Annotated in this window: 33 protein-coding genes (1 of these 33 only partly in view); 15 read left to right on the plus strand and 18 right to left on the minus strand. The window is 70.8% G+C overall.

The window, feature by feature from the left end; all coding sequences use genetic code 11:
• Together AB0J36_RS19410 and AB0J36_RS19415 are read right to left on the minus strand one after the other, a co-directional pair.
• Nucleotides 1-568 carry the 5' portion of an NAD(P)H-binding protein gene (locus AB0J36_RS19410; protein ID WP_363660943.1) on the minus strand. The gene continues 236 nt to the left of window position 1, outside the view, so 568 of the gene's 804 nt are visible here — the first part of the coding sequence; the start codon lies at nt 566-568; its stop codon lies off the left edge, out of view.
• Between the two features lie 89 nt (nt 569-657).
• Nucleotides 658-840 carry a hypothetical protein gene (locus AB0J36_RS19415; RefSeq protein WP_357123425.1) on the minus strand — a complete coding sequence of 61 codons (183 nt, stop codon included), beginning with the start codon at nt 838-840 and terminating at the stop codon, nt 658-660.
• Here AB0J36_RS19415 and AB0J36_RS19420 point away from each other — a divergent pair.
• Entirely contained in the window at nt 781-1,077 is a 297-nt protein-coding gene (locus tag AB0J36_RS19420; RefSeq protein ID WP_363660960.1) for a helix-turn-helix domain-containing protein, read from the plus strand. The genes AB0J36_RS19415 and AB0J36_RS19420 overlap by 60 nt on opposite strands.
• Before the next feature lie 88 nt (nt 1,078-1,165).
• Here the strand turns inward: AB0J36_RS19420 and AB0J36_RS19425 are convergent, their stop codons facing one another.
• Nucleotides 1,166-1,528, minus strand: coding sequence for a helix-turn-helix domain-containing protein (locus AB0J36_RS19425; RefSeq protein ID WP_355052955.1), 363 nt, complete (start codon nt 1,526-1,528; stop codon nt 1,166-1,168).
• Nucleotides 1,529-1,636: 108 nt separating this feature from the next.
• Between AB0J36_RS19425 and AB0J36_RS19430 the strand changes: the two genes are divergently transcribed.
• Nucleotides 1,637-2,476 (plus strand): NAD(P)H-binding protein, encoded by an 840-nt coding sequence (locus tag AB0J36_RS19430; protein WP_363660944.1) that lies wholly within the window; start codon nt 1,637-1,639, stop codon nt 2,474-2,476.
• A 54-nt stretch (nt 2,477-2,530) separates the two neighbouring features.
• On the opposite strand, the gene AB0J36_RS19435 is transcribed toward AB0J36_RS19430, so the two are convergent.
• From AB0J36_RS19435 to AB0J36_RS19450, 4 genes are all read right to left on the minus strand, one after another.
• Complete coding sequence (locus tag AB0J36_RS19435) at nt 2,531-3,259, minus strand: anti-sigma factor (protein WP_363660945.1); 729 nt, start codon at nt 3,257-3,259, stop codon at nt 2,531-2,533.
• Complete coding sequence (locus tag AB0J36_RS19440; RefSeq protein WP_363660946.1) at nt 3,256-3,882, minus strand: sigma-70 family RNA polymerase sigma factor; 627 nt, start codon at nt 3,880-3,882, stop codon at nt 3,256-3,258. The genes AB0J36_RS19435 and AB0J36_RS19440 overlap by 4 nt, the downstream gene beginning before the upstream one ends.
• 76 nt (nt 3,883-3,958) lie before the next feature.
• Nucleotides 3,959-5,482, minus strand: a complete 1,524-nt coding sequence (locus tag AB0J36_RS19445; protein ID WP_363660947.1) for a molybdopterin-dependent oxidoreductase — start codon at nt 5,480-5,482, stop codon at nt 3,959-3,961.
• Nucleotides 5,483-5,541: 59 nt separating this feature from the next.
• Nucleotides 5,542-6,171, minus strand: a complete 630-nt coding sequence (locus AB0J36_RS19450) for a fasciclin domain-containing protein (RefSeq protein WP_357123286.1) — start codon at nt 6,169-6,171, stop codon at nt 5,542-5,544.
• A 260-nt stretch (nt 6,172-6,431) separates the two neighbouring features.
• Between AB0J36_RS19450 and AB0J36_RS19455 the strand changes: the two genes are divergently transcribed.
• From AB0J36_RS19455 to AB0J36_RS19465, 3 genes are all read left to right on the plus strand, one after another.
• Complete coding sequence (locus tag AB0J36_RS19455; RefSeq protein ID WP_357123283.1) at nt 6,432-6,653, plus strand: hypothetical protein; 222 nt, start codon at nt 6,432-6,434, stop codon at nt 6,651-6,653.
• Nucleotides 6,654-6,725: 72 nt separating this feature from the next.
• On the plus strand, nt 6,726-7,769 hold the full coding sequence (locus AB0J36_RS19460; protein ID WP_357123280.1) for a hypothetical protein: 1,044 nt from the start codon (nt 6,726-6,728) through the stop codon (nt 7,767-7,769).
• A 200-nt stretch (nt 7,770-7,969) separates the two neighbouring features.
• Complete coding sequence (locus AB0J36_RS19465) at nt 7,970-9,025, plus strand: FUSC family protein (protein ID WP_363660948.1); 1,056 nt, start codon at nt 7,970-7,972, stop codon at nt 9,023-9,025.
• 329 nt (nt 9,026-9,354) lie between these two features.
• Here AB0J36_RS19465 and AB0J36_RS19470 read toward each other — a convergent pair whose 3' ends face one another.
• Nucleotides 9,355-9,984 (minus strand): VOC family protein, encoded by a 630-nt coding sequence (locus AB0J36_RS19470; protein ID WP_357171429.1) that lies wholly within the window; start codon nt 9,982-9,984, stop codon nt 9,355-9,357.
• A gap of 174 nt (nt 9,985-10,158) precedes the next feature.
• Here AB0J36_RS19470 and AB0J36_RS19475 point away from each other — a divergent pair, with 174 nt between their 5' ends.
• Nucleotides 10,159-10,653, plus strand: a complete 495-nt coding sequence (locus AB0J36_RS19475; RefSeq protein ID WP_357123271.1) for an SMI1/KNR4 family protein — start codon at nt 10,159-10,161, stop codon at nt 10,651-10,653.
• 28 nt (nt 10,654-10,681) lie between these two features.
• Here the strand turns inward: AB0J36_RS19475 and AB0J36_RS19480 are convergent, their stop codons facing one another.
• Complete coding sequence (locus AB0J36_RS19480) at nt 10,682-11,707, minus strand: XRE family transcriptional regulator (protein ID WP_363660949.1); 1,026 nt, start codon at nt 11,705-11,707, stop codon at nt 10,682-10,684.
• A gap of 213 nt (nt 11,708-11,920) precedes the next feature.
• Here AB0J36_RS19480 and AB0J36_RS19485 point away from each other — a divergent pair, with 213 nt between their 5' ends.
• From AB0J36_RS19485 to AB0J36_RS19500, 4 genes are all read left to right on the plus strand, one after another.
• On the plus strand, nt 11,921-17,986 hold the full coding sequence (locus AB0J36_RS19485) for an RHS repeat-associated core domain-containing protein (protein WP_363660950.1): 6,066 nt from the start codon (nt 11,921-11,923) through the stop codon (nt 17,984-17,986).
• Between the two features lie 33 nt (nt 17,987-18,019).
• Entirely contained in the window at nt 18,020-23,905 is a 5,886-nt protein-coding gene (locus AB0J36_RS19490) for an RHS repeat-associated core domain-containing protein (protein ID WP_363660951.1), read from the plus strand.
• Nucleotides 23,906-23,950: 45 nt separating this feature from the next.
• A complete protein-coding gene (locus tag AB0J36_RS19495; protein ID WP_363660952.1) occupies nt 23,951-28,573 on the plus strand; it encodes a LamG domain-containing protein in 4,623 nt (1,540 codons plus the stop codon).
• A gap of 82 nt (nt 28,574-28,655) precedes the next feature.
• Complete coding sequence (locus tag AB0J36_RS19500; protein ID WP_357171419.1) at nt 28,656-29,939, plus strand: hypothetical protein; 1,284 nt, start codon at nt 28,656-28,658, stop codon at nt 29,937-29,939.
• A gap of 58 nt (nt 29,940-29,997) precedes the next feature.
• On the opposite strand, the gene AB0J36_RS19505 is transcribed toward AB0J36_RS19500, so the two are convergent.
• Nucleotides 29,998-30,468, minus strand: a complete 471-nt coding sequence (locus tag AB0J36_RS19505; RefSeq protein WP_357123250.1) for a GNAT family N-acetyltransferase — start codon at nt 30,466-30,468, stop codon at nt 29,998-30,000.
• A gap of 122 nt (nt 30,469-30,590) precedes the next feature.
• Between AB0J36_RS19505 and AB0J36_RS19510 the strand changes: the two genes are divergently transcribed.
• Together AB0J36_RS19510 and AB0J36_RS19515 are read left to right on the plus strand one after the other, a co-directional pair.
• Nucleotides 30,591-30,989, plus strand: coding sequence for a DUF2809 domain-containing protein (locus AB0J36_RS19510; RefSeq protein ID WP_357123246.1), 399 nt, complete (start codon nt 30,591-30,593; stop codon nt 30,987-30,989).
• A 52-nt stretch (nt 30,990-31,041) separates the two neighbouring features.
• The gene (locus tag AB0J36_RS19515) at nt 31,042-31,377 is read left to right on the plus strand and encodes a hypothetical protein (RefSeq protein ID WP_363660953.1); all 336 of its coding nucleotides are present in this window, start codon (nt 31,042-31,044) and stop codon (nt 31,375-31,377) included.
• Nucleotides 31,378-31,426: 49 nt separating this feature from the next.
• Here AB0J36_RS19515 and AB0J36_RS19520 read toward each other — a convergent pair whose 3' ends face one another.
• From AB0J36_RS19520 to AB0J36_RS19545, 6 genes are all read right to left on the minus strand, one after another.
• On the minus strand, nt 31,427-31,858 hold the full coding sequence (locus AB0J36_RS19520) for a DUF6196 family protein (protein WP_357394115.1): 432 nt from the start codon (nt 31,856-31,858) through the stop codon (nt 31,427-31,429).
• Nucleotides 31,859-31,928: 70 nt separating this feature from the next.
• On the minus strand, nt 31,929-32,396 hold the full coding sequence (locus tag AB0J36_RS19525) for a nuclear transport factor 2 family protein (RefSeq protein WP_363660954.1): 468 nt from the start codon (nt 32,394-32,396) through the stop codon (nt 31,929-31,931).
• Between the two features lie 95 nt (nt 32,397-32,491).
• Nucleotides 32,492-32,938 (minus strand): hypothetical protein, encoded by a 447-nt coding sequence (locus tag AB0J36_RS19530; protein ID WP_363660955.1) that lies wholly within the window; start codon nt 32,936-32,938, stop codon nt 32,492-32,494.
• A gap of 155 nt (nt 32,939-33,093) precedes the next feature.
• On the minus strand, nt 33,094-33,618 hold the full coding sequence (locus AB0J36_RS19535) for an SRPBCC family protein (RefSeq protein ID WP_357123230.1): 525 nt from the start codon (nt 33,616-33,618) through the stop codon (nt 33,094-33,096).
• A gap of 129 nt (nt 33,619-33,747) precedes the next feature.
• Complete coding sequence (locus AB0J36_RS19540) at nt 33,748-34,365, minus strand: response regulator transcription factor (RefSeq protein ID WP_357123227.1); 618 nt, start codon at nt 34,363-34,365, stop codon at nt 33,748-33,750.
• 8 nt (nt 34,366-34,373) lie between these two features.
• The gene (locus AB0J36_RS19545) at nt 34,374-35,573 is read right to left on the minus strand and encodes a histidine kinase (protein ID WP_363660956.1); all 1,200 of its coding nucleotides are present in this window, start codon (nt 35,571-35,573) and stop codon (nt 34,374-34,376) included.
• 92 nt (nt 35,574-35,665) lie between these two features.
• On the opposite strand from AB0J36_RS19545, the gene AB0J36_RS19550 reads away from it, so the two are divergent.
• Nucleotides 35,666-36,370 carry a DUF998 domain-containing protein gene (locus AB0J36_RS19550; RefSeq protein ID WP_357123221.1) on the plus strand — a complete coding sequence of 235 codons (705 nt, stop codon included), beginning with the start codon at nt 35,666-35,668 and terminating at the stop codon, nt 36,368-36,370.
• Between the two features lie 404 nt (nt 36,371-36,774).
• Here AB0J36_RS19550 and AB0J36_RS19555 read toward each other — a convergent pair whose 3' ends face one another.
• Nucleotides 36,775-37,383 (minus strand): hypothetical protein, encoded by a 609-nt coding sequence (locus AB0J36_RS19555; protein ID WP_363660957.1) that lies wholly within the window; start codon nt 37,381-37,383, stop codon nt 36,775-36,777.
• A gap of 105 nt (nt 37,384-37,488) precedes the next feature.
• Nucleotides 37,489-40,653: a BTAD domain-containing putative transcriptional regulator gene (locus AB0J36_RS19560; protein ID WP_357394106.1), complete on the minus strand. Its 3,165-nt coding sequence runs from the start codon at nt 40,651-40,653 to the stop codon at nt 37,489-37,491.
• A 356-nt stretch (nt 40,654-41,009) separates the two neighbouring features.
• On the opposite strand from AB0J36_RS19560, the gene AB0J36_RS19565 reads away from it, so the two are divergent.
• Nucleotides 41,010-42,572, plus strand: coding sequence for a VCBS repeat-containing protein (locus AB0J36_RS19565; protein WP_363660958.1), 1,563 nt, complete (start codon nt 41,010-41,012; stop codon nt 42,570-42,572).
• Between the two features lie 103 nt (nt 42,573-42,675).
• The coding region (locus tag AB0J36_RS19570; protein WP_363660959.1) for a GH25 family lysozyme at nt 42,676-43,826 on the plus strand (1,151 nt) is incomplete at its 3' end.

The following is a 43,826-nucleotide window of genomic DNA, read 5'->3' on the forward strand; positions in this document are numbered from 1 at the left end:
CGCCGGCGGTGATCGGGGTTCCGACCAGGTCGTACACCTTTCCGGCGTGGGCGCTGGGCTCGCTGGCGACGACGGCTGCGGCAGCGGCCAGGTCGGCCCGCGCCACCGCGGCGAGCGCGCCGGTCCCGAACGCCGACTCCAGGCCGTCGGGCGTCCACGTGAGCAGGGCGCCGAAGAGTTCGGCGTACAGCCCGTTCCGCAGGATCGTCCAGGCGAGCCCGCTGGTCGTGATCAGGTGCTCGGTAGCCCGGTGGGCCAGCGCGAACCCGAGATGGTCCCCGGCGCTGGTCAGGCTGGTGTACGTCACGTGCGCCACTCCGTCGCGCCGGGCGGCGTCGAGGAGGGCTCGGTGACGCGCGATGACTGTGTCGTCCTCGGCGTACCCGGCCGAGATCAGGACCAGGGTCGAAACCCCGGTGAGGTCGAGGGTCGCGGGATCGTCGAAGTCGAGGTGGCGCTGTGCGCCAGTGGGAGTGCGACTTGCCGCCAGGGCGGGTGTCCCTCGCTGGGCCAGCTCTGCGAGGGTGCGCGAGGCGAGCTGCCCGTTGGCGCCGGTAACCATGATCATTGCGGCTCGGTCTCCTGCCGTGGTTCTCTTCAGTAACTACCGGGCAGCCTGGACCCACGCCCGGCGGGCCACAAGGAGGCAGTCTCGTGTCACCAGCGCACACCGAGGTAACCGCGGAAGCCGCCGAGCTCGAACCGTGCGGACAGCCGGAACACCCGGACTGCGGCATCCGAGACGTTCTTGACCGGGTGGGCGACAAGTGGTCCGTACTCGTGATCGTCGAACTCGCCGCCGGGCCGCGACGCTTCCGCCAACTCCAGCGCGCCATCCATGGGATCTCCCAGCGCATGCTGACCCTCACGGTGCGCCGCCTGGAACGAGACGGCCTCGTCCTTCGGACCGTTTACCCGAGCGTGCCCGCCCAGGTCGACTACCGCCTCACCGAAACCGGCACCAGCCTCACCCATCTCGTCAAGGCCCTCGCCGACTGGTCGCTGGCACACCGCGACGTCATCGCCGAAGCCCGTCAGGCGTACGACAGCGACCACCCCGGCAACGAGATCCGGTGACCCGCAGCGCATCTTCGACAAGCTGACCGCGCCAGCTCGTCGGCCCGCCCATCACGGTGAGGTTCTGCTTCCGCGTTGTGGATGGTCCTCATCGCCCGGCGTCGTAGGCATCCCGCGCGCGTTCCACCTCTGGGAGGCTGGCGTCGGCCCACGTGGCCAGGTGGGCGAAGATCGGGCCGAGACTGGCGCCCAACTCGGTGATCTGGTACTCGACTCGCGGCGGCACCTCGGCGTGGTAGGTGCGCGTCACGAGTCCGTCGCGTTCGAGTTGGCGGAGCCGCTGCGTGAGCACTTTGGGCGTGATGCTCGTCAGTCGGCGCTCCAACTCCACGAAGCGCTGCCGACCGTATTCGTGCAAAGCCCACAGGATTGGCGTGGTCCACCGGCTGAACACGATGTCCACGACCGGCGCGACCGGACATGCCAACTCGGGATCCGTCGAGCGCTGCATGTGCCCTCCGTCACATATCCATTACTATCCTCTAGGTACCTACTATATCGGCGCTACTAGCGTTTCCGGCAACCGCGCGAACGACGCGGTCGAACTGGAGACACAGACATGTTTGTCGTGGTTGGAGCCACCGGAAACGTCGGCAGTACGCTCACGTCAATCCTCGCGGCCTCGGGCGGTGGGGTGACGGCGGTATCCCGGGGACGACGCCCGATCGCCCTGCCAGACGGGGTCCGTCACCATCACGCGGACCTGGAACGGCCGGAAAGTCTGAGCCCGGCGCTCGCCGGCGCCGACGCGCTGTACCTCCTCGTCGAGGGCGCCGGAGCCCATCTCGACATGCGCGAGATCCTGCGGGTCGCCGCGGCCGGTGGCGTGAAGCGCATCGTGCTGCAGTCCTCGCAGGCGGTCGTCACACGGCCCGACTCGCCGTCACACGCACCCCTGCACGCCATTGAGGACCTGATCGGCCGATCCGACCTCGGCTGGACGATACTGCGCCCTGGCGGCTTCGCCTCCAACGCATTCGCCTGGGCGGAACCGGTGCGGAGTACGCGGATGGTGGCCGCGCCGTTCGGCGACGTCGGTCTACCCTTGGTCGACCCGGCCGACATCGCCGAAGTGGCGGCCGCAGCCCTGCTCGACAGCTCGCACGTCGGCCGCACCTACGAACTGACCGGCCCGGCTCTGAGCACGCCTCGCGAACGGGTCGCCGACCTCGCCGCCGCGCTCGGCGAGCCGATCGGCTTCGTGGACCAGACGCCGAACGAAGCCCGTGAGCAGATGCTGCGCTTCATGCCGCCACCGGTGGTCGAGGGCACGCTGGCGATCCTCGGCACGCCCACCGAAGCCGAACAGCGGATCAGCCCGGACATCGCCGAGATCCTGGGCCGATCCCCACGCCCCTTCGCCGCCTGGGCGAAGCGCAACATCGACGCTTTCCGCTGACGCCTCGCGCCCGTGGCGGTACGGCGGAGCAGCGATCTCTCCTGGCGCCGGTGCTCAGCTCAGCGCGACCGTGCCCACGATTCGCGTGGGGGCGACGGAACCGCCCACCGGTTCGTTGGAGACGCCGAACGTTCCCGCCTCGGCAACCGGGCCGATGACCGTGGTCGACTCCCTGACTCCCTCTGCCAGCCGTCCCACCTTGCGGGGCTCGCTGCCACGGATGAGCCACAGCTCGTAGATCCGCCCGGGGCCGGGCTCGGGCAGGTCGCGCAGCAGCACCACCCCGCGGTCCCGGCTGCGGGAGACCACCACGGTCGCGGCGCCACCGGGCTGGAGAGACCGCTCGAACACCCGGGCGTCCGGGGCGTCCAGGACGGCGGCGATCTGCCGCGCCTGCTCGCTGCTGGCCCGCTCGTCGCTGACCCGATCGTTGGTCACGGCCCAGGTGGCCGCGCTCGCGCCGCCGGCCACGAGGACGGCCACCGCGGCGGCCATCGTAAGGCGTCGCCACCTGCCTGCCTGCCGTGTGGCGCTGTCCCCGGCGGCTGCGGAGCGCACCTGCGGGGTGCGCGCCGCCTGGACGAGGGTGCGCTCCCGCAACCCCTGGGGCAGGGCCTCGACGACGGTGTCGTCGGCGAGCCGGGCGACCGTCTCCCGTAGCTCGGTCACCTCCTGTCGGCACGACTCGCAGTCGGCCAGGTGCCGCTCGAACGCCGCCCTGTCGAGGTCGTCGACCGCGTTCAGGGCGTACGCGCCGGCGAGGGTGTGGATGTCGGCGCTCATGCCCGTCCCTCCATGTCGATGCCCAGGCAGTCACGCATCCGGATCAGTCCGTCGCGCATCCGCGTCTTCACCGTCGGCAGCGGTGTCTTCAGCTTTTCGGCGACCTCACGGTAGGTGTGGCCGCCGTAGTAGGCCAGGGTCACCGCCTCCCGCTGGACCGGTGTCAGCCGGCCCAGACAGCGACGGACCTGTTCGCGCTCCAACCGGGCGGTGACGTCCTCGACGACCTCGTCGTAGGGGACGTGCGTCTCGGTCGCGGCGACCCGCTGGGCGCGGTCGGTGTGGGCCTGCTCGGAGCGCACCCGGTCCACCGCCCGCCGGTGCGCCATCGTCAGGACCCAGGCGGAGGCCGAGCCACGACCGGCCTCGAATCGGCCGGCGGTGCGCCACACCTCGACCAGCACCTCCTGCGTCACCTCCTCCGCCTGCGCCGGGTCGCGCACGACGCGGCGGGCCAGCCCGAGGACGCGGCCGGCCATGGTGTCGTACAGCGCCGCGAACGCCGCCTCGTCACCGCGTGCCACCCGCGCCAGCAGCTCGTCGGGGCTCGGTGGCGTCGCGGTATCCGGCGGCACCGAACGTAACCGCCGCGCGTGTTCCGGGTCGCCGCTCATCCTCGGCATGTCCTCTCCTGTGCAGGCGGCCGTGCAGTCTGCCGCCGCGTACTCGTTCCTGGCCGGAATCACGGCAAGCACCAGGTCAGGTGATCGTGACGGTGGTGCTGTGCCAGCCGGTCGCGCCGTCGGGGAAGGGCGCAGCCCGTTGGTCGGTCTGGGTCGCACCTGTCGCATCGGTGGCCCGTACGCGCAGGGTGTGGCTGCCCGGGGTGGCGTCCCAGCGGTAGGTCCACTGCCGCCACAGGTCCGGCGATGGTCCATCGGCGAGGCGGGCCTGCCGCCACGGCCCGTCGTCGACCTGAATCTCGACGGCCACGATTCCACGCCGTTGCGCCCACGCGACACCGGCGATGATGACAGGCCCGGCGCGACGTTGCGCGAAAGGTCTCGGAGTGTCGATGCGCGATGCGGTCTTGACGGGCGCGTCGGCGGCCCACCCGCGCTGCGCCCAGTAGGGGTCGAACGCGTCGAAGGTGGTCACCTTCATCGAGGTGAGCCACTTGCAGGCCCCCACGTAGCCGTAGAGGCCGGGAACGAGCATGCGGACAGGGAAACCGTGTTCCAGGGGCAGGGGTTCACCGTTCATGGCCACGGCCAGGAGCGCGTCGCGCCCGTCGAGGATCGCCGCGAGCGGAGTGCCGATGGTCATGCCCTCCACCGAGCGGCTGACAAGCTGGTTCTGCCCGGCGTGGAGGCCCGCCTCGCGAAGCAGCGGTGCAAGGGGAACCCCCGTCCAGCGGGCGGTGCCGATGTAGGGACCGCCGACCTCGTTCGAGACACAGTTCAGGGTGATGTCACGCTCGACGAGGCCACGGGCGAGAAGATCCTCGAATTTCCAGGTACGAGGACGGTCGACTGCCCCGTCCAGGGTCAACCGCCAGGTCTTCACATCGACCTGCGGGACGGTGAGTGCCGTGTCGACACGGTAGAAGTCCCGGTTGCGGGTGAGGAACGCCGAAACCCCGTCGACACCGACGGAGACACCGCCGGGTAGCGGCGGTGCCGGTCGTACCGGCGGCGGAATGCGAACGGCGGCGCGGGAACGGGCGCCAACCGCACTGCCGCGACCGACGGCCTGGCCAACGGCGGCCGTGGCACCGGCGGTCAGCGCGGTCCCCGCTGTCGTGGCCAGGAACTGACGGCGGTTGAGCAGCCTCGGCCGGCTCGGCGCGATGGCCGTTACCGTTCGACCGGCGCGCGCCAACAGCAACATCGCGGCCGATCCGACGCCGACGCCCGTCAGGACCGGCAGGACGTCCAGGGGTGTCGCCCCCGGGCGGGACAGGACGGCCGCGACACCGACAGCGGCGAACACGGCGAGACCAGCCAGACCGTAGCGTCGTCGTCGAAGCGCCGCCGCGCCGAGCAGAACCGCGGCCAGGGCCAGCAGCGCGTAGACGCCGACGAGGAGCGCGATCTTGTCGTTCGCGCCGAAGGTGCGGATGGCGAACGCCTTGACGCCCTGCGGTGCCAGGTCGATGGCGACGCCGCCGACTGCCAGCACCGGATCGGCGGCCGGGGCAACCAGTGCCGCGAGGAGATGCGCCACGGCCAGGGTCACTCCGGCGGTCAGCAGGCCGACGACCGCGCCGCGGACGGCGGTCATGCGGAGGGTCGGCCCCGGCCGACGAGTCGCCGGCCGGGGCTCGATGTCGGTCGCCGCCATCAGCTCTTGGGCATCAGAACGGTGTCAACGATGTAGACGGTGGCGTTGGCCGTCGAGACGTTCCCGCAGACCACCATCGAGGTGCCGTTGACGGTAAACGACGAGCCGCTGCCGGTCACCTCGAGGTCGCCGCCCTGCAACGTCTTGTGGGTGCCCGCCAGGGTGTCCGGCGACAGCTGGGTCGTCACCACGTGGTAGGTCAGGATCTTCTTCAGCAGGGCGTCATCGGCCAAGACCTTGTCCAGGTCCGCCTTCGGGATCTTGGCGAACGCATCGTCGGTCGGCGCGAACACCGTGACGCCCTGCGCGCCGTTGAGCGAGTCCACCAGGTTGGCCTTCTTCACGGCCGTCACCAGCGTCGACAGCAGCGGGTTGCCGGACGCGGCCGTGGCCACCGGCACCTTCGCCATCGCCTCGAAACTACCGGGGTTGGACGCATCGGTCGGCACGGCAGCGCACCCCGAGCCGAACTGACCGGACATCATCGTCGAGGGCGAAGCCGATGCCATCGGCGCGCTGGCCGACATGCTCGGCGCGCCGCTGGCGCTGTCCCCGCTGTCGGTACCGCCGCAGGCGGACAGGGCCAGCACAGCGATCACGCCAATGGAGGCGAACAGGCGACGCTTCATACGAACTCCTCAAATGCTTGTACTTCACTGCTGTTGTCATGAGGCATTCGAGGCCGATCGCGAGACGGATGGGCGCAACAGGGAGCAAATTCGGAACGGCACCGGGAGCAGACCTGCGGGCTTGTGTCCAACCGGCCTCTGACCTGCACAATCCGAGCTGGCCTGGCCAGCCTCACGGCCAGGGCAGCATCTTGCGGAACTGCGCCGGAGCCGTCCCGCCCGAAAGCATGAGTGCCCAGGCACCGGGTGCCCGACCTGGCATGGGCAGCCAACAGCGCAACAAGCACGACAGCGGCGGCGAGTCGGCGCGGGGCCGCCGGCACCCGGGCAACGGCGCACGGGGCCGGCAGGGGGCGACGGTCGAGCACTCGCCTGATCAGCGGCACGAGCGCACCGCTACCGGATCAGCGGGCATCGAGCGCGACCATGGCCGGTCGAAGGCGGCCCACGAGGGCCGAGTCAACCGCCAGGGTACGGCCTGACCGGTCGGAGCCGAATCACCGCCGGAGAATCAGCTACTCCGACAGCCGGGGCGCCGTCGCAGACGCCGGCTGGTGCCAGCGATCCGGGGTATCAGGACCGGTACGCGGGTCATAAGATCCACCGATATGGCCCGCACCACGCCTCCGCGTCCGCTGGATATCACCGCGGTATTTCCCGAGCTACGGGAACATTCCACCACGGCCACCCGCCTGCATCCCCGACCCGGCGCTCCGACCGTCAGGGACAGCTCGGTCGGTGGACCGCTGCTGTGGCCGGCCCACGAGGTGTGGCCGGTCTGCGACGACGCCGGGGCGCACGAGCCGTGGAACCTTACGACCCCGGCTGCCCTGCGCCGCAGGCGGCAGATCCTCGCGACCGCAGAAGCCCGGGATCCGGTGCCGGGTGGGGACTTCTTGACCGTCAAGGAGCGGGCGGAACTCGACGCCGCCGACGCCCTGGAACTGGACGGCCTGATCGAGGATCCCATCCCGTTGGTCCCCGTCGCGCAGCTCTACCGACGAGACATCCCGGATTACGCCGGTCCGGACGACACCGACCTGCTCCAGGTGCTGTGGTGCCCCGTCGACCACTCGGACCGGCACTACAGCCCTCGCGTCTTCCTCCGCTGGCGAGACAGTTCCACCGTCGGCCCCCTGCTCGAAGCACCTCCCGAGCCGCCGGTGATCAGCGACATGTACCTGCCGATCCCGTGCGTGCTGCACCCCGAGCAGGTCCACGAGTACCAGTACGCCGATCTGCTCCCTGCTGACCTACGCGACCGGCTCGACGAGTGGGATGACGACGAGGACGAGAGCCGTCCCCGTTATCAGAGCGACCTGTCGCTGGCGCCGGGATGGAAGGTCGGCGGGTTCGCGAACTGGTCTCTGACCGATCCGTACCCGATGGACTGTGTCGCCTGCGGCACCGCGATGACCTTGATGTTCACCGTGGATTCGGGCGACTGGAACGGGATGCATTGCAGCTGGCGCCCGTCCGAGGACGACCCGACCGCGTCCCCCGACATCGTCGGCGTGCAGATCGGGCGCGGCTACTCGCTGTACACCTTCCGCTGCCCCGTGTCATTCGATCATCCTCCGCTCACCGCCATGCAGTGAAGCGGCCGCCCACGATGACCTGCCATCGGCCTCTCGTCCCGCGTGCCGCCCGCCACCCAACGATTGAGCAGCTCACAGGCGGGGTAGTCCCGGTCCTCGCGGAAGATCAATAGGCGGCCGGATCCGGTGCGCCGGCGAGAGGGGCAGCACCGGTGCGGACGTGGGGGCGCGACGCCGTAGCGCGGTTACGGGACGACGGGATGACGGTGGTCGAGCTGACCGCCGCCGCGGTGGTCGCCTGGATCGTGGCGGCGGTGGTGATCCGTCACCCGGACCCGTTCTATGCGCCGACCGCCGCGCTCGTCGTGCTCGGTGAGTCCCGCGGGCGACGGCTACGGCAGACCGTCGAAATGCTGCTCGCGGTGGCCGCCGCCGTGCTCGTCGCGGAGCTGCTCGTGTACGCGCTCGGCCCCGGTACCGGCACGGTCCTGCTGGTGCTGCTGCTGACCACCACGACGCTGGTGCTGATCGGAGCCCGCCGTGCCCTGGTCGTGCAGGCCACCGTGTCGGCCATGTACCTGGTCGTGGTCGCCGCGCCGCACGGCACGCTGATGCCGTTCCGCTTCGTCGACGCGCTCATCGGCGGCGCGGTCGCGTTGGCCGCCAGCCAGCTGATGGCCGCCCGCGACCCGTTGGCCCCGCTCGTGGCGCAGGCGCGGCGCAGCTACACCGACCTGGCCGACCTGCTCGACGAGGTGAACACCGCGCTGCGGGAGTGCGACGAGGATGCCGCGCGCGCCGCGCTGGACCAGGCTCGGCAGGTGGACGACTGCGTCGCCCAGCTACAGACCGCCGTGCTCGCCACCGGTGAGACGCTGCGGCTGGGACTGCGCCGCCGGCACCTGGGCAAGCTCGTCGACGTGGAGGCGACGCTGCGGCAGCTCGACTACGCCGCGCGCAACATCCGGGTGCTGGCGCGGGCCGGCGTGACCCTGACCCGCCGGCACACCGCCACACCGCCGGAGCTGGCCGCCGCGATCGGCGCGCTGACCGCCGCCGTACGGTCGGCCGGGGAGGCTCTGGCCAGCGACCTCAGCGGCGCCGACGCCGACCGGCACGCGCACCGGGCCGACGCGGCGGCCCTGGAAGCGGTCCGGATCGCCGCGGGCCTGCTGCGGTCCGATCCGCCGCTGCCCGTCACCATGATCGTCGGACAGATCCGGGCGACCGCCATCGACCTGCTGCGCGGCGTCGGCCACGACGACGTGGGGGTGCTGGACCGGGTGGACGAGGCGCTCGGTCTGAGCCGGGTGTGACGCCCGGTCAGTCGGGGCGAGAGGCAGTTCGTGCCCATCTCGCCCGTTGCGGGCTGGACCGCGCCGCCGCGCGCGGCCGGTGGCCGGTGGCCGGGCGTGACCCTCAGCCACCTGCGTGGAGGCGGATGCGGCGGTAAGCGGTATACCGCACAGTCATATTCATACCTCTGAGGAATACCGCTCAACAGCACCATCGCCACGGCGGGCAGCCAAAGCGAGGGAGCGCTCTTCGCCCAATTCCTTGCGCAGTTCGTTCACGAGCCCGCGTTCGGGTTCCCAAAAGATCAGCAGCTTCGGGCCCATCTGCGGGTCGCGCTCTGGCTGGCCCGCTACTCGCGTCCAACCCAGGTCGCGACGCATGCCTCATTACCCTCGGGGTCGGCCAGCACCCACCACTTCGGCGCGTGTGCGTCGGAGACGACGCGCCCGCCGGCGGCCAGGGCGGCGGCGACGCGGTCCTTCGCTTGATCGTGCGGGACGGCGATGTCGACATGCATCCGGTTGCGTTGCGGTCGCGCCGTCTCCATGGGTTGCAGCCCGAATCCGGGCCCCCGTCGCGCCGGATCGGCCAGGTAGTCGTCACCGATCTGCCGGTATCCCAGCAGCGCCTGCCAGAACGGCAGCACGTCCGACTTCACCAGGGCATCGAGGGTGATGTTGAGGAGCTGCACCGCCGTGGGATCGGCGGGGATGCCCAGCGCCCGCGCAGCGGCCGATATCCGTCGCGCCAATGAGATGTCACGCCGCGACAGCGACACGGTGACGCCCGCGTGGCGCAGATCCAGGTTGAGATGCTCCTGCTCGTCGCGGCCGGCGAGCCGGCCGATCTCGTCGACGAACGCGATCCCCGCCGACAGCGAGCCAGTCCGGAAGTAGGCCGAAACCAGGTGGTAGAGACAACGCCAGTCTTCTACACCGTCAGCCTCGTGGAAACGCCCAGCGGTGATCTGCACCGTCACGTTCGCGAACCTAACAGCAGGATGCTCACCTGAGCCAGCCGAGGAAGCGTCGGGGCAGCGCACCCGCCGGGTCCGCGCAGTCGCGGCAGGAGTGAATCCTCAACACGAACAGCGTTCAGACAATGGAGCCCCGGGGCGTTCCGGCAACCGACGTTCAGCGACTACCGTCAGCGCGTGCTCGATCCCACGATCATCTTCGACGCCTCCGATCCGCTGGAAAGTCCGCTCACCGACGAGGTTCTACGGCAGGTGGAGGCACAGCTCGGCCGCAAGCTACCCGCCGCGTACGTCGACCTGGCCCGGCGACACAACGGCGGATTGTTGGCTCGTGACGCCTACCCCTCGCCCAGCCGAACCTCCTGGTCGGCGAACTACGTCGCGGTGGACACCCTGGCGGCGATCGGCCGGACCGCGCCCTTCAGCCTGTGCGGCGAGCTCGGGAGCGCGTTCTGGATAGCCGAGTGGGGCTACCCCGACATTGGTATCTACATCGCCGACTGCCCCTCAGCGGGCCACGACATGATCGCCCTCGACTACCGGTCCACGGGCGAGCCGACAGTCGTGCACGTCGACCAGGAGTGGGATTACCAGATCACTGTCCTCGCCCCCGATTTCGAGACGTTCCTGGGCGGCCTCGTCGACGACACGGATTTCGATGAGGACGATTGATCGTCCGCTCGGCAACCACGGCAGTGATTCAGGACGATCGGCCTGCCTGTTTCGTCGCGACGAACAGAAATTCCTGGTCCAGGGCCCCGGTGCAGTTCGCCTGCATCGCCTCGGCGCCGGGGTTCACATCGGCCGGGCCCCCGAGTGCCCCGACGCAGAGACCACTGTGGATCGGGCGTAGCCGATAGCCGCCGGGCACCGGCACGTTTGTGGCCTCCAACAGGTACCGCTGGTGGGCGGCACCGGTGCAGTTGTCCGGCGCCAGCAACGCGCCGTCCCCCGTCAGCGCCTCGTCGACGGTCAGACAGCCCGCGCCCTCCTTCGGATGGTGCCATTCGATCTCGTAGACCCCGACACCGACCGCCTTGAGGAAGGTGTCCGGGGAGATCCGGTCGCACGCCCGTTGCACCGCCAGCGGCCGGTCGGTACGGCCGTTACGCTCCCGCCCCTCGCCCAGGCACAGGTCACGATCCCGCACGTGCGCGGGTTGGATCAGGTACCAGCCATCGGGCAGGGCGGCAGTCGCGGGCGTGGAAGCCCTGGAGGATTCCACGGCACGGCCACCCGAGCCGTTCGAGCCGTCTGAGCCGAGGGCGCCCTTCCAGGCCAACGCCGTGCCCGAGCCGATCACGGCGGCGAGGGCGGCGATCACCACGATTGCCCTCCTCGACCGTGGCGGCCGAGCAGCCGGCGCGGGCGGCGCGACCGGTTCCGCCGTGGCCACCTCGGCCTCCTCGACGGGATCCGGAGAACCGCTCGAGATCGGCCCGACGGCAAGCCGGTTACGGACCGCGACCCAGCGGGCCGCGGCGGCGTCGCCGAGTCCGCAGGCTCTCGCAAAGGACTGCACCACCTGTTGCCGGGGCAGGGTCGTACGGCTCAGAGCCGACGCGATCGTGCTCGACGGCAGGGCGTCCCCTGAGGCGTCGGCCTTGGCCGCGAGTTCCCGGTACGTGAGGCCGGACCATTCCCGCAGGGCCCGCAGCGCCGTCACGAACTCGGCCGGGTTCGTCGCCTCGTCGGGGTTCGGCGGCTGCGTTCCGGCTTCGGACATTCGACTCCCCCATGCGTCGATCGGACTCGATCGAGGTTAACGATCCTAGTCATCTGACGCTCGCCGTGCGGGCCCGTTCGGGACTGTCCCGAACGCGCCGGATCCGTTGCCCACGGCGACGTCCGACGCCCAGTGTCCTAGTCGGATGGCCGATCCGGCGCGTGCGGGGCAACCGGCTTGTTCGCAGTCACCACTTCACGCGGGGGGAACAGGATGCCCATACCAGGTACCCGTCGGATCGGCTGGATACGCGCCGGTCGTGGCTCGCTGGCCGGCGCTCTCGTCCTGGCGCTGGTCATCAGTTTGGCCGGGGCGGCGCCCGCACAGGCCGGGCCCGCCGCCGGCCGCCCCCGCTCCCCCGCTGCCAAGAACCCGGTCGCGCCGGTCAAGGGGACGTCGGCACCGGCCCGCCCGCGTGCTGTCGACCTGGAGGAGCAGGCCGCGCTGCGTAAGGCGGCCCGCGCTGAGTGGCCGTCCGCCGCCGCCGTGGACGTACCCGTCGCCGCCGCCGTCCGGCCGATGTCGAGCGAGCCGGAGATCTCCCTCGCCCGGGCCGGTGCGCTACCTCTGTGGGTCGGATCGCCCACCGGGGCCGGCACGGTGCGCGTCGAGCTTCTCGGCCAGGACGCCGTCCGAGCGGCCGGGTTGACCGGCCTGCTCATCCGACTCTCCCGCCGGGACGACACGGCCCGGACGCAGGTGAGCATCGACTACTCCGGCTTTCGTACCGCCTACGGCGGTGACTACGGCTCCCGGCTGCGGCTGGTCCGGATGCCCGAGTGCGCGGCCACCACGCCGGCCGCCCCCGGTTGCCGCACCGGCACGGCGGTTTCCAGTCGCAATCAGCCGGCCACCGGTCGGGTCGAGGCCCGGGTGCCCGACGGCTTGTACGCGCTCACCGCCGGGCCGTCCGGCGGCGCCGGCAGCTACCAGGCCACCTCGCTCTCACCGACAGCCACCTGGGAGGTCGGCCTCCAGTCCGGAGACTTCACCTGGTCGTACCCGATCGACACGCCGGAGGTCCCCGGCGTCGAGCCCGACCTAGCCTTGAACTACTCGTCCGGTTCTATCGACGGGCGGGTGGCCGCCAACAACAACCAGCCGTCCTGGGTGGGCGAGGGCTTCGAACTTCAGTCCGGCTTCATCGAGCGCTCCTACAAGCCCTGCTCGACCGAGCCCGCCTCGCCGGTGGGAGACCTCTGCTGGGGCAGTGACAACGCGATCGTGTCGCTGCCCGGCGCGGCCGGCGAGCTGGTCCTGGACGACACCAGCCGCACCTGGCGGATGGCCGACGACGACGGCTGGCGGGTGGAGCGGTTGACCGGCGCCGTCAACGGCGACGACGGCGACGACAGGACCGACAGCCGCGACGGCGACAAGGGCGAACACTGGCGACTCACCGCACCCGACGGCACCCAGTACTACTTCGGCCTCAACCGGCTACCGGGTTGGGCCGCCGGCCGGGCCGAGACGAACTCGACCTGGACGGTGCCGGTCTTCGGCAAGGAGCCCGGGGCCTGGTGCTACCGGGGCACCCCCGCTGACGCCTGGTGTCAGCAGGCGTACCGCTGGAACCTCGACTACGTCGTCGACCCGCACGGCGACGCCATGTCCTACTACTACCGCCCCGAGACCAACCACTACGGCCGCAACGCCACCGCCACCGCGCCGACCCCCTACGTCCGGGGCGGCCAGCTCGACCGCATCGAGTACGGCCAGCGCGCGGACACCCTGTTCACCGTGCCGGCCGCCGCCCGCGTGGTGTTCGCCCCGGCCGACCGTTGCATCCCGGGGAGCAGCTGCGTCACCTCCCAGCCGCAGAACTGGCCGGACACCCCACTCGACCAGGCCTGCACGTCGACCGGGACGTGCCAGGTCTTCGCCCCCACGTTCTGGTCCACCAAACGCCTCGACCGGGTCACCACGCAGGTGTACACCGCCGGCGCCTACCGCGACGTCAGCTCCTGGCAGCTCACCCAGTCGTACCCCCGGCCACAGGACCAGACCAGCCCGCCGCTGTGGCTGGACGCGATCCGGCAGTCCGGTCACGTCGGTGGCACCACCACGCTGCCGCCGGTCACCTTCGACGGGCAGACCTGGCCGAACCGGGTGGACACCGCTGACACCGTGCAGGCGCTGTACAAACGCCGGATCAGCGCCGTGCACACCGAGACAGGTGGCCAGATCTCGGTGGCGTACGCGCCGGTGCAGTGCCGGCCCGGGGGCCTGCCGGCCGAGGACGACAACAACCGGCGCTGTTTCCCGGTGTACTGGGGCATCGGGTCCGCCACCCGGCTGGAGTGGTTCCACAAGTATGCCGTCAGCCAGGTGACCGAGGAGGACCTGGTGGGTGGCAACCCGCCGGAGATCACCTCTTACGAGTACGACATCGGCGGGCACGCCTGGCACCACGACGACGCCGAACTGGTCCCGACCGGCCGCAAGACCTGGGGGCAGTGGCGCGGTTACCGCACCGTGCGGGTACGCACCGGGGCCACCGGTGGTCAACGTTCCCTGACCGAATACGTCTTCATGCGCGGCATGAACGGCGACGTCAACAAGTCCGGTCCGCCGGACCAGGGCGTCCAGGTGGACGGTGTGCCCGACGATCCGCAGTGGAGTGGCTTGAACCGGGTGGTCACCACGTACGACGGCGACGGTGGTCCCTGGTTGCAGCGCAGGGTCTCCGCGCTGACCGGCGTACGGGCCACGGCCACCCGGGAGCGTACGGGGATGCAACCGCTCACCGCGTACCTGGTGACCGGCACCACCGAGCGGATCCTCACCGCGCTCAGTGACGGCTCGACCCGTACCACCGAGACCAACTACGGCTACGACCCCGACTACGCCGGGATGACCCGGGTCGAGGACAAGGGCGACCTGGCCGATCCGGGCGACGACACCTGCACCCGTACCTGGTACACCCGCAACCTGAAGGCGTGGATCACCGACACGGTGTCCCGGACCGAGACGGTGGCCGTGGGCTGCTCCACCACCCCGGCGTACCCGGACGATCTCATCTCCGACGAACGCGGCTACTACGACGGCCAGTTGGGCTGGGGTGCGCCGCCGACCGCTGGCGACGAGACCCGCAGCGAGGAGGCCGGCTCCTGGTCCGGCGGCCCGGTCTACGTCACCGCCGGCTCGACCGAGGTCGACGGGCACGGCCGGCCCACCGCCGTGGTCGACGCGTTGGGCCGCCGCAGCAAGACCGCGTACACGCCGGCACTGGGCGGGCCGACCACCCAGGTCAGCACCACCAACGCCCTGGGCCACACCACCACGAGCACCCTGGACCCGCTGCTGGGTAGCCCGGTCAGCACCGTGGATGCCAACGGGCGACGGACCGACCTGACGTACGACGCCCTGGGCCGGTTGCGCCAGGTGTGGCTGCCCGGCCGGGCCAAGGACACCCAGAGCCCCAACAGTCGCTTCGAGTACGTCGTCCGCGCCGACGGGACCAGCGCCACCCGCGCCGAGACCCTGACCGGGGACGCCGGCGGCGGTTACCGATCCGCGTACACCCTCTACGACGGCTTCCTGCGTCCCCGGCAGACCCAGACGGCTTCCCCCGCCGGCGGCCGGATCATCACCGACACGTTCCACGACGGCCACGGCCGTGTCGACCGCACCTACGACGACTACTGGGAGGCCAGTCGCGACCCGGTCCCGGAACTGTTCCGGCCGACCGGCAGCGTGCCCGGCGAGACCCGGTACGGCTACGACGGAGCGGACCGGGAGACGGTGGAGATCTTCCTGTCCCACGGCGTCGAGCAGTGGCGCACCGGCACCGCGTACGGCGGCAACTGGACGTCGGTGGACCCGCCCGACGGCGGCACCGCCACGACGACGGTCGTCGACGCCGACGACCGGGTCACCGCCCTGCGGCAGTACACCGGCGGGTCACCCACCGGCGCCTACGACGAGACCCGGTACACGTACACCAGGGGCGGTGAGCTGGCCACCGTCACCGACCCGGCCGGCAACGTCTGGCGTTACTCCTACGACCTGCGCGGCCGCCGGATCCACACCGAGGACCCGGATACCGGTACCTCGACCTCCCGCTTCGACGACGAGGACCAGCTGACCAGCGCCACCGACGCCCGCGGGCACACCGTCGCCAGCACCTACGACCCGCTCGGCCGCCCCACCGGCCGGTACGACGGTTCCCCGGACGGCACGAAGCTGGCCGACTGGACCTACGACACGCTGCCCGGCGGTATCGGGTTGCCCACCGCGGCCACCCGGTACGCGGGCGGCGACACGTACCGGTCGGAGACCCTGGGCTACGACCCGGCGGGTCGGCCGACCGGAACCGCCGTCACGGTCCCGGCCGCCACGGCCGGGCAGACCGAGCGGTACGCCAGCACGTTCAGTTACAACGCGGCGGGGGCGGTCACCTCCGCCAGCCTGCCGGCCGTCGGCAGCCTCGGTGGCGAGACGGTCACCTACACCTACAACTCCCTCGGTCTGCCGGCCACGATGACCTCGCGGACCGCGTCCGGCGGCAGCGTCACCTACGTCAACGACACCGCGTACGACCCGCTGGGTGACGTCGAGTCGTACCAGCTCGGCGGCCCGGAGGCGGTGCTGCTGCGGACCTTCGGCTACGAGACCGGCAGCCGCCGGCTGAGCACCGCGCAGGCAATCGGCGTGGGCACCGAGGACGCCACCATGGTCAGCGACGTCAGCTACCGCTACGACGACGCCGGCAACGTCACCTCCATCGCCGATGCCGCGGTCGGCGACACCCAGTGCTTCCGCACCGACTACCTGCGCCGGCTCACCGAGGCGTGGACCGCCACCGACGAGTGCGCCGCCAACCCCAGCCTCTCCGTCCTCGGCGGGCCGGCCGCCTACTGGCAGTCGTACCGGTTCGACAAGGTCGGCAACCGCACCGAGGAGGTCCGCCACGACGCCGTCGGCGACACCCGCCGGACGTACGACTATCCGGCCGCCGGCACCGCCCAGCCGCACACCCTGCGGTCGGTCACCACCACCGGGCCGGCCGGCAACCGGACCGACACCTTCGGCTACGACCCGGACGGCAACACCACCACCCGGGCGGTGGCCGGCAAGGACCAGACCCTGACCTGGGACACCGAGGGCAACCTGACGGCGATCGCCGAGGGCGGCCGGACAACCTCCTTCGGGTACGACGCCGACGGCAACCGGGTGCTGCGCCGCGACGCCACCGGCACCACGTACTTCCTGGGCAACGCCGAGCTGTTCCGCCCGGCGGCCGGTGGCGGCGCCCTCGGCACCCGCTACTACGGCCACGACGGCGACGTGATCGCCGTACGGACCGCGGACAACCGGCTCAGCTGGTTGGTGGACGACCACAACGGCACCGCCGGGGTGGCGGTGGACGCGGTCACCCTGACCCCGACCCGGCGCTACAGCCTGCCGTACGGCGGAAGCCGTGGCTCCGCGGCGAGCACCTGGCCCGGTCAGCGGGGCTTCGTCGGCGGCACCGTGGACGCCGGGGTCGGCCTGGTGCGGATCGGCGCCCGCGAGTACGACCAGGAGACCGGCCGGTTCCTCTCCGTCGATCCGGTGATCGACGAGTCCGACCCGCAGCAGATGCAGGGCTACGCGTACGCGAACAACAGCCCGGTCACCTACTCCGACCCGGATGGGCTGCGACCCGACTGCGGCACCGGTAAGGGCTGCACCCAGTTCAACAAGACGCACCGCTACAACGGCAAGAAGTACGTCAAGAAGCCCAAGCCCAAGCCGAAGCCCAAGGCCAAGGCCGTGCGCCGGCCGGCGGCCGGGCCGAAGTCGGCGCGGGACCGACTGCTGGCCAAGGACAAGCAACTCGACGATCGCGACAAGCGCGGCAAGGTCAAGCCGAAGACGGCTAAGAAGAAGGAGAAATCCGACGACGGTCGCCCTTGTGCGTGTCTCACCGGGGGCCAACGTGGAAAACGCGACGGTAAACACTCCTTCCTCCAAGGCAAGAATGCTGCGGAGCTGGATGAGATGTACAAGCAGGCGCGGAAAGACCGGAACTTCGACCTAGCGAAAAAGATCAAGGAACATCAGAAAAACACGGGCTCCCGCAATTACGGAAACTCCAATAATTCGCGAACGGCCAAACCCAAGGCATCGCCGACACCTGCGCCGACGGCAACACCCCAGACCAAGTTCGAGCCGCCACGTGTTCGACCGGACGAGGGCGTGATAAAGACGGTCGTCATCTCATTGCTGGGAATCGGACTGGGAATTCTCGCTGGGATCGGCTGCGCCGGAACCGGTGGGGCCGCCTGCAGCTGATCGGCATCGCGTTCCTATTCGAATGACGACCAGATGTCCCGGGAGGTCCTGGTGCGCGTACGAAATTGTTGGTTGTTGGTTGTGGCGGTGGTTGTCGCGACGGTGGTGGCCTCGGCGCCGCCAGGGCTGGCTGCTCCGGCCGCTGGGTCGGCGGAGGGCAAGGGTTGGTCGGGGAAGCCGGCGCAGCGGGTGCTGGCCCAGCCGCGCGGGGCGGACCCGGAGGCGAAGGTCGCCCTGCGTAAGGCACCCGAGGTGGTCTGGCCTGCAGCCGGCATCGCCGAGGTGCCGGTGCCGCGTGAGGTCGGCGGGCTGGCGCGCGCCGACGCGTCGGCGTTGGTGCGGGCCGGCGCGCTGCCGGTGAAGGTGGGCGCGTCGACGGTGGTCGCCGGGGCGGCCACCGACCCGGGCACGGCGCGGGTGGAGGTCTTCGACCGCGCCACCACCGCCCGGGTCGGCGCGCGGGGGATGGTGCTGCGGATCGGCCACACCGACAAGGTGGCCCGGCAGACCACGGTCGAGGTCGACTACTCGGGCTTTCGGCAGGCGTACGGCGGTGACTACGCCAGCCGCCTCGGGCTGGTCCGGCTGCCCGACTGCGCCTTGACGACCCCGGCCGCGAAGGGGTGCCGGACCGGCACGGCGGTGCCGAGCCGCAACGCGGTCGACAGCGGCCTGCTGCGCGCCGAGGTCGGCGACGGACTCTACGCCGTGACCGCCGCCCCCGAAGGCAGCGCCGGCAGTTTCCGCCCCACCTCGCTGGCCCCGTCCGCCACCTGGCAGGTAGGCCTGCAGAGCGGCGACTTCAGCTGGTCCTATCCAGTGAGCACGCCGAACGTGCCCGGCCCGACGCCGGAAATCGCGTTGCGTTACTCGTCGGGTTCGGTCGACGGGCGGGTCGCGTCCACCAACAACCAGCCGTCCTGGCTCGGTGAGGGGTTCGACTACCAGCCCGGCTTCATCGAGCGGTCGTACGTCCGGTGCGGCGACGACGGCGGGCCCACGACCAGCGGCGACCTGTGCTGGGCGACGGACAACGCCACGGTGGTGCTGCCGGGCCTCACCAGTGAGCTGGTCTACGACGCGGGCAAAGATCTGTGGCGGGCTGAGCAGGACGACGGCTGGCGGGTCGACCGACTCGGCGGAGCGCCGAACGGCGCCCGCGACGGCGAGTACTGGCGGCTGGCCTCACCCGAGGGCACCCTGTACTACTTCGGTCGGGAGCGGCTTCCGGAGGGCAGCGCGAGCAGCCCGACCACCGGGTCCACCTGGACCGTCCCCGTCTTTGGCAACGGCACCGGCGAGCCCTGTCACGGCGCCACCTTCGAGGCGTCCTGGTGCCAGCAGGCGTACCGGTGGAACCTGGACTTCGTCGTGGACCGCCACAACGACGTGATGTCGTACTGGTACGCCCCGGAGACCAACCACTACGGCCGCGCGGGGCGGACGGACCTGCCCACCCCGTACGTGCGGGGCGGGCAACCGACCCGGATCGACTACGGGCAGCGGATTGGTTCCGTCTACACCGCGCAGCCCGCGGCCCGGGTGGTGTTCACTCCGGCCGACCGGTGCGTTCCGGGCACCAGTTGCGTCCGTTCCCAGCCGCAGAATTGGCCGGACACGCCGTGGGACCAGTGGTGCGACACGACCGGGTGCCTGGTGCTGTCACCGACCTTCTGGTCCACCAGGCGACTCTCGAAGATCACGACTCAGGTGGTCACCGGTGGCGCGGCCCGGGACGCGGACTCCTGGACCTTCGGCCAGTCGTACCCGGTGCCCGCGGACCGGCAGCCGGCGGCGCTGTGGCTCGACTCGATCACCCGGGCGGGCCTGGTCGGCGGGACCGCCACCCTGCCGGCGGTGACCTTCGACGGGCAGCCGGCGGAGAACCGGGTGGACCGGGCCGACACCCGACCGGCCATGTACAAGCGGCGGATCAGTTCCATCTACACCGAGACCGGCGGGCTGATCCAGGTCGCGTACCAGCCGACCGAGTGTCGGGCCGGGACCGTGCCCGCCGTCGACAGCAATGAGAAGCGGTGCTTCCCGGCGATCTGGGGGACCACGCCGACCGAGGACTGGTTCCACAAGTACGTCGTGAGTCAGGTGACCGAGTCCGACCTGGTCGGCGGCAACCCACCGAAGACCACCTCCTACGAGTACGTGTTCGGCGGGTCCGGCTGGCATCACGACGACGCCGAACTGGTGCCGGCCGGACGCAAGAGCTGGGGACAGTGGCGCGGCTACCAGCGGGTGAAGGTCCGCACCGGCGCGGCGGGCGGTCGGCGCACGCTGACCGAGCACCTGTTCATGCGGGGCATGGACGGGGACGTCAACCGCACCGGCCAGCCCGATCAGGTGGGTGTCGATGGTGAGCCGGACCTACCGATGTGGCGGGGCTTCAACCGGTCCGTCACCGTCTTCGATGGCGACGGTGGTGCGCTCGTCAGCCGTACCGTCGCCGAGCCCCGCGACCTCGGGATCACCGCCCAGCGTCCCCGCGTCGGCGGGACCGGGGGAACGCTGGAGGCCCACCTGACCGACCTGGAATGGGAACGCGTCGAGACGGCACTGGCCGGCGGCGGTGTCCGAACCACCGAGCGGGCCTACACGTACGACGCCCGGGGCCGCCTAATCGAGACGCACGACCGGGGTGACGTGGCGGAGCCGGGTGACGACACCTGCTCCCGGGTCGAGTACGCCGAGAACACCACCGACTGGGTCGTCAGCGCGGTCAAGCGGGAGCTGACCCTCGGCGTGGCCTGCGACGCGGCCGGGGCGTACCCGACCGACCTGGTCGCCGAGAAGCGCTACTACCACGACGGCAACACGACGTGGGGCGCCCCACCGACCGCGGGTGACGTCACCCGGGTCGAGGAGGCGCAGACCGGGACCGGGGGTCCCACGTACGTCACCACCAGCCGGCGCACGCTCGACCAGCATGGCCGGCCCAAGCTGGTGTACGACGCGCTCGACGAACCCACCCGCACGACGTACACCCCGTCCGAAGGCGGACCGTTGACCCGTACGGTGGTCACCGACGCCCTCGGCTTCACGACCACGACGGAGTACGAGCCGCTGCGCGGTGTGCAGGCCAGCACGACCGACACCAACGGGGGCACCACCACCCGGGCGTACGACCCCCTGGGCCGGATCACACGGGTGTGGCGGCCGGGACGGTCGCTGAGCGCGCCGGCGAACGTCGAGTTCAGCTACACGGTGCGCAGCGACGGGCCGAGCGCCGTGCTGACCCGTACCCTGCTCGGCGGGTCGAGCTACCAGAACAGCTACGAGATCTTCGACGGGCTCCTGCGGCAACGCCAGACGCAGCGGGACTCGCCCCGGGGCGGGCGGATCGTCACCGACACCCAGTACGACCCGCACGGTCGGGTCGCCGTGGTCGTCGGACCCCGGCACGACCCCGGCCCCGTCAACGGAGCGCTGGCACCCGATCCGCAACTGGTGACGGCGCAGACGGTGTACGGCTACGACGGCGCGGACCGGCCGACCTCCACAGCGCTCCAGGTCCTCGGCGAGGACCCGGACCGGTGGCGCACCACGACGGCGTACGGCGGAGACCGGATCTCCACCACACCGCCGGCCGGTGGTACCGCCACCACCGAGGTCCTCGACGCCCACGGCCGGCGGTCGGCACTGCGGCAGTACGCCGGACCGACCCCGACCGGCGGTTTCGACGAGACCCTCTACCAGTACGCCAAGGGCGGCCAACTGGCGACGGTCACCGACCCGGCCGGCAACGTGTGGCGCTACGGCTACGACCTGAGCGGCCGGCGGGTGCGCGAGGAAGCCCCGGACACCGGTACGACGCTCACCGGTTACGACGCGCGGGGTCAGGTGACCAGCGTCCGCGACGGTCGGGGCCAGACGGTGGCGTACCGCTACGACCCGTTGGGTCGCCGCACCGGCGCGTACACCGGTTCGACCGACGGCCCCCAACTGGCCGAGTGGACGTACGACACCGCGACGCTCGGCAAGGGACTGCCGGCCTCGGCGGTCCGCTACGTGGCCGGTCAGCGGTACGAAACCCGGGTTGTCGAGTACGACCTGCGGGGCCGACGGACCGCGACCGCGGTGGTGATCCCCGCCACGGAGACCGGGCTGGCCGGCACCTACCCCACCACCTACACCTACAACGAGGGCGACCAGGTCACCTCCACCGGGTTGCCGGCCGCCGGGGACCTGCCGGCTGAGACCCTGCGCCAGGGCTACGACAACCTGGGCTTCCCGACGAGTCTGACCTCGCCGCTGGACAGCTACGTGGCCGGCACCAGCTACACCAACCTCGGCGAGCCCGAGGAGTCGACGCTCGGCCCGGCGGGTCAGCAGGTGGTGCGCGGCTTCGGCTACCAGGACGGCACCCGGGCCCTCACCCAGTCCACTGTGGTGCTGGGCGAGGACCTGCTGGCCGCCACGGTGCACGAGTACGACCCGGCGGGCGACCTGACCCGGGCAGCGGATCTGGCCACCGGCGATGACCAGTGCTTCCGCTACGACCGGTTGCGCCGGTTGACCGAGGCGTGGGCGGGTTCCGGCGACTGCACCGCCGACCCGGCGACCGGTGACCTGGCCGGCCCGGCGCCCTACTGGCAGTCCTACGCCTACGACCCGACCGGCAACCGGACCAGGGACGTGCGGCACGCCGCGGCGGGCGACGTCACCCGCACCTACACCTACCCCGCGCCGGCTGGGGCGCAGCCGCACACCCTACGGACCGTCGATACGACCGGCCCGACGGGCAACCGCTCCGACGGGTACGGCTACGACGCCGCCGGCAACGCCACCGGCCGGCCCGGTCAGTCGCTGACCTGGGACGTGGAGGGTCGCGTCGCGTCGGTGACCACGAACGGGCAGACCACCTCGTACATCTACGACGCGGACGGCAACCGGCTGATCCGCCGGGATGCGGGCGGTAGCACCCTCTATCTCGGCGACACCGAGTTGCGCCGCTCCGGCGCGGCGACGACCGGGAACCGGTACTACCGGCACGACGGGGAGACCATCGCGCTGCGGGTCAAGGGCGGCGTCACGCGGCTGATACCGGATCAGCGCGGCACCGCCGTACTCGCGGTCGACGCGGCGACGCAGCAGGTGACCCGCCGTCACACGCTGCCGTTCGGCGACCCGCGCGGTGGCCCGGTGAACTGGCCGGGCGGCCGGGGCTTCCTCGACGGCGGCGTCGACCCGCTCACCGGCCTGACCCACCTCGGCGCACGCGACTACGACCCCGGGACCGGTCGGTTCGACGCCGCCGACCCGGTGGTCGACCACCAGGACTCACAGCAGGTCAACGGGTACGCGTACGCGAACAACAATCCGACCACCTTCACCGACCCGGACGGTCGCCGGGTCCGGATCCCGGAACCGTACGACAGCCTGTTCAAGCGACTGGGCGTCGCTGACCCGGTCCGGGTGGCATCGCAGTCGAGCACCGGCAAGCCCGTACCGAGGCCACAGTGCCATGGCGGCACCTGCTCCGTCACCGGGGTGATCAACGGGCCCGCACCGGTGCGGGAGTCCGACTCGTGGGTGATCGACCTGCCGATCTTCGAGGTCTATCCCCGCAACTACGGCCGGGACATCCGGGAGAGCCGGTGGAGCGCCTGCGACAGCGGTGATCCGGCGCCGGCGATCGCCTGCGCTCAACGGCCGGACCCGGCGCCCCGGGTGGTCTACCAGTGGCAGGAGCGCGACTGCGTGGGCTGGAACGACTGCCTCAGCCCACGGCCCTACGAGAACGTACGGACCGAGATCTACGACGACGAACCGGACGGTGGCCCGCCGCGCAACAGCATCGACATACAGCGTTTCCTGCACGGTGGCACGGGCGGCGGCACGGTCGGAGGCACGGGGCGCTCCGCCGGTGGCTGGCCGTCGAGCGGCGGCGTCTACTACCTCGGCTGACCACCCCGCACGCTCCGACCGGGAACCGCAGAACGGGAGAACACGATGGGACGACTGGCGTACGCCGCGGCTGCGGCCCTGATGGGGGCGGCGCTGCTGGTGGGACCGTCGGGTTCGACCACGACGCGGTCCCGGCCACCGGAGCCGCCCGGTGTCGGGCAGGACCTCTCGGCCATGGCCCGGGCCCGGCAGACCGGGCGGCCGGTCGAGGACACGGCGTCGGGATCGGCGAACCGGGAGGTCTTCGCCCACCCCGACGGCACCTACTCGGCCCGCATCCACGCCCGCCCGGTGCGCGCCCGCACCGGAGCGGGGTGGGTGCCGATCGACACCACCCTGGGCCGGCGGCCCGACGGACGGGTGGCGCCCCGGGCCACCACCGTCGACCTGACCCTGTCCGGCGGGGGTACCGGGGACCTCGCCGTGCTGCGCACCGCCACCGGGGCGGAGTTGGCGCTGAGCTGGCCCCAGCCGCTGCCCCCTCCGGTGCTCACCGCCGACACCGCCCGCTACCCGGACGTCATCCCCGGCGTGGACCTGCTGATGCACGCCACCGCCGCCGGCTTCTCCGAGGTACTCGTGGTCCGTACGGCGGAGGCGGCCCGGCGACCGGAGTTGGCGCGGATCCGGTTCGGGCTGCGGACCGCCGGCCTCACCGTCCGCACCGATCCGGCCGGCACGGCCGTGGCGGTGACCGCCGACGGTACGCCCGCGGTCACCTTCGGAACCGCCTGGATGTGGGACTCCTCCGGTGCCCGGCGGCGAGCCGCCACGACCGGGGTGTCCGGGCGGGCCGGGCGGGCCGAACCGGTGGTGTCCCGCGAGCGGGAGCCGGCACTCGGTGACCGGCGGGCCCGGATGGGTCTGCGCGTCGAGCGGGACTCCCTCACCATCGTGCCCGACCGACGCCTGCTGACCGACCCACGGACCACCTTCCCGGTGTATCTCGACCCGCCGCAGTCGGCCGACCGGCAGCACTGGCTCATGGTGGAGCAGGACCTCTCGTACTACGGCTGGTGGGACTCCGCCTACGACGCCCGGGTCGGCCGTGATCCGGAGGACTCGACGACGGACCGGTTCCGGTCGTACTTCCAACTGGACACCGGCTACCTGGCCGACAAGCAGATCAAGAAGGCGATCTTCACGCTCAAGGAGAAGTGGCGCTACTCGTGCAGCCCGGAGCCGGTGTTCCTCTGGACCAGCGCACCAATCGCGGCGACCGGGAGCTGGGACGCCAAGCCGGCGTTGCTGCGCAACCTCGGTTCCGTCAAGACACCCTCCGGGGACTGCGAGACGCTGGAGACGGTCGAGTTCGATCTCCATCCGTTGGTCACCGAGGCGGCTGCCGCACACCTGCCACAGGTCACCCTCGCCATCGCGTCGGACGAGTCGAGCGGTGGGAACGGCGGCAAGGTGTTCGACAACGACCCGTTCGTCGACGTCTGGTACAACAGTCTGCCGGCGGCGCCCACCCAGGTCAGCACCGCCCGCGTCGCCGGCTGCTCGGCCACCACCCCGGTCTACGTGGACACCCCCCGACCGGAGTTCCGGGTCCGGCTCTTCGACGCCGACGCCGGTCAGTCGATCTTCACCCGGTTCGAATGGCGCGAGGCCGGCTCGTCCTCGATCTCCTCTGCCGACTCGGACGCCCACGCCTCCGGACAGGAGGTGGCCGTACCCGTGTCGACCGCGCTCGAACAGGATCGTGTCTACGAGTGGCGGGCGTCGGCCTACAACAACGAGTTCGAAGGGGTGGTGGACGTCGGTCCGGCCAGCCCGTGGTGCCGGTTCGTCGTGGACACCACCGCACCGACCGGCAAGCCGACCGTGACCCGGGTCTGCGTCGGTGCCTGCCCCACGACGTTCAAGGTCGACCAGCCCGCACAGTTCCGCCTCGACGCCCGGGCCATGCCGGACGTCGTCGCCCTCGCCTACGCCCTCAAGGACAGGTCGGCCACCACCGTGCCCGCCGTCGACGGCCAGGCGACGATCACCGTCACCCCGGTCAAGACCCTGGACACCCTGCGGGTCTACGGGGTGGACCGGGCCGGCAACCGGAGTCAGTACACCGACTTCTCGGTGCTCGCGACCGGCCTGCCCGTCGAGGCGGCGGGCTGGCCGGTCGACCGCACCGACACCGGCGTCCTGGCCGACACCCGTACCGCCAACCCCATCACCCTGCGCGGCGGCTACTCCTGGCGGGAGGGCCAGTCCGGCGGCGACGCCATCGCGCTGGACGGTGCCGACGGCACCGGCGGACAGACGCCGGGGCCCGTCGTGCACACCAACACGAGCTTCACCGTCACCGCCTGGGTCCGGCTCGACGCTTCCGCCGACTGGCGGGTCGCGGTCAGCCAGTCCGGGATGAATTTCGCCGGCATGGAGCTGCGCTACGACGTGACCAACCGGTGGGCCTTCGTCATGCGTACCAGCGACACCGAGGCCGGCACCGAGGACGTCGCGCTGTCCAACACGCTGGCACAGGTCGCCGTCTGGACCCACCTCGCCGGCGTCTACGACCACGAGGCCGGCGAACTGCGCATCTACGTCGATGGACGGCTCGCCGGGCAGGCGCCCCACCGCAGCACCTGGGACGCCGCCGGTCCGTTCGTCGTCGGCTACCGCAACTGGTACGGATTCACGCCGTCGCGCTGGCAGGGCCTCCTCGACGACCTGCACGTCTATCCGTACGCCGCGTCCAGCCGTCGGGTCGCCGAGATCACTGGCGCCTTCGGCCGGTGGGGTCCGACCGCCTGGTGGCCGCTGGACGGCACCGACAGCGACGCCACCAGCGGCCAGCACACCCTCGCCCGGATCGGCGCCACCGGCTGGACCACCCGGAGGCAGGGCACCGACGCGCTGACCCTCGACGGCGTCGCCGCGCAGGCGTACACGGCGAACCCGGTCGTGCACACCGACGCCAGCTTCAGCGTCGCCGCCTGGGTGCGCCTGGACCGGGACGCCACCGCCGTAGCGGTCAGCCAGGACGGTCAGGTCGACAGCGGATTCGTCCTCGGCTACCGGGCCGGCGTGGGTTGGATCTTCGGCAGGAAACGCGCCGACAGCGCGGCCGACACGGTCCCGTCCGACGTCGCCGCGTACCGGGTGCCCCCGCAACTCGGCGTGTGGCTTCACCTCGCCGGGGTGTACGACCACGACCGGCGCCAACTGTCCCTCTACGTCAACGGCCGACTGGCGGCCACGGCCGGGCACGAAGCCACCTGGGACGCCCGTGGATCCTTCGCCCTGGGTCGGGGTCGGCTCGGCGGCCGGGACGTGTACTGGCCGGGCGCCCTCGACGAGGTGCACGCCGTCGGCGTCGCCACCGGCGCCGACCAGGTTCGGGAGTGGATGGCCAGTGACGTCCCGTACGGTGCGCGGGCAACGTGGGATCTGGACGATATCGCGGCGGGTGCCACCCGCAGGGACGCCACCGGCAACGGGCACACCCTCTTCGTCGCGTCCGGCGTGAGCACCAAGGCCGGCAAACGGGGCAGCGCCCTGGCGTTCCCCGGTACCGCCGGCGCGGCCGCCTGGACCGCCGGACCGGTCGCCCGAACCAACACCGGCTTCACCGTCGCGGCCTGGGTCAAGCTCGACCGCCTGGATCGTCCGGCCACCGCCGTCAGCCAGGACGGGGAGGCAGCAAGCGGGTTCAGCCTGGGCTATGACGCCACCTCGCAACGCTGGGAATTCGCCATGAGCAAGGAGGACGGTCCGACCCGGCCCGGCGGCAGCACCGTCGTCCGGTCGACCCAGTCACCGGTGGCGCAGACCTGGACCCACCTGGCTGCCACCTACGACGGCCTCAAACACGAGATCAAGCTGTACGTCAACGGCGAACTCGTCGGCACCGTCACACACACCAGCACCTGGACCGCCACCGGACCGGCCGTCATCGGCCGCGCCATGGCTGGCGGTGGGCCGGTCAACTGGTTGCCGGGCGCGGTCGACGAGGCCCGCATCATCGACCGGACCTCGGCGCCCGAGGAGATTCGGGACCTGTTGGACGCCACCATCCTGGGGCCCGGCGCCTGGTGGTCGCTGAACGCCGGCACCGGCGTCAACGCCTCCGACGACTCCGGCAACGGTTTCCCACTCGCTCTCGTCGGCGGTGCGAGCTGGACGACCGGGCGGTGCGCCAACGCGCTCCAGTTGGACGGACACACCGGTGGGGCCACCGCGCCCGGTCCGGTCCTGCGCACCGACCAGAGCTTCACCGTGGCGGCCTGGGTCCGCCTCGACGGCGCGGGTGGTGACTTCGCCGCCATGAGTCAGGACGGCCTGCTCGCCAGCAGCTTCTACCTCGGTTACAACGTGAGGCTCAACAAGTGGTGGTTCATCCTGCCCACCGCCGACTCGGCGAACCCCGAGGACGTCGTCGCGTTCTCGACCGGTCCGGCCCGCTCGGGAGTCTGGACCCATCTGGCCGGCGTCTACGACGCGACCGCACACGTGATGCGGCTCTACGTCAACGGCGTGCCGTCGACGGCGACGGCGGTCAGCGCCAGCTGGGACGCCGTCGGCATGACCAGGATCGGCGCGGCCCAGTGGAACGGGAACCTGGTGGACCACTGGCCGGGGCTGATCGACGACGCACGGGCGCTCGCACGGGCGTCCAGCCAGGCAGACGTCCAGGCCATAATGGCCGGCTGCCCGGGTGGCTGATCCCCGCGGGCGGCCGATCCGCAGCGACCTCGGCCACCGGATTGTGCCGTGCCCCATGGTCGCGGGTGCGATACTCGCGGCCGTGAGTTCGCCGCTGAAAGCCTTCGCCGGGCTGCTCGACCGCTCCATCCGCGAGATGACCGCCCTGGCCACGGACGCCCGGGGCTTCGACGCGGCTCGGATCGGCCGCATCGCCGATATCTGGGACAACAACGCCGTACCTCTGGTGGGCGCGGCATGCGCGCCGAGGCCACTTCGATCCAGACGAGCGCGCGCCGGCCTACGGTGGATGGCTGACCTCGGTGCCGACCGACGCAGGCTGATGGTCGACCTGGACCCGAGCCTGGACAGGGTGCTCCCCATCGCGCAGCCGGACCGTTCCGTCCGTCGGGACTACCTGGGGCGCGTCTTCCCGGGCGTCTTCCGGCTGACCGAGGAAATCGTCGACGCGCTCGCCCGCGACTACGACCTCGCCGCCGGCAGCGTGCGCTCACTCACGGCCCGACCTTCGGATGCGGGACTGCGGGTACAGCTCACCCTGGCCACTCCACGACGGTTCACCCCCGCTACCGGACGCGTCTCGCGGGACGGGTCCCAGAAGCCCTGGCCGGCCGCGCCGCTGAGGTTCACCTTCGACGGGGTCACCGATCTGCGGTTCGACGCCGAGGACCGGGTCGGGATTGCCGTGAGCCACACCGACGCCGGGCCGGGGGTGACGATCGGGCGCACCGGTCGCCTGCGGGCGACCGAGGCTTCCGTCTGGCCCGACGACCGACGATGGTACGAGTCAACGGCCGGCCGGGCGGCCGACCTCGTCACCCCGCACACACGGCCGCACCGACGAAAGCCGGTACCGACGACGACCCTCACAGCACCGCAACAGGCCGCCGCCCAAGCGCTCGTCATGTTGCTGAACCACGCTCGGCTCGTCCACCACTATCCGAATCGGGCCGCCGGCGTGCCGATCCTCGACATCTGCCGCATCGCGGCCGACGCGGGCAGCGCCATTCTCGCCGCGAGCACGCGTCGGGGCGCCGACCGGCAGGCCGCCTTCGCGGAGCTTGCTCGACGGTGGCGTCACGTACCCCCCGGGGTGCCGCCTGAGACGATCCGCTCCGGCCCGGTCGTGCTGCGTCACGCACGGTACGACGAGCCCCACGCCGACCACGACGTCCCTCAGCACGGCGGCGTCGTCCTCCTCGCCGCGGTGCCGGGCGCAGACCCCGAAGGACCGTGGGCTCTCGCCAGTGCGGAGATCGCCGAGCCGTCACGATTCCGGATAGCCAGCACCGCGTTCGACGACGGTCAGCACATCGACCGCGCCGAAGAGGATTTACGCATGGGCGAAGCGCTCGTCGTCCGGTGAAGCGTCAACGACCACGGGGGCGCGCGGCATCACGTGATCGGCGGCGTACTGACCTGGCTTAGCTGGCGGCAGTCGCGGACGGTGAGTAGCTGTACACGACATAGCCCCGGTAGACCGCGATCTTGTCGTACAGAGCTCGGGCCTCGGCATCGACCTCGGTGTTCCAGTACAGGCGTGGGGATCCGTGCTGGTCGGCATCCTGCGCCACCCATTCGATCATTGCGGTGGCAATGCCTCGCCGTCGTACTTCGGGCGTAACGAACAGTTCGGCCAGATAGCACCTCCCGGCGCCCCAGACGCTTGCGTGGAACAGGTAATGCGCGATGCCGACCATCGTGCCGTCGAGCCGTGCGCAGATGCCCCGGATCTGCCCACCGTCCACCAGGCGTTGCCAGGTCCGTTCGTAGCCATCGTCGTCGACCTCGGTCGCGGGCCGACCCGGCCGGCCAGCCCAGTGCGCGTGGAAACTCCGGGTCAACGCTTCCCACTCGCCGCGGTCGAGGTGTGTCAACGGGCCGATACTCAGCACCTCGCCATCCTCACATCAACCCCAGCACCCGGCGCACTCAGGACGAGGCCGTGTGTGGGAGCCCTCGATCGAGCCGAGAGGGAGTACAGGTCGCGGTCCGGCAAAGGGCTACCGTGGCGAGAATGTCGATCAAGCCCCGTACGGTGCGGTGGCTCATGCCCCTGGCCGCGCTGCTGTTCCTGGGCCTCGCACTGCTGATTCGCGCTGTCGACGACGGGGCGCTGCGGCAGTACTCCGGCACCGCGCTGTACGCGTCGATGGTCTGGGCCGCAGTGCTGTTCCTGTGGCCACGGATGGCGCCGATGCCCGCCGGGACCGTCGCCACGGCCTTCTGCTGGGTGGTGGAGCTCGCACAGCTGACCGGGGTGCCAGCCGAACTGTCGGCGCGGAGCCTCGCCGCGAGGCTCGCGCTGGGTGTGCAGTTCGACCCGGTCGACCTGGCCTGGTATCCGGTGGGCGTGGCTCCCCTGGTGGCGCTCCACCACCTGGTGCGCGCCCGCCACCGCACAACCGACGCGTGACATCGTGTCCCAGCGCCTCCGAAGTGCCCCATGGAGGTGGCTTAATGGTCGCGTGCTCACCTACGTCCGTTGGTACTCGGCGGATGACGACCGTTGGAACTACGAGGAGCTGGACGCTGATGGGTGGGCGCTGCGCCACGTTGAGGTGCGCGTATCGGACGGGGTCGTCGTTGCGGCAGCGTCGCTCGCAGAGGTGCTCATCGCTCGCGACTCAGGGATAGTGGGCGCGGTGGGCGCGTACGAACAGCGGTACGGGGTTGTGCCGGAGGCCCCGTTCCCGCTGCCCGCCGCCACGTTGGATCCCGCCTTGGAAAATGTGTCCCCCGGCAAATTCAAGCACCTGTGGCGAAATGCTCGTCGGCAACTGGAACAGCAGACCGGCACCTGACCCGCTCGTCCCGAGATCATGTACAGCTGGAGGCCACCACCGCTGTGGTCTACCGGCCGGCTCGCAGCTCACCCAGGACCTGTACGACCTCGGCGCGGACCTGAGTTGGGCAACCCCAGTAGTCGTAGATGCCACCGCGGTCGCCGTTGTGACCACAGATGACGAACACCCCGGTACCCAGCCGGCGCTTCAACTCGGTGGCCAGCCACCCGACGAACCCGCTGTTGTCCAGTTCCGGCGGGAAGTGAAACGAGAACACCGTGAAGCGTTCACCGTCGGTCGCCCCGCCTGGCGCCAGCCAGGACCACCGATCCTCGTCGCGCACCACGGCCAGCAGGTCAACCGTCAAGGCCGGTGGCTGAGTGAGCGGCGCCTCGAAAAACGACCACTCGCCGTCGAATATGACCAGTTCGGCGGCCGCTATGACGCGTCGCAGCCGCTGCGCGGTTTCGTCACGGGATTCCTGACTGATGCTGACCACGCAACGATCCTGCCCCAGGACGGCAGCCAACGCAGTCGCCCTCGACACACCGCTGCTGGCGGGGCGTGAATCAGGGTCGGGGCTCGCCGTCGATGGTGCCGCTCGTCTGCGGCCGGAGCGCGGTCAACAGGCTGTCGAGTTGACCCCACGCCCGCGCGCTGGCGACGTGGTCGATGTAATCCCGGGACTCGATAATGAGCCCATCGCGGATACGCATCACGAAGACGCACGGCACCGTGAAGGCCTCACCCGTCTCGGCGACCCGCCCCTGATAGGCAAACTCGGCGACAATCACCTCCGGGTCCGCGGTTTCATGAATCCTCACGTCGACCGGCTTACGGTTCAACGTCCGGCCCACCGGAGGCGCCGCGGTGAAATGCTCGTGCAGCTCGCTCCGGCCGCGCAGCGGTGGCGGATTGAGCGGGTGAAACGGATGCGTGACATGGGTCTGTTCGCCGTACAGGTCGGCCAGGTCTTCGTACGGACCGTCGCAGACACCGTTCACCAGTCGGAGGAACGTTTCGCGTGGACCAGTCATGCCGAGCTTCCTTCGAATCAGATAGATGTCACGCGTGTCATGCCGAGGACGAGATGCGGAGACGGCCGAGACCGCCGTCCAGCTACGAGACAGCCCTAGTCACCAGAGGAACCCCAGAAGTAGATTTCGCTGGGATTGCCGTCAGCGTCATGCAAAACCGCGCACCGGCCGAACCAGCTTCGGTTAGCGAGAGGTTCGATCGCCTCCACGTGCGACCGAGTCAACTTGCGGGTACCCAGGTACTCGATCGCCTCCGCCTCGATCACCGGCTGAATCGTCCCGTAGCCAGGCTCTTCACCGTCGGCCAAGACTCGCGACATATCCAGTATCGAGTGGGTACCGGACTCCTGGACGGATTCGTCCGCCCACAGCTCGGCCTCCGTCATCGGCCGATTCGGAAAATCCGCCGCCGACTTGCCGTACTCATACGGCACAGCCCACCAGTAGTCGCCGGTCTCGAAAACCTGCCGCCGCAGTCCGTCCAGCGCGACTTGGAGATCCGGCTGATATGCGACGTAGTAGCTCCACCCGGACGCACCCACGTTGCCCCCCCCTTGATCTTGAAGCAAGATAGCCGGAAGGCAGGCTTGCGTCCATCCTCCGCAATGGCACCGAAAATTGATCAAATCGCCGCGTGGTGCGCGGTGCCCGGATTGCTTCGGCAACGAGAGGCCCGGAGCGAATAGGCGGAAGCGGGTCAGCGGCGATCTTGATCATGCGGCCCATGTTCCGGATCTTGCGCGCCTCTCGTGGCTGAGCGAGGAAGCCCCGCCAGGGCGGCAGCAAGATAGATGTTGCGGCGTGCGATGAGGCGTTGCAGGTAGGGCCGTAGGATGAGGCTGGCAACGAGGGCGCCAACGGGTCCCATCGGCGCGGTGAACTCGATGACGTCGCGCATGAGGGTTGTCGAGGAGTCATCCGGGATCGGCGTGAAGCTGTGCTCGTGGCGCCATCGGCCGAATGGGCCGCTGATCTGCTCGTCCGCGAAGCCGTGCGGCCGCCGGTAGTCAACGATCCGAACCGTCATCCGCCAAGGAAGGCCGAGATGCCGGGCCTCCCACGTGACGGCATCGCCGGCCGTCAACCGGCCGGTCGTCATGCCGCCGACCGCCCGCTCGGCACTACTTCCCATGGATTCGGTGTGCATATCAACATCGAGGCAGGCGTCGAAGACAGCTTCCGGGACGGCCTGAACGTGCGTAGTCAGCTCGATGCGCGGCATACCGCCACCGTAAGGTTCCCGTGGGCTCGGCGACCATGGCGTGGCTGGCGGCGCCTTGTCAGCGGCTTGAGCGTGCAGCCGATCGAGTTGTCAGGCGGCGTTGTCCCCACGGTGCCGGTCGGGTTCGGGTCATTCGTACGTGACGAGTCCGGCGCGCTGGGCGAGCAGGGCCGCCTCGGTCCGGTTGGTGCAGCCGAGCCGGGTCAGGACCCGCGAGACGTAGCCCTTGATGGTGGCCTCGGTGAGGTGCAGGTGGGCCGCCAGTTGAGCGTTGGTCAGGCCGCGGCCCAGGCCGGTCAGGATTTCGCGGTCCCGTGCGGACAGTCCGTTCGGCAGCGTCACCGCCGGGTCGGCGGGCAGCAGGACCTGGGCCGCACCGGGCGGCAGGATCGTGTGGCCGGCGGCGGCGGTGCGGATGAGGTCGGCGAACTCACGCGGCGGCGTGGTCTTGAGTACGTACCCGCTGGCTCCGGCGCGCAGCGCGGCGGCCACATACCGATCGGCGGTGAACGTGGTCAGCGCCACCACGACCGGGGCCGGGTTCAGGGCGGCGATCTGCTCGGTGGCGACCAGTCCGTCGACGCCGGGCATGCGGAGGTCCATCAGGACCAGGTCCGGACGGTGCCGGATGGCGGCCTCGACCGCTGCGGCCCCGTCTGTCGCGGTGTCCACGACCTCGATGTCGCCGGCGCTCGCCAGGATTGTCCGCAGGTGAGCGCCGACAAACGGATCGTCGTCGGCCACCACGACCCGGATCATGACGGCCTGTCGGGTTGCGCACCGGGCAGTAGAGCCCGCAGCGTAAAGCCGCCCCCGGGCTCGGGTCCGGCCGCGAACGTGCCGCCGAGCAGTTCGACCCGACGCCGCAACCCGTGCAGCCCGGTCCCCGCTCCGGAAGCGGCCAGCCGCGCGTCCGCCGCCGACCGAACTACTCCGTTGCGGACAAGGACTCGCACGCCGCCGCCCTCGTACTGCACCCCGACCTCGACACGGGCATCAGGCGCGTGTTTGCGCACATTGGTCAGCGCTTCCTGGATGACCCGGACCACCGCCTGACCGACCGCCGGGGACACCGGCACCGGGGTACCGGTCACCGCCAGGGCCGCCGCACCCACCAGTGGTCGCAGATCTGGCAGCGGCTCCGGCGCCGGCTCGCGGGCAGGCGGCTGCTCGGGCAGGACTCGGACCAGGTCGCGAAGGTCGTCGAGCGCGGCGCAGCCGGCCTCTCGGATCCGTTCGGCGGCAACCCGAGTCGCCTCATCGGCTGCGGTGAGCCCGAGCGCGCCGGCCTCCAGCACGATGAGGCTGACCTGATGTGTCACCACATCGTGCATCTCGGCGGTAAGCCGGGCACGTTCACCTGCGGCGGCCCGCTCGGCCTCCGCGTACCGGTCGGCCTCGGCCCGCCGGGCCCGCTCGCGCAGCATGTTGATCATGCGGCGCCGCGCCGCCAGGTACAGGCCGGCAAGGACCGGCACACCGAGCAACACCAGGCTGGAACGGAGCCGCACCCACGAGAGCGGCCACGGTGCCGTGGCCGCAACCAAGAGAGCGACCACGGCCGCCCAACCCGACACGCGACGCCTCGCGTACACCGCGACCGCATAGGCCGCGAACGGGGCAGCCGAAGTGAGGAACACAACCGTGTCCTCACCCGGCCGGATCGAGCCGCCCGAGCCGATGGTCTCGACGGCGGCCAGGACGGCACTGCCAGCGAAAACAACCCAGGCCACGGTGACCGGTGCGCTCCGGCGCCACCACAGCGCGCCGGCCGCCGCCGCGAAGACCACCGCGGTGAGGCCACCACCGCCCCGAAGATCGGCGGTCGTCCCGGCCAACAACACCAGACCGGAGAGCAACGCAACCGCTACCACCACAGCGTCGACCAACCGCTGCCTCGGCGGGTCATCCCGCTCGGCGACCGCATCCGACCCACTCAAGCTGGCTACCACCACGCGACAACCGTAGGTCGGAACCGGGAACCCGTCCCTCCCGTACCGACGAAAGTAGGTTCGGAACCCGCCATCGGCCCCATACCGACCGACGGGTGCCGCTACCAAGATCAGGTTCAGGCACGCCCAATAGAGCGATGAAGAAAGACATCACCACCCGGCGGCTCCTCGCATGCGGCGCCGCCGCCGGTCCTCTGTTCGGCATCGTGATCATCGTTGGTGGCGCGCTGCAGCCCGGATACCGCCCGATCCGCCAGTCCGTCAGCGAACTGGCCACCGGATCGACCGGCTGGATCCAGACCACCAACTTCCTCGTGTGCGGTTCGCTGTTCGTGGTATTCGCCCTCGGTGTCCGCCGGGCCCTGCGCCCCCGCTCAGCCGCCCGGAGCGCGGCGGCCCTGACCGGCCTGTCCGGCGTAGCCCTCATCGCCTCCGGGCTGTTCACCACCGATGTCGCCGGGCAGCCTCAGCACACCTGGAACGGCACCGCGCACAACGCCGCCGGCGGCATCGCGTTTCTGTCCCTACCGCTTTTGACCTTCACCTGGGCCATCTGCTCGGCCCGACGTCGCTCCTGGGTCTGGACGGTAACCAGCGCGGCGGCCGGCGTGACCATGCTCCTGCTCATCCAAGGCCTGGCCGTACCCGAACACCGCGGCCTGTATCAGCGCCTCACCATCGGAGTCGGCTGGACCTGGATCACCGCCTTCGCCCTGCACCTACGCCGCAATACGTCCACGCACAAAGGCGAAGCAACTCATCAGAAGCACCCGATCACTCGCCCGTTTCGCCAAGGCTGAGCGCGTCTCGCCAAGATCAGATGCGCGCTCAGTGGCATGGGCGGACTCCCGCCCTACCGACTCCCCGGGGCGCCGACGCTGACGCCTTCGCGGTCGGCGAGGAGAATCCGCCGGTCGCGGCGCTGTCTATGCCGGCTCGCGCACGCCGCCGGCGTTGCCACCATCGTCTGGCGACGGTTCGTGCGGGGCTTCGGGCAGCTCGTCCGGTCCGCCGGGCAGAAGGACGCCCGCGTCGTCGGGCACCGGTTCACGTGGGTCGATGGGAGGATACTGTTCGGGGTCGAGATCCGGTCCAGTCATCAGGCGAGTATCCGTCGTCTTCGGCACTGCCGCTCGTCGGGCCCGCGAGCCGGACGGTCTCCCCCTCCGGCCGGCCCGCCCGGCCCGGAGGCCGCCGCCGGCCGTCAGGCCAGACCGGCGCAGACCGCCCGGACCGCGGTGACCAGGCCGGGGTCGCCGCAGTCGGTGGATGCCGAGGTACGTCCGACGACCCGCCAGCCCTTGGTGTCCTTGCGCAGGAATACCTGGTCGCCACCGGGGATGGAGGCCGACTGCGGGGCGATCGCCATCAGCCGGGCGAAGCCGTTGCGGCAGCCGAGCACCTGCACGTCGGTGACGCTCTGCCCGTTGAGCGCGGCGCCGGTGGCCTCGAGCAGGACCGGCGGCCGGCAGGACGGGTCGGTGTCGGTGCTCGGCAGGGCGGCGAGCCGGGCGGGCCCGGTGGCGGCGGAGGCGGGGTCGACCGTTCGGCCGGATTCCGTACCGGGGTGGGCCGGGTCCGGGGCGGAAGCCGGTGGCGCGGGGACGCCGAGGGTGGTGGGCGTCGCCTGCGGTCCGACGGCGGTGCCCGCCGGGTCCGGCGCGGCGGTCGGCCCGGACAAGGCCGGTGCCGGGCCACCGGCCGCGGCACCGGCGCGGTCGGCGTGCGCGCATCCGGCCGCCGGGAGGGCCAGGGCCACCGCCACCACCAGGTACGCGCTGCTGCGTCGGATCGTCATGAAACGTCTCTCCATCTCGTCGAAGCTGCTGCCCGGGTGGGCGCCCGGTGCTGCTCCGACGCTAGGGAGCCGGCCTGCCGGCGATCTGGACGAAACCTGGAAGCGCAGGCCAGGGTGGGTTCAGGCCGGGTGGGCAACCGACACGGCCACGCCCACCGGCGCGGTCGCCTCGCAACCGCATGCCCACCGCTCGTGCCAGCCGGACGCCTCGTCGGCCTCGCGGGTGCCGAGCCGGCGGAACGTCGCCGCGGCGGTCTCCCATGCCTGGTGGGCGGACGCGACGTCGCCCAGCGCCGCATGAGCCGCACCCAGGTCGCGCAGCGTCCGTGCGGCACCGAGATCGTGGTGCAGCTCGACCCATCCGTCGTACGCGAGCCGAAGGTTCTCCAGGGCGACGTCCGGCCGGCCGGCCGCCAGGTGCAGTTCGCCGACGGTCCGCTGGACCAGCGCCACCCCGAACCGGTCGTGCAGCCGCCGGCACGTCCCGAGGGCGCGCTCCAACGGCTCCTGCGCCCGGCTCAACCTGCCCTGCCGGATCCACACCTTCGCCAGCGCCTGCTCCGTGTAGCAGGCGAGCAACTCGTCGCCGCTCGCCAGGATCAGGTCGTGGCTGCGGAGGCACCAGCGCTCCGCCTCGGCCAGCTCACCCCGGGCCCGATGTACCAGGCCGATCCCCCGGGCGGCGATGGCCTCGCCGCGAGCGTGGCCCAGCGAACGGTAGGTGTCCACGGTACGACCCATCCAGCTCAGTGCCGCCTCGTCGTCGCCGAGCTCCCGCAGGCAGTAGCCGATGCCGTAGGTCGCGTGCGCGGCGGCGGTCTCGCCCCCCAAGCGGCCCAGCACCTCGGCGGCTGTGGTCAGCAGCGGGACCGCCTCGCGATGCCGGCCCACCTCACGCAGTACGGTGCCGAGACCGTTGCGCGCCGCAGCCGACCCGTGCTCGTGGCCGGCGGCTTCGAACAGGTCGATGGCGGTCCGGAAGTTCCGTTCGGCCTCGGCGAACCGGTCCTCCTTGTAGCGCAGCAGCGCGATGCCGCACTCGATCACCGCCTCGCCGACCACGTTGCCGGCCGCCCGGGCGGCGGCCGACGCCGCCGCGTGGGTGCGTCCCCAGCCGACGAAGTCGTTGCGGACCGCGAAGGAGGCGTAGACCAACGCGTCCGCCAGCGCGCACGCCGCCACGTCCATGCCGAGCTCCGCGGCCCGTTCCACCGCGACGATCAGCGTCGGCGCCTCGACCTCCAGCCAACCGGGTAGCTGGTGATCCGCCGGAAGCGGGACGGCCGGTACGTCCACCGGCAGCGGCGCCTGCCGGTACAGCGGCGGGATGGCGTACGGCAGCCGCTGGTTGAGCCGCTCACCCAGCTCGGTGGCCGTGACCAGCACTCTGGCCACCGCGGCGCGCAGCGCGTCGTCGCTGTCCTCCTCGACGGCGCGTTCCCTGGCGAACAGCCGGACCAGGTCGTGCATGTGGTACCGGAGCAGTCGGTGCGTCGGGTCCGCAACGGCGGTCACCAGGCGGGCGTCGGCGAGCTGTTCCAGCAGTTCCTCGGCGTCGTCCATCGAGCCGCCGACGAGTGCCGCCACCAGCCACTCCGCGAAGCTCGACACCCCGAGAAAGCCGAGCAACCGGAACGCAAGACGGGCCGGTGGGTCGAGCGCCTGGTAGCCGACCGCGACGCTGACCCGGACGGCCAGCCCGTCCGCCGTCATCTCGTCGAGCCTCGCGCGTTCGTCGCGCATCCGCTCGGCCAGGCGGGCGATCCGGCGGTGCGGTCGGGCCGCGATCCGGGCGCCGACGATCCGCAGGGCGAGCGGCAGGCCGGCGCACATCTCGACAAGCGCGGCGGTCGCCTCCGGCTCGGCGGCCACCCGGCCTGGCCCGACGATGCGCTCCAACAGGACGACCGAGTCGGCCCGGTCGAGCAACGGCACCTCGATCTGCTCGGCGCCCGGGATGGTGGTCAGCAGGGCCCGGCTGGACACGATCAGGGCGCTGCCCGGCCCACCGGGCGCGAGCGGGCGAACCTCCTCGGCGCTGACCGCCGAGTCGAGCACGATGAGGAATCGGCGTCCGCTCAGCATGGCGCGGTACTGTCCGAGCTTGTCCTCCAAAGTGGGCAACTGCTGGATGTTCGTGGCGCCCAGGGCCCGCAGCACCCGGTCCAGGGCCTCCCCGGAGTCGCCGCCTCGGCCGGCGAGGGTGACGAAGATCTGCCCGTCGGGGTACGAGTGGCGCAGGAGGTATGCGAGCCGGATGCTGAGCGCCGTCTTACCCACGCCGCCCGGGCCGGAAAGGATCACCACGGGCGCGGCGTTGTCCTTGAGGCGCCCATCGCCGGGTTGCAGCACACTCAACGCGCAGGAGATCTCCGGTTCACAGCCGACGTGGTCGGGCAGGTCGGCCGGAAGCTGACAGCCGGGTCCCGGCGGAGCATGGTGTGCCGGCTCCGGTTTCACCTCGACACGCGTGGGCACGGCGGCAGCGGGCTGCGCCACTCCGGGCACCTCGACAGGGGCCGCGGCCACCCTCGGCGCACGCAGCGTGCCCCGCAGGATCTCCCGCTGCAGGTCCTGCAGGTCGGTGCCCGGGTCGATGCCCAACTCGTCGGCGAGCTTGACGCGGGTCCGGGCGTACAGGTCGAGTGCCTCGGCTCGGCGACCGTCGAAGTACAGGGCGCGCATCAGGGTCACGGCCAGCGGCTCGACGAGCGGGCTGCGCTCCAGGGCCACCGTGAGTCGGTCGACGACCTGCCCCGGCCGGCCCTGGCCGATCTCGCTGTCGGCCCAGTCGAGCAGGACTCGGACGAGCTGCTGGGACAGGCCCTCCCGAACCCGGGCCGCCCAGGCGCCGGGCAGCCCGTCGAGCGGGTCGCCCCGCCACAGCTCGACCGCCTCCCGCAGCAGCGCCGCCCGGTCGGGGTCGGCCGCCGCGAGGCCCTGGGCCTGCTCGGCGAAGCGGCGCAGGCGGTGCAGGTCGACGCGGTCCGGGTCGATGTCGAGCAGATAGCCGGTCTGACTGCGGCCGACCGTGATCGGGACCGTCTCGGCGGATTGGGCCGCGACCAGGATCCGCCGGATTCGGGTGAGGTACGTGTACAGGACGCCCCGGGCGTCAGCCGGCGGGGCGTCGTCCCAGACCCGGTCGACCAGCGCCTCGATCGGCACGCTGCGGCCCACGTCCACGGCGAGCGCGGCGAACACCAGCCGTTGCTTCGGTGGCCCCAACTCGAGCGGCCGGCCGGCCGCGACCACGCGAAGATCACCCAGTATGCATAGTTCCACGGCTTCGCCCCCGCGTCCGTAGCGCCGCTGGACGGCCCGCGAGCAGGGCGTCCGAAGTTGTCAAGGATCCATCCAGGTTCGCTACCTGATGTGGCTGCGAGGGTTCTGCCAGCCACCGCACCGGCAGCTCGCGGACCACTCACCGGAGTGGACGGCCCTCATCCCACCTCCGACGAAAGGGTCGCGAACACACAACCGCACAGCAGGACCAAGCGGGACCAGCCATCGAGGGCAGGCCCCACGGTGGCTTGTGCGCTGCGACTTTACCTGTCGCATTGGGTCCAGCCAATGGCTGTCGTGCACCTCGATCCACGTTCGCGACCACTCCGTTCATCCCCACCACGAAGGGAAGACCCATGCGTCGCTTCCGAGCCCGCAGACCGGCCGCGATCCTCGGCACCATCACGATGGCCGCCGCTGGCCTGGTCAGCGTGTCGTCCGCGCCGGCCCAGGCCTCCACCATCGAGGGCCCGATCAGCCGCAGCGAGGTCCTGTCCCGTGCACAGAACTGGGTGGACCGGGACCTCACCTACACCCAGACCGGCTCCTGGGCGAGCGACATGGACGGCGACAAGACCTACCGGCGCGACTGCTCCGGTCTCGTGTCGATGGCCTGGCACCTGAACACCAGCTACATCACCGACGACTTCCAGGGGAACAACTCCCGCTGGGACACCCTCGGCAGCATCGACAGCTTCCAGGCCGGCGACGCGATGGTCCGCAGCGGCCACATCGAACTCTTCTCGCACTGGGCCGACCGGAACGACCACAGCAAGGGCGCCTACGTCTACTCCTTCAACGACGACGGCCAGACGGTCCAGAACCCGTACAAGGACAACAACGTCGGCAGTCGTGGGTTCAACAGCGCCAGCGACCTGAGGACGTACAAGCCGATCCGGCGCACCGGCCTGATCGCGGGGGCGACGGCACGCAAGGGACCGGCGTTGGGGCACGACGACGGCGACGGCACCCTGACCATCCACCGCTGGAATTCGACCGGTACGGCGTTCGACCACACGACCGATTACAAGGGTGAGAGTTCCTTCGACCTCGCGAACGTCGGCGATCGGATGGCCTCGGGTGACGTCGACGGTGACGGCACCGACGACATCGTCATGGCGTACCAGATCAGCGATGGCACCTTCGGCTTCTACGTCTTCGACGCCGGCCTGACCAGCCGCGGCCGCTTCTACACCTCCAGCCAATACAACCTCGACCCCGTCGCCGGACGCCTCGTCGTCGCCGACTTCACCGGCGACGGCAAAGCCGAACCCGCCCTCATCCACGACGACGGCGACGGCACCACCACCATCCACCGCTGGACCAGCACCGGCACCACCTTCAACCGCACCACCGACTACGTCGGCACCGGCAGCTTCGACCTCGCCAACGTCGGCGACCGCGTCGCCGCCGGCGACGTCACCGGCGACGGCAAAGCCGACATCGTCATGGCCTACCAAATCAGCGACGGCACCTTCGGCTACTACGTCTACAGCCAAGGCCTGACCAGCCTCGGCCGCTTCTACACCTCCAGCCAATACAACCTCGACCCCGTCGCCGGACGCCTCGTCGTCGCCGACTTCACCGGCGACGGCAAAGCCGAACCCGCCCTCATCCACGACGACGGCGACGGCACCACCACCATCCACCGCTGGACCAGCACCGGCACCACCTTCAACCGCACCACCGACTACGTCGGCACCGGCAACTTCGACCTCGCCAACGTCGGCAACCGCGTCGCCGCCGGCGACGTCACCGGCGACGGCAAAGCCGACATCGTCATGGCCTACGACCTCGGCAACAACACCTTCGGCTACTACACCTTCAACCAAGGCCTCACCAGCTCCGGCCGCTGGTACACCTCCGGCCCCTACAACATCACCCCCACCGCCGGACGCCTCGTCCTCGGCAACTGGTGACCCGGCGTCGTGAGGGTGGCGGCTGCCGTCGCCCTCACGGCCCCACCACCGCTCTCGCCCGCACCGGCCCGGACGGGCCGACATTCCTAGACAGGACAGCAGCATGCGCATCGGCACATGGCGTACCCGTGCGGTCGCCCTGGTCGCCCTCCCGCTGGTCACCTTCGCCCTGAATCCGGTACCAGCGCACGCCGCACCGAGTGGCTACTCCGTCAGCGGCATCGACGTCTCGCACTACCAGGGCACGATCAACTGGGAGTCGGTTGCCGACTCCGGCATCGACTTCGCCTACGCGAAGGCGACCGAGGGCACCGATTACACCGACCCGACGTACCTGACCAACCGCAGTGGCGCCCGCGCCAACAGCATCTACTTCGGCGCGTACCACTTCGGTCGTCCGGACCAGGGCGACCCGCGCGGCCAGGCGGCCCGCCTGGTCGAGGTCAGCAAATACGGCCAGGACGGCACCACCCTGCCGCCGATGCTGGACATCGAGTGGTCGTCCACCCAGCCGACCTGTTTCGGCCTGTCCACCGGTGCGATGGTCTCCTGGATCAGTCAGTTCCTGGACGAGGTCAAGGCCCGCACCGGCCAGCAGGCGATGATCTACACCAACCCGAACTGGTGGAATCCCTGCACCGGCAACACCACCGCCTTCGGCAGCTACCCGCTGTTCCACTCCCGGTACGCCGACACGCCAGGCAGCCTGCCGTCGGGGTGGTCACGCTTCACGCTGTGGCAGTACACCTCCAGCGGCAGCGTGCCGGGGGTGTCCGGCAACGTCGACCGGGACGTGTTCAACGGCACGCTCGCCCAGCTGCGGGCGCTCGCCGGTGGCGGGGTCGGGCGGAAGGCGCCGGCGCTGGGGCACGACGACGGCGACGGCACCATGACCATCCACCGCTGGCGCTCGACCGGCTCCACCTTCTCGCGCACCGCCGATTACAAGGGTGAGAGTTCCTTCGACCTCGCGAACGTCGGCGATCGGATGGCCTCGGGTGACGTCGACGGTGACGGCACCGACGACATCGTCATGGCGTACCAGATCAGCGATGGCACCTTCGGCTTCTACGTCTTCGACGCCGGCCTGACCAGCCGCGGCCGCTTCTACACCTCCAGCCAATACAACCTCGACCCCGTCGCCGGACGCCTCGTCGTGGCCGACTTCACCGGCGACGGCAAAGCCGAACCCGCCCTCATCCACGACGACGGCGACGGCACCACCACCATCCACCGCTGGACCAGCACCGGCAC

The organism is Micromonospora sp. NPDC049662, from assembly GCF_040675055.1.
Taxonomy (GTDB): domain Bacteria; phylum Actinomycetota; class Actinomycetes; order Mycobacteriales; family Micromonosporaceae; genus Micromonospora.

Excerpts from the sequence above, each read along its gene's own strand:
- AB0J36_RS19490 (WP_363660951.1), top strand. The coding sequence starts at position 18,020 with ATGTCCCGGGAGGTCCTGGTGCGCGTACGAAATTGTTGGTTGTTGGTT.
- AB0J36_RS19480 (WP_363660949.1), bottom strand. The coding sequence starts at position 11,707 with ATGTCCGAAGCCGGAACGCAGCCGCCGAACCCCGACGAGGCGACGAAC.
- AB0J36_RS19415 (WP_357123425.1), bottom strand. The coding sequence starts at position 840 with ATGGATGGCGCGCTGGAGTTGGCGGAAGCGTCGCGGCCCGGCGGCGAG.
- AB0J36_RS19440 (WP_363660946.1), bottom strand. The coding sequence starts at position 3,882 with ATGCCGAGGATGAGCGGCGACCCGGAACACGCGCGGCGGTTACGTTCG.
- AB0J36_RS19565 (WP_363660958.1), top strand. The coding sequence starts at position 41,010 with ATGCGTCGCTTCCGAGCCCGCAGACCGGCCGCGATCCTCGGCACCATC.
- AB0J36_RS19450 (WP_357123286.1), bottom strand. The coding sequence starts at position 6,171 with ATGAAGCGTCGCCTGTTCGCCTCCATTGGCGTGATCGCTGTGCTGGCC.
- AB0J36_RS19525 (WP_363660954.1), bottom strand. The coding sequence starts at position 32,396 with ATGACTGGTCCACGCGAAACGTTCCTCCGACTGGTGAACGGTGTCTGC.
- AB0J36_RS19535 (WP_357123230.1), bottom strand. The coding sequence starts at position 33,618 with ATGCCGCGCATCGAGCTGACTACGCACGTTCAGGCCGTCCCGGAAGCT.
- AB0J36_RS19495 (WP_363660952.1), top strand. The coding sequence starts at position 23,951 with ATGGGACGACTGGCGTACGCCGCGGCTGCGGCCCTGATGGGGGCGGCG.
- AB0J36_RS19510 (WP_357123246.1), top strand. The coding sequence starts at position 30,591 with ATGTCGATCAAGCCCCGTACGGTGCGGTGGCTCATGCCCCTGGCCGCG.
- AB0J36_RS19465 (WP_363660948.1), top strand. The coding sequence starts at position 7,970 with ATGACGGTGGTCGAGCTGACCGCCGCCGCGGTGGTCGCCTGGATCGTG.
- AB0J36_RS19555 (WP_363660957.1), bottom strand. The coding sequence starts at position 37,383 with ATGGAGAGACGTTTCATGACGATCCGACGCAGCAGCGCGTACCTGGTG.
- AB0J36_RS19425 (WP_355052955.1), bottom strand. The coding sequence starts at position 1,528 with ATGCAGCGCTCGACGGATCCCGAGTTGGCATGTCCGGTCGCGCCGGTC.
- AB0J36_RS19455 (WP_357123283.1), top strand. The coding sequence starts at position 6,432 with ATGGGCAGCCAACAGCGCAACAAGCACGACAGCGGCGGCGAGTCGGCG.
- AB0J36_RS19445 (WP_363660947.1), bottom strand. The coding sequence starts at position 5,482 with ATGACCGCCGTCCGCGGCGCGGTCGTCGGCCTGCTGACCGCCGGAGTG.
- AB0J36_RS19485 (WP_363660950.1), top strand. The coding sequence starts at position 11,921 with ATGCCCATACCAGGTACCCGTCGGATCGGCTGGATACGCGCCGGTCGT.
- AB0J36_RS19435 (WP_363660945.1), bottom strand. The coding sequence starts at position 3,259 with ATGAGCGCCGACATCCACACCCTCGCCGGCGCGTACGCCCTGAACGCG.
- AB0J36_RS19430 (WP_363660944.1), top strand. The coding sequence starts at position 1,637 with ATGTTTGTCGTGGTTGGAGCCACCGGAAACGTCGGCAGTACGCTCACG.